The 56,166-nt window shown below is 52.9% G+C and carries 61 protein-coding genes, 2 tRNA genes, 2 pseudogenes, 1 riboswitch and 1 other annotated feature (2 of these 67 cut by a window edge); of the genes and pseudogenes, 30 read left to right on the top strand and 35 right to left on the bottom strand.

All coding sequences use genetic code 11. The features are described from left to right. Positions 1-271, top strand: a pseudogene (locus OGY83_RS24895) (class I SAM-dependent methyltransferase); its annotated part reaches 563 nt to the left of the window's first position; the annotation flags it as partial. A gap of 393 nt (positions 272-664) precedes the next feature. Here the strand turns inward: OGY83_RS24895 and OGY83_RS24890 are convergent. Continuing rightward, a tRNA-Ser gene (locus tag OGY83_RS24890) sits at positions 665-754 on the bottom strand. Between the two features lie 93 nt (positions 755-847). Here OGY83_RS24890 and mtfA point away from each other — a divergent pair. The 5 genes from mtfA to OGY83_RS24865 all read left to right on the top strand — a co-directional run bounded on the left by mtfA (position 848) and on the right by OGY83_RS24865 (position 5,485). Then, a complete protein-coding gene (mtfA, locus tag OGY83_RS24885) occupies positions 848-1,612 on the top strand; it encodes a DgsA anti-repressor MtfA (RefSeq protein WP_079939858.1) in 765 nt (254 codons plus the stop codon). A 132-nt stretch (positions 1,613-1,744) separates the two neighbouring features. Then, positions 1,745-1,820: transfer RNA gene (locus OGY83_RS24880), tRNA-Asn, on the top strand. Positions 1,821-2,081: 261 nt separating this feature from the next. Beyond that, on the top strand, positions 2,082-3,119 hold the full coding sequence (locus tag OGY83_RS24875; protein WP_286637140.1) for an extracellular solute-binding protein: 1,038 nt from the start codon (positions 2,082-2,084) through the stop codon (positions 3,117-3,119). Beyond that, positions 3,103-4,791: an ABC transporter permease gene (locus OGY83_RS24870; protein WP_286637139.1), complete on the top strand. Its 1,689-nt coding sequence runs from the start codon at positions 3,103-3,105 to the stop codon at positions 4,789-4,791. Before OGY83_RS24875 ends, OGY83_RS24870 begins: the two co-directional genes overlap by 17 nt. Before the next feature lie 10 nt (positions 4,792-4,801). Continuing rightward, positions 4,802-5,485, top strand: coding sequence for an ABC transporter ATP-binding protein (locus tag OGY83_RS24865; RefSeq protein ID WP_079939855.1), 684 nt, complete (start codon positions 4,802-4,804; stop codon positions 5,483-5,485). Positions 5,486-5,509: 24 nt separating this feature from the next. Here OGY83_RS24865 and ldtA read toward each other — a convergent pair whose 3' ends face one another. The 23 genes from ldtA to pduF all read right to left on the bottom strand — a co-directional run bounded on the left by ldtA (position 5,510) and on the right by pduF (position 25,574). Continuing rightward, a complete protein-coding gene (ldtA, locus tag OGY83_RS24860) occupies positions 5,510-6,439 on the bottom strand; it encodes a L,D-transpeptidase (RefSeq protein ID WP_286637138.1) in 930 nt (309 codons plus the stop codon). Between the two features lie 127 nt (positions 6,440-6,566). Continuing rightward, positions 6,567-7,631: a nicotinate-nucleotide--dimethylbenzimidazole phosphoribosyltransferase gene (gene cobT / locus OGY83_RS24855; protein WP_286637137.1), complete on the bottom strand. Its 1,065-nt coding sequence runs from the start codon at positions 7,629-7,631 to the stop codon at positions 6,567-6,569. Positions 7,632-7,655: 24 nt separating this feature from the next. Continuing rightward, positions 7,656-8,399 carry an adenosylcobinamide-GDP ribazoletransferase gene (cobS, locus tag OGY83_RS24850; RefSeq protein WP_286637136.1) on the bottom strand — a complete coding sequence of 248 codons (744 nt, stop codon included), beginning with the start codon at positions 8,397-8,399 and terminating at the stop codon, positions 7,656-7,658. Then, the gene (cobU, locus tag OGY83_RS24845; RefSeq protein WP_286637135.1) at positions 8,396-8,941 is read right to left on the bottom strand and encodes a bifunctional adenosylcobinamide kinase/adenosylcobinamide-phosphate guanylyltransferase; all 546 of its coding nucleotides are present in this window, start codon (positions 8,939-8,941) and stop codon (positions 8,396-8,398) included. Before cobU ends, cobS begins: the two co-directional genes overlap by 4 nt. Next, positions 8,938-10,458, bottom strand: a complete 1,521-nt coding sequence (locus tag OGY83_RS24840; protein ID WP_194210693.1) for a cobyric acid synthase — start codon at positions 10,456-10,458, stop codon at positions 8,938-8,940. Before OGY83_RS24840 ends, cobU begins: the two co-directional genes overlap by 4 nt. Next, positions 10,455-11,270, bottom strand: a complete 816-nt coding sequence (locus OGY83_RS24835; RefSeq protein ID WP_003839037.1) for an energy-coupling factor ABC transporter ATP-binding protein — start codon at positions 11,268-11,270, stop codon at positions 10,455-10,457. The genes OGY83_RS24840 and OGY83_RS24835 overlap by 4 nt, the downstream gene beginning before the upstream one ends. 8 nt (positions 11,271-11,278) lie before the next feature. Then, the gene (locus OGY83_RS24830; RefSeq protein WP_191228785.1) at positions 11,279-11,956 is read right to left on the bottom strand and encodes an energy-coupling factor ABC transporter transmembrane protein; all 678 of its coding nucleotides are present in this window, start codon (positions 11,954-11,956) and stop codon (positions 11,279-11,281) included. Further along, positions 11,943-12,224 (bottom strand): energy-coupling factor ABC transporter substrate-binding protein, encoded by a 282-nt coding sequence (locus tag OGY83_RS24825; RefSeq protein WP_003030289.1) that lies wholly within the window; start codon positions 12,222-12,224, stop codon positions 11,943-11,945. The genes OGY83_RS24830 and OGY83_RS24825 overlap by 14 nt, the downstream gene beginning before the upstream one ends. 2 nt (positions 12,225-12,226) lie before the next feature. Next, positions 12,227-12,964 carry a cobalt ECF transporter S component CbiM gene (gene cbiM / locus OGY83_RS24820; protein ID WP_003834098.1) on the bottom strand — a complete coding sequence of 246 codons (738 nt, stop codon included), beginning with the start codon at positions 12,962-12,964 and terminating at the stop codon, positions 12,227-12,229. Then, the gene (locus tag OGY83_RS24815; protein ID WP_286637134.1) at positions 12,961-13,674 is read right to left on the bottom strand and encodes a cobalt-factor II C(20)-methyltransferase; all 714 of its coding nucleotides are present in this window, start codon (positions 13,672-13,674) and stop codon (positions 12,961-12,963) included. Before OGY83_RS24815 ends, cbiM begins: the two co-directional genes overlap by 4 nt. Continuing rightward, on the bottom strand, positions 13,671-14,465 hold the full coding sequence (cbiK, locus tag OGY83_RS24810) for a sirohydrochlorin cobaltochelatase (RefSeq protein ID WP_123267446.1): 795 nt from the start codon (positions 14,463-14,465) through the stop codon (positions 13,671-13,673). Before cbiK ends, OGY83_RS24815 begins: the two co-directional genes overlap by 4 nt. A 10-nt stretch (positions 14,466-14,475) precedes the next feature. Further along, the gene (locus OGY83_RS24805) at positions 14,476-15,261 is read right to left on the bottom strand and encodes a cobalt-precorrin-6A reductase (protein WP_123267447.1); all 786 of its coding nucleotides are present in this window, start codon (positions 15,259-15,261) and stop codon (positions 14,476-14,478) included. After that, positions 15,258-15,983, bottom strand: coding sequence for a precorrin-3B C(17)-methyltransferase (locus OGY83_RS24800; protein ID WP_032943891.1), 726 nt, complete (start codon positions 15,981-15,983; stop codon positions 15,258-15,260). Before OGY83_RS24800 ends, OGY83_RS24805 begins: the two co-directional genes overlap by 4 nt. Further along, entirely contained in the window at positions 15,983-17,038 is a 1,056-nt protein-coding gene (gene cbiG / locus OGY83_RS24795) for a cobalt-precorrin 5A hydrolase (RefSeq protein ID WP_191214357.1), read from the bottom strand. Before cbiG ends, OGY83_RS24800 begins: the two co-directional genes overlap by 1 nt. Next, on the bottom strand, positions 17,019-17,792 hold the full coding sequence (locus OGY83_RS24790) for a cobalt-precorrin-4 methyltransferase (RefSeq protein ID WP_003030275.1): 774 nt from the start codon (positions 17,790-17,792) through the stop codon (positions 17,019-17,021). Before OGY83_RS24790 ends, cbiG begins: the two co-directional genes overlap by 20 nt. After that, positions 17,785-18,354, bottom strand: coding sequence for a decarboxylating cobalt-precorrin-6B (C(15))-methyltransferase (locus OGY83_RS24785; protein WP_003834109.1), 570 nt, complete (start codon positions 18,352-18,354; stop codon positions 17,785-17,787). Before OGY83_RS24785 ends, OGY83_RS24790 begins: the two co-directional genes overlap by 8 nt. Continuing rightward, positions 18,344-18,949 (bottom strand): cobalt-precorrin-7 (C(5))-methyltransferase, encoded by a 606-nt coding sequence (locus tag OGY83_RS24780; protein WP_286637133.1) that lies wholly within the window; start codon positions 18,947-18,949, stop codon positions 18,344-18,346. Before OGY83_RS24780 ends, OGY83_RS24785 begins: the two co-directional genes overlap by 11 nt. Next, a complete protein-coding gene (gene cbiD / locus OGY83_RS24775; RefSeq protein WP_123267450.1) occupies positions 18,943-20,079 on the bottom strand; it encodes a cobalt-precorrin-5B (C(1))-methyltransferase CbiD in 1,137 nt (378 codons plus the stop codon). The genes OGY83_RS24780 and cbiD overlap by 7 nt, the downstream gene beginning before the upstream one ends. After that, complete coding sequence (locus OGY83_RS24770; protein WP_008785140.1) at positions 20,076-20,708, bottom strand: cobalt-precorrin-8 methylmutase; 633 nt, start codon at positions 20,706-20,708, stop codon at positions 20,076-20,078. The genes cbiD and OGY83_RS24770 overlap by 4 nt, the downstream gene beginning before the upstream one ends. 10 nt (positions 20,709-20,718) lie before the next feature. Continuing rightward, positions 20,719-21,678, bottom strand: coding sequence for an adenosylcobinamide-phosphate synthase CbiB (gene cbiB / locus OGY83_RS24765; RefSeq protein WP_286637132.1), 960 nt, complete (start codon positions 21,676-21,678; stop codon positions 20,719-20,721). Continuing rightward, entirely contained in the window at positions 21,675-23,054 is a 1,380-nt protein-coding gene (locus tag OGY83_RS24760) for a cobyrinic acid a,c-diamide synthase CobB (RefSeq protein ID WP_286637131.1), read from the bottom strand. The genes cbiB and OGY83_RS24760 overlap by 4 nt, the downstream gene beginning before the upstream one ends. Positions 23,055-23,142: 88 nt before the next feature. Next, positions 23,143-23,317, bottom strand: a riboswitch (cobalamin riboswitch). A gap of 332 nt (positions 23,318-23,649) precedes the next feature. Continuing rightward, entirely contained in the window at positions 23,650-24,561 is a 912-nt protein-coding gene (gene pocR / locus OGY83_RS24755; RefSeq protein ID WP_079939839.1) for a transcriptional regulator PocR, read from the bottom strand. Positions 24,562-24,764: 203 nt separating this feature from the next. Continuing rightward, the gene (gene pduF / locus OGY83_RS24750) at positions 24,765-25,574 is read right to left on the bottom strand and encodes a propanediol diffusion facilitator PduF (protein ID WP_003030258.1); all 810 of its coding nucleotides are present in this window, start codon (positions 25,572-25,574) and stop codon (positions 24,765-24,767) included. Positions 25,575-26,099: 525 nt separating this feature from the next. Between pduF and pduA the strand changes: the two genes are divergently transcribed. The 21 genes from pduA to OGY83_RS24645 all read left to right on the top strand — a co-directional run bounded on the left by pduA (position 26,100) and on the right by OGY83_RS24645 (position 42,860). Continuing rightward, positions 26,100-26,381 (top strand): propanediol utilization microcompartment protein PduA, encoded by a 282-nt coding sequence (pduA, locus tag OGY83_RS24745; RefSeq protein ID WP_003030255.1) that lies wholly within the window; start codon positions 26,100-26,102, stop codon positions 26,379-26,381. Then, positions 26,381-27,193 (top strand): propanediol utilization microcompartment protein PduB, encoded by an 813-nt coding sequence (gene pduB / locus OGY83_RS24740; protein WP_003834129.1) that lies wholly within the window; start codon positions 26,381-26,383, stop codon positions 27,191-27,193. The genes pduA and pduB overlap by 1 nt, the downstream gene beginning before the upstream one ends. Before the next feature lie 18 nt (positions 27,194-27,211). Next, the gene (gene pduC, locus OGY83_RS24735; protein ID WP_003030249.1) at positions 27,212-28,876 is read left to right on the top strand and encodes a propanediol dehydratase large subunit PduC; all 1,665 of its coding nucleotides are present in this window, start codon (positions 27,212-27,214) and stop codon (positions 28,874-28,876) included. Between the two features lie 10 nt (positions 28,877-28,886). Further along, positions 28,887-29,561, top strand: coding sequence for a propanediol dehydratase medium subunit PduD (pduD, locus tag OGY83_RS24730; RefSeq protein ID WP_003844241.1), 675 nt, complete (start codon positions 28,887-28,889; stop codon positions 29,559-29,561). A gap of 14 nt (positions 29,562-29,575) precedes the next feature. Next, the gene (pduE, locus tag OGY83_RS24725) at positions 29,576-30,094 is read left to right on the top strand and encodes a propanediol dehydratase small subunit PduE (RefSeq protein WP_003030243.1); all 519 of its coding nucleotides are present in this window, start codon (positions 29,576-29,578) and stop codon (positions 30,092-30,094) included. A gap of 15 nt (positions 30,095-30,109) precedes the next feature. After that, positions 30,110-31,942 carry a diol dehydratase reactivase subunit alpha gene (locus tag OGY83_RS24720; protein ID WP_286637130.1) on the top strand — a complete coding sequence of 611 codons (1,833 nt, stop codon included), beginning with the start codon at positions 30,110-30,112 and terminating at the stop codon, positions 31,940-31,942. Further along, positions 31,932-32,282: a glycerol dehydratase reactivase beta/small subunit family protein gene (locus OGY83_RS24715; protein ID WP_286637129.1), complete on the top strand. Its 351-nt coding sequence runs from the start codon at positions 31,932-31,934 to the stop codon at positions 32,280-32,282. Before OGY83_RS24720 ends, OGY83_RS24715 begins: the two co-directional genes overlap by 11 nt. Positions 32,283-32,301: 19 nt before the next feature. Further along, on the top strand, positions 32,302-32,577 hold the full coding sequence (pduJ, locus tag OGY83_RS24710) for a propanediol utilization microcompartment protein PduJ (protein ID WP_001057752.1): 276 nt from the start codon (positions 32,302-32,304) through the stop codon (positions 32,575-32,577). Positions 32,578-32,601: 24 nt separating this feature from the next. Continuing rightward, positions 32,602-33,066: a BMC domain-containing protein gene (locus OGY83_RS24705; protein ID WP_191214349.1), complete on the top strand. Its 465-nt coding sequence runs from the start codon at positions 32,602-32,604 to the stop codon at positions 33,064-33,066. Beyond that, on the top strand, positions 33,066-33,698 hold the full coding sequence (locus OGY83_RS24700; protein ID WP_286637128.1) for a phosphate propanoyltransferase: 633 nt from the start codon (positions 33,066-33,068) through the stop codon (positions 33,696-33,698). The genes OGY83_RS24705 and OGY83_RS24700 overlap by 1 nt, the downstream gene beginning before the upstream one ends. Further along, positions 33,695-34,186, top strand: a complete 492-nt coding sequence (gene pduM, locus OGY83_RS24695) for a microcompartment protein PduM (RefSeq protein ID WP_079939833.1) — start codon at positions 33,695-33,697, stop codon at positions 34,184-34,186. The genes OGY83_RS24700 and pduM overlap by 4 nt, the downstream gene beginning before the upstream one ends. 3 nt (positions 34,187-34,189) lie before the next feature. After that, positions 34,190-34,465 (top strand): EutN/CcmL family microcompartment protein, encoded by a 276-nt coding sequence (locus OGY83_RS24690; RefSeq protein WP_003030211.1) that lies wholly within the window; start codon positions 34,190-34,192, stop codon positions 34,463-34,465. An 8-nt stretch (positions 34,466-34,473) separates the two neighbouring features. Beyond that, positions 34,474-35,481 (top strand): two-domain cob(I)yrinic acid a,c-diamide adenosyltransferase PduO, encoded by a 1,008-nt coding sequence (gene pduO, locus OGY83_RS24685; protein WP_286637127.1) that lies wholly within the window; start codon positions 34,474-34,476, stop codon positions 35,479-35,481. Next, complete coding sequence (gene pduP, locus OGY83_RS24680) at positions 35,478-36,863, top strand: CoA-acylating propionaldehyde dehydrogenase PduP (RefSeq protein WP_191235147.1); 1,386 nt, start codon at positions 35,478-35,480, stop codon at positions 36,861-36,863. The genes pduO and pduP overlap by 4 nt, the downstream gene beginning before the upstream one ends. A gap of 10 nt (positions 36,864-36,873) precedes the next feature. Further along, positions 36,874-37,986, top strand: coding sequence for a 1-propanol dehydrogenase PduQ (locus OGY83_RS24675; protein WP_194210684.1), 1,113 nt, complete (start codon positions 36,874-36,876; stop codon positions 37,984-37,986). Beyond that, a complete protein-coding gene (gene pduS, locus OGY83_RS24670) occupies positions 37,983-39,338 on the top strand; it encodes a cobalamin reductase PduS (RefSeq protein WP_286637126.1) in 1,356 nt (451 codons plus the stop codon). The genes OGY83_RS24675 and pduS overlap by 4 nt, the downstream gene beginning before the upstream one ends. Positions 39,339-39,340: 2 nt before the next feature. After that, positions 39,341-39,895 (top strand): propanediol utilization microcompartment protein PduT, encoded by a 555-nt coding sequence (gene pduT, locus OGY83_RS24665; protein WP_003030201.1) that lies wholly within the window; start codon positions 39,341-39,343, stop codon positions 39,893-39,895. Beyond that, complete coding sequence (gene pduU, locus OGY83_RS24660; protein WP_003030198.1) at positions 39,895-40,245, top strand: propanediol utilization microcompartment protein PduU; 351 nt, start codon at positions 39,895-39,897, stop codon at positions 40,243-40,245. The genes pduT and pduU overlap by 1 nt, the downstream gene beginning before the upstream one ends. 4 nt (positions 40,246-40,249) lie before the next feature. Next, the gene (gene pduV / locus OGY83_RS24655; protein ID WP_079939828.1) at positions 40,250-40,702 is read left to right on the top strand and encodes a propanediol utilization protein PduV; all 453 of its coding nucleotides are present in this window, start codon (positions 40,250-40,252) and stop codon (positions 40,700-40,702) included. Next, entirely contained in the window at positions 40,687-41,901 is a 1,215-nt protein-coding gene (locus tag OGY83_RS24650; RefSeq protein ID WP_123267462.1) for an acetate/propionate family kinase, read from the top strand. The genes pduV and OGY83_RS24650 overlap by 16 nt, the downstream gene beginning before the upstream one ends. A 92-nt stretch (positions 41,902-41,993) precedes the next feature. Beyond that, on the top strand, positions 41,994-42,860 hold the full coding sequence (locus OGY83_RS24645) for an L-threonine kinase (protein WP_286637125.1): 867 nt from the start codon (positions 41,994-41,996) through the stop codon (positions 42,858-42,860). A 40-nt stretch (positions 42,861-42,900) separates the two neighbouring features. Here the strand turns inward: OGY83_RS24645 and OGY83_RS24640 are convergent, their stop codons facing one another. The 7 genes from OGY83_RS24640 to phsA all read right to left on the bottom strand — a co-directional run bounded on the left by OGY83_RS24640 (position 42,901) and on the right by phsA (position 50,174). Next, complete coding sequence (locus tag OGY83_RS24640) at positions 42,901-43,236, bottom strand: DUF496 family protein (RefSeq protein ID WP_043016838.1); 336 nt, start codon at positions 43,234-43,236, stop codon at positions 42,901-42,903. Positions 43,237-43,474: 238 nt separating this feature from the next. After that, a complete protein-coding gene (locus OGY83_RS24635; RefSeq protein WP_286637123.1) occupies positions 43,475-44,533 on the bottom strand; it encodes an FUSC family protein in 1,059 nt (352 codons plus the stop codon). A gap of 107 nt (positions 44,534-44,640) precedes the next feature. Next, entirely contained in the window at positions 44,641-45,108 is a 468-nt protein-coding gene (sbmC, locus tag OGY83_RS24630) for a DNA gyrase inhibitor SbmC (protein ID WP_079939824.1), read from the bottom strand. A 123-nt stretch (positions 45,109-45,231) separates the two neighbouring features. Beyond that, positions 45,232-46,404, bottom strand: coding sequence for a serine-type D-Ala-D-Ala carboxypeptidase DacD (dacD, locus tag OGY83_RS24625; protein ID WP_286637122.1), 1,173 nt, complete (start codon positions 46,402-46,404; stop codon positions 45,232-45,234). Between the two features lie 139 nt (positions 46,405-46,543). Beyond that, the gene (gene phsC / locus OGY83_RS24620) at positions 46,544-47,311 is read right to left on the bottom strand and encodes a thiosulfate reductase cytochrome B subunit (RefSeq protein WP_079939823.1); all 768 of its coding nucleotides are present in this window, start codon (positions 47,309-47,311) and stop codon (positions 46,544-46,546) included. Further along, positions 47,308-47,886 (bottom strand): thiosulfate reductase electron transport protein PhsB, encoded by a 579-nt coding sequence (phsB, locus tag OGY83_RS24615; RefSeq protein WP_079939822.1) that lies wholly within the window; start codon positions 47,884-47,886, stop codon positions 47,308-47,310. Before phsB ends, phsC begins: the two co-directional genes overlap by 4 nt. Positions 47,887-47,900: 14 nt before the next feature. Further along, positions 47,901-50,174, bottom strand: a complete 2,274-nt coding sequence (gene phsA, locus OGY83_RS24610; protein WP_286637121.1) for a thiosulfate reductase PhsA — start codon at positions 50,172-50,174, stop codon at positions 47,901-47,903. A gap of 398 nt (positions 50,175-50,572) precedes the next feature. Between phsA and sbcB the strand changes: the two genes are divergently transcribed. Further along, positions 50,573-51,997 carry an exodeoxyribonuclease I gene (gene sbcB, locus OGY83_RS24605; RefSeq protein WP_123267466.1) on the top strand — a complete coding sequence of 475 codons (1,425 nt, stop codon included), beginning with the start codon at positions 50,573-50,575 and terminating at the stop codon, positions 51,995-51,997. A gap of 58 nt (positions 51,998-52,055) precedes the next feature. Here sbcB and plaP read toward each other — a convergent pair whose 3' ends face one another. From plaP to OGY83_RS24590, 4 genes and pseudogenes are all read right to left on the bottom strand, one after another. After that, on the bottom strand, positions 52,056-53,417 hold the full coding sequence (gene plaP / locus OGY83_RS24600) for a putrescine/proton symporter PlaP (RefSeq protein WP_123267467.1): 1,362 nt from the start codon (positions 53,415-53,417) through the stop codon (positions 52,056-52,058). Next, complete coding sequence (yoeI, locus tag OGY83_RS25230) at positions 53,407-53,469, bottom strand: membrane protein YoeI (RefSeq protein ID WP_099045591.1); 63 nt, start codon at positions 53,467-53,469, stop codon at positions 53,407-53,409. The genes plaP and yoeI overlap by 11 nt, the downstream gene beginning before the upstream one ends. 162 nt (positions 53,470-53,631) lie before the next feature. After that, positions 53,632-54,616: pseudogene (locus OGY83_RS24595) on the bottom strand (LysR family transcriptional regulator). Between the two features lie 41 nt (positions 54,617-54,657). Then, on the bottom strand, positions 54,658-55,482 hold the full coding sequence (locus OGY83_RS24590) for an SDR family oxidoreductase (protein WP_003834190.1): 825 nt from the start codon (positions 55,480-55,482) through the stop codon (positions 54,658-54,660). A gap of 174 nt (positions 55,483-55,656) precedes the next feature. Between OGY83_RS24590 and hisL the strand changes: the two genes are divergently transcribed. Then, a complete protein-coding gene (hisL, locus tag OGY83_RS24585; protein WP_100250077.1) occupies positions 55,657-55,704 on the top strand; it encodes a his operon leader peptide in 48 nt (15 codons plus the stop codon). Beyond that, positions 55,680-55,802: a sequence feature (His leader region), on the top strand. (Overlaps the previous gene by 25 nt.) A 45-nt stretch (positions 55,803-55,847) precedes the next feature. Then, positions 55,848-56,166 carry the start of an ATP phosphoribosyltransferase gene (hisG, locus tag OGY83_RS24580; protein ID WP_003030161.1) on the top strand. Its footprint extends 581 nt past the window's final position, so only the first 319 of its 900 coding nucleotides appear in the window; it begins with the start codon at positions 55,848-55,850; its stop codon lies off the right edge, out of view.

Genomic DNA, 56,166 nt, shown 5'->3' with positions numbered 1-56,166 from the left:
CCCACAAGGATTATTTATTGCCAGTCCACATCTTCTTTTAACAGAACATGACTGGAATGAGGAGACACAAACCTGTTCTACCCGATTCTGGGCTATTGATGAAAACAGCAATACTACTCGCTTCGGAAGTCAAATGACGGCCTGGCATGATGAAGAATATCTCCATCTCCTGAGTGACAACGGCTTCAGCGTATTACAGCGCCCAGACAATCGTGCCTGGCCGGTTAGTGAAACATTTGAAGGTAAACTGTACGCTTTGCTGGCAGAAAAGATATAACCCCATAATTCCATGATAAAAAAGCGCGTTTTTGTTTCAGACGCGCTTATTTCATTAAGGGTATGAATGACCACTGCCTCACAAAAATTTCTCGCAACATGTCAACAGACTCACGTCATCAGTATTCGCATCGGGTTCCAGATCCAGTAGCAACTGAGCAAAGCCGACGAGCTTCAATGCCGTACGACTTAGCTCACAAAATGAATGACATACTGGTAAATTTCTACCGGGGACGCTGGGTAAGTGATAACGTATTTAACGGTCAGTTTTTTCAATACATACCGAGAAGATAGGGCAGAAAGTTTTCAGAAAGGTATATCAATTGAATGACTGAAGAAGGGAGTTTTGGATAGAAACCATTAAAAACAGTTAAGTACTGGTAAGTAGTGGCGGAGAGAGGGGGATTTGAACCCCCGGTAGAGTTGCCCCTACTCCGGTTTTCGAGACCGGTCCATTCAGCCGCTCTGGCATCTCTCCGTTTTGGCGGTTGCCATGATGCCAGGTAATTTGGCATTTTAACAGACCCAGTTCCGTCAATTTCGTTCAAGTGACGAGTTTGCGAGCAAAACGATGATTAAGTGGCCCTGGAAAGAGCAAGAAACAACCCGGAGTGACGACTGGCCGTGGGACGACGCCCTGGCTATCCCTCTTCTGGTGAATCTCACCGAGCAAGAACAAGCCAGACTTATCGCCCTGGCCGAGCGCTTTTTACAGCAAAAAAGATTGGTAGCGCTTCAGGGGTTTGAACTGGCCCCACTAAAAAGTGCACGCATTGCGCTACTTTTCTGTTTGCCTGTCCTGGAATTGGGGATCGAGTGGCTCGACGGATTTCATGAAGTTCTCATCTACCCTGCCCCGTTTGTGGTGGACGATGAATGGGAAGACGATATTGGGCTGGTGCATAATCAACGCGTTGTACAGTCCGGACAGAGCTGGCAGCAAGGTCCGATAATCCTTAACTGGCTCGACATTCAGGATTCCTTTGATGCCTCCGGATTTAATCTGATCATCCATGAAGTAGCGCATAAGCTCGATATGCGTAATGGCGATCGTGCCAGCGGTGTTCCGGCGATCCCTCTGCGCGATATCGCCGGTTGGGAGCACGACCTGCATGCCGCAATGAATAACATTCAGGATGAAATTGATCTGGTCGGTGACACCGCGTGCAGTATAGATGCCTACGCAGCGACCGATCCTGCCGAATGCTTTGCCGTTTTATCGGAGTATTTCTTCAGCGCCCCTGAATTATTTGCGCCGCGTTTTCCGGCCTTATGGCAGCGTTTCATTCAGTTTTACCGCCAGAACCCCATGGAGCGGTTACGCGATAGCCGCTAAGGTAGTCATTATCGCTCACCAAATGTGCATTAACGCTGAATTTGAAGATTAATTAACCAATTGAAATGACGTGCTAATTTTACTGTTGACACCTCATGGTGAGGTCAGTAATATGCGCCTCGTTCACACGATTCCTCTGTAGTTCAGTCGGTAGAACGGCGGACTGTTAATCCGTATGTCACTGGTTCGAGTCCAGTCAGAGGAGCCATATTTAAGAAGCCTGCTTAGGAAACTAAGCAGGCTTTTTGCTTTCCAGGTCACTATAAAATCCTCTCTCATAAGTACCCTGCCTGCTCTGCACCACCGTTACATGCCGCATCACAACGTCGATTAAAGTTATGTAAATGTAAATCGTTTAAACTTTGCAATTATTGTAAGTGCTAGTGATTATCATTTATTGTACGCGAGCCAAAGGAACGAGCCCCCCGCTCGGTTCACTGTACGTTCCAATTACTCTGGGATATAAACGATGAATTCTCTGCCTCGCGCCGGACTGCGCCGTATCACACTTGCCTCTGCCCTGGTCTTCTCAGTTAGCCTACCGGCTTTCGCTCAGGAAACATTAACGCTCTACACCACCCGTGAACCGGGTCTGATCCAGCCCTTGCTTGATAGCTGGACCAAAACCAGCGGCATCAAAGTCAGTACGGTCTATATCAAGGACGGCATGCTTGAGCGCGTTAAAGCTGAAGGTAAAAATTCACCTGCCGACCTGCTGATGACCGTCGATGCCGGTAATCTCATTGATTTAGTGGAAGCGGGTGTAACTCAGCCAGTAGAGTCAGAAGCACTGAAAACCGCTATTCCGGCTAATCTGCGCGGCGCAGATAATCAGTGGTTTGCGCTGTCGATGCGTGCCCGCGTGCTGTATGCCGAGAAGTCACTGCCAATCGATAACTGGCATTACGAACAACTCGCCAGTCCTGAGTACAAAGGTAAAGTCTGTATTCGTTCCGGGCAGCACCCGTATAACACGGCGCTGATCGCCGCAATGATCGCTCATCACGGCGAAGCAAAGACCGAAGAATGGCTGCGTGGCGTGAAAGCTAACCTGGCGCGTAAAGCAACTGGTGGCGACCGCGATGTTGCTCGCGATATCCTCGGCGGCATTTGCGATATTGGTCTCGCCAACTCCTATTACGTCGGCCATATGAAAAACGCCAAAGAAGGCAGCGACGCTCGTCAATGGGGCGATGCGATTAAAGTCGTTAAACCCACCTTTGAAAAGGGCGGTACACACGTCAACATCAGTGGTGCAGCTGTAGCCCGCTATGCGCCAAATAAAGCCGATGCCGTTAAGCTGATGGAATATCTGGTTTCCGCACCTGCCCAGCAGCAGTATGCGAAAGCGAACTTCGAATACCCGGTACTGAAAGGTGTGACGCTGGACCCGGTTATCAGCGCTACCATCGGTGAAATCGACGTCGATAAAACGCCGTTAACCGAAATAGTTAAATATCGTAAACAAGCTAGTCTGCTGGTAGATAAAGTTGGATTCGATCAATAAGCCTCTGCAGTTTCCGACGTTACGCGGCCTGGTTTCCGGGCCGCAGTCATTATTAACGCCGCTACATCTTGGCGCGCTGTGTGTCGCACTTGGCGTTCTGACACCGGTCATTGCGCTGATTTGGCAGGCGACCCAGTCCGATTTATCTCACTGGGATAATCTCCTGACGTATGTCCTGCCTGCCGCACTAAAAAATACCGTGCTGTTATTAGCCGGTGTCGCGGTGATGGTCGGCGTGATTGGCGTAGGCAGCGCATGGGCGGTAACGGCATGGGATTTTCCTGGACGAAAAATACTTAGCTGGGCATTACTGTTGCCGCTGGCGATGCCGACCTACATTGTGGCCTTTGCGTGGCTGGATCTGTTGCATCCGATTGGCCCCCTGCAAACCTTTATCCGTTTTTTACTGGGTTTTGATAGCCCAAGACAGTTCCGTCTGCCAGATTTGCGTTCACTTTCTGGCGCAATCATCCTGCTCGGATTAGTGCTTTATCCATACGTGTATCTGACAACCCGCGCCATGTTTATCAGCCAGCCGGCACATTTACTGGAAGCCGCACGCACGCTGGGATGCAGTGCAACCGGAACCTTTTTTCGTGTTGCTTTGCCCATGGCCCGTCCGGCGCTGGCCGTTGGGATCAGTCTGGCACTGCTGGAAACGCTCAACGATATTGGCGCATCGGAGTTTCTCGGGGTACAGACGTTAACCGTTACCGTGTACACCACGTGGATCTCGCGTTCTGATTTATCTGCCGCGGCACAAATTGCCTGCATGATGCTGATGTTTATATTCCTTATTCTGACGCTGGAATTTTATGGCCGCAGAAAACAAGGATTCAGCAGCCGCAGCCTGCGGGAAATTCAACCTACACGCGTACAGGGCTGGCGTGGCTGGCTGCTCGGTGGCGTTATTTCACTGCCGGTTGTGCTAGGTTTTCTGGCTCCGGTACTGTTTTTAATATGGGAAAGCGCCAAACGCATAGGCGATGAGAACCCCCTTTCCTCTTCGTTGCTGTCAGCATTGCAAAATACGCTATCGCTGGCGGCGGGAACTACGCTGGTGGTGGTTTGCGTCAGTATGCTGGTGGCCTGGAGCGCGCGTCATAGCGCCGCAGACAACGCCATGCCAGGATTCCGTCGCGGCGTTATGCGTCTGGCCTCTTTAGGCTATGCGGTTCCCGGCACAATTCTGGCGATTGGTTTTTTAACCCCCGCCATGGCTGTCGACCGCTGGCTGGCAGATTTACTGGATGTTCGCGGCCTGCCGCTGATGTCCGCCGGGATCCTGCTGGTAATTTGTTGTGCCATGCGATTCCAGGCGATTGCCATTGGCGCGCTGGATTCTGGTCTGGGTCGCATTCCCCCCTCGCTGGAACAGGCATCTCGTCTGTTGGGTGAGAATGGTGCGGGGACGTTTGCACGGGTCCATTTCCCATTGCTGCGCCCGGCATTAGTCAGCAGCACCCTGCTGGTTTTTGCTGATGCCATGAAAGAACTACCAACAACGTTGCTTTTGCGCCCGGTCAACTTTGAAACGCTGGCAACGTTGCTGTATGCGGAAGCCGCACGTGGAACCTATGAAGAAGGTGCTATCGCCGCGCTAATGATTGTTTTAGCTGGCACGCTACCGGTTATTTTGTTGGTGCGTCACCAAATGACTCGCCGTGGCTAAGAGAGCAACAATGTCAGAAATTGCATTACGACTCCAGGATGTACACGTTGCTTATGGCAACAGCCAGCAATCGGTACTGAGCGGATTTTCAATGTCGGTACGTAAAGGCGAGATCGCCTGTCTGCTGGGCGCTTCAGGCTGCGGAAAAACCACGGTACTACGCGCCGTTGCCGGATTTGAACGCCTGAAAAATGGCGAGATCTATGTGTCACAGCGCCGTGTTGCCGGTCCCGGCGTTCATCTGCCACCGGAAAAACGTCATGTCGGCATGGTCTTCCAGGAATATGCGTTATTCCCCCATCTGACCGCGCAGCAAAATGTGGCTTTTGGACTGCGCCGCATGCCGCGTGAGGAACAACAGGCCAGAGTGACCGAGTTGTTGAAAATGGTGGAGTTACACAGCCATGCCAACCGCTATCCGCATGAGCTTTCCGGCGGACAGCAGCAGCGTATCGCCCTTGCGCGCGCGTTGGCGCCACATCCGGAAATCCTGTTGCTCGATGAACCCTTCTCCAGCCTTGATAAGCGCACGCGTGAGCGTCTTGGCAACGAGGTACGGGATATTTTGCGCGCCGCCGGGCAAACGGCGCTGTTAGTTACCCACAGTGAACACGAAGCCCAACTAATGGCAGACCATATTGGCGTGGTAAAAATGGGGCAGTATCAACTTAAAAAAGCGACCCATCCGACCTGAAGGTCAACAGGGTCGCCCTGAAAATTAATAATGCTTCTGTACCAGGCTGATGTTCACCGGCATACCGGAGCGCCTTTCCAGTGCCTGACTTCCGCGACTCACATCCACGTCATCCCCGCTGATAAAGGTGCGCAGAGCGGGAGTGACTGGTAAAGGTACCTTTCTGTCAGACTCGTATTCCGAACGATTGCGTGACAGCGGCTCATGGACTTCCACCCAGCGACTACCGTCCGGCTCTTCGCTGTATTTCACCGGTCGGTCAATTAATTGTACACGCGTCCCTACAGGCACCGTATCAAACAGGTACTTGATGTCGTCATTCCGCAAACGGATACACCCCTGGCTTACCCGCAGACCAATACCGAAATTGGCATTTGTCCCGTGAATGGCATAAAGCCTGCCGATATAGATTGCATACAGGCCCATCGGATTTTCTGGCCCCGCAGGAACAAATGCAGGCAAGCTTTCCCCGCGAGCAGCGTATTCGCGCCGGGTATTTGGCGTTGGTGTCCAGCTTGGTGCTTCCTGCTTACGTTCTACCGCCGTCACCCAGTTACGCGGCGTTTCTCTACCCGCCTGACCAATGCCAATGGGTAAAACCTCAACTGTGTTGCTGCCCGCAGGGTAATAGTAAAGCCGCATCTCGGCGACGTTGATGACAATCCCCTCACGCACTGTATCCGGGAGTATCAGTTGCTGCGGCACAACCAGCGTTGAACCCGATTTAGGCAAAAAAACATCGACGCCCGGATTGGCTTCAAGCATATTGCTCAACCCCTGCCCGTACTGAGCGGCAAACGCCTCCAGCGGCCTGGTATTTTCAGGTGGAACCGTAATGGTCAAAGGGTTACCCACCAGGCGACTCCCCTCTGGCGGCAGCGGATAACTCACCGCCTGCGCGCCCTGACTCGCGAGCAGCATAATGAGTGAACAAAGCAGTTTTACACGACGCATCTTTTTCCTTTCCTTCGTCGCAGCAGATATCCGTTAAGTATAGCTTTTATTATCTGTTTTAGTGGGTTACGACATATTTGCGCATAAAAAAACCTCGCCATCAGGCGAGGTTCAGGTTGAGCGATAACTACGCGTCCTTACCATCCGGAAGCACGATGTTACTGGCGGCGAGCTGCCCCATGTTGGTGTACATTGCACAGGCAGCTTCAATAATCGGCATCGCCAGCGCGGCCCCGCTACCTTCGCCCAAACGCATCCCCATATTCAGATACGGATCCAGTTCAAGATGGGCCAGCGCGGTGCGGGCTCCCTTCTCGGCGGAGAAATGTGACGGGATCAGGTAAGGTTTAATCTGCGGTGCAATCTGGCAGGCCGCCAGCGCAGCGGAATACGAAAGAAAACCATCCAGCACAACCGGCAGGCCACAGGAGGCCGCCCCCAACATTACCCCTGCCATGCCGACAAGATCGAATCCACCAACTTTCGCCAGCACATCGACACCGTCATGGCGATCCGGTTGATTGACGGCAATTGCCCGGCGTACAACGTCTACCTTATTCCCCACCCGAGAAAGAGGAAGGTTAGCGCCAATACCCACGACTTCCTCGGCATCACTGCCGGTCAGCACACTGACAATAGCCGCCGCAGGTGTAGTATTTGCCATACCAAGCTCACCGACGCCAAACAGCGTTACACCATCTTTTGCCAGTTCATGGGTATAGCGAATGACTTCCAGCAACAGCTCTTCGGCCTGCGAACGGTTCATTGCCGGGCCTTCGGCTATATTGCCGCAGCCGCGTGCCACACGCATATTCACCACACCGGGAATAGGTTCAGCATCAATCCCGACATCTATCACATGAACCTTCGCCCCCGCCTGAGCGGCCAGCACGCAGACGCCGGTGGTTCCACGCGTCATATTGGCAGCCTGTATAGCCGTGACGATTTTAGGCGAAACGGCAACCCCTTCATCCCACACGCCGTGATCGGCGCACATTACCAGCATCGCTTTGCCATTCACATGCGGCACGCCCTTCAGGCCAGGCATCCCGGCCAATTGTACGGCGAGAGATTCGAGTCGCCCCAGACTTCCCGGCGGCTTAAGCAAGCCGTCGATATGCTGCTGTGCGCGCAGCATCGCGGCACTGTCAGGTGATGGGATCGCGCGGAGTAAAGAGGTTAAAGTCTGCATAAGGGTTCCAGTATGTAGGCTGACTCAGAGCAGAGCCAGCAAGAAAATCAACTCGCCAAGTTCAATGGCAGCGCCCAGCGTATCGCCGGTTTGCCCACCCAACGTGCGTTTTAATAACTGCCCAAGAATAAAAATCGCCACCATTGTGACAACCAGCGCTGCCACGCCGCGCATGCCGGGAAGCAGCACCGCGGCAAGGATCGCTGTTAATCCCAACGTAACGCAGGTTTGACGCCCAGTGACTTTGCCTATAAAAACGTTGCCCAGCCCTTCTTCACGGGCATAGCGATGCCGATACATCAGCAACACCGCCGTTCCTCGCCCGGCGACACATGCCGCTGCCAGCGCGGCCAGCATAGGCGTACCACGCAAAGCCAGTTCGCTCACCACCAGCACTTTCGCCAGTAAAACGAAAATTAACGCCAGTCCACCGTGGGTTCCCAGACGACTGTCGCGCATGATTTCCAGCATCCGCTCGCGTCGGCGGGCCGAAAAAATACCGTCACAGGTATCCGCCAGACCATCCAGATGAAATCCCCCGGTCAGCAGCGCCAGCGTCAGCACCGCAAAAAGGGCCGCCAACGGAATACCGCACCAGGGCTGGAGCGCCATAAAGACCAGCCCCGTCAGCCCTCCCAACACGACGCCAATCAGGGGAAACACCACAATACCGCGCGAATAGTGCTCGAAATCCAGTCCTTGCGACCAGCGAGCAGGAACGGGCAAGCGACTGATAAAAGAGAGCATTGCCCAGAACAACTTACTCATTTAATTTTGACTCCAATTCCTGATACCACCAGCCAGACCTCATCCGCTGCCGCCGCCAGTCGCTGGTTCACGCGTCCTGCAATATCACGAAAATGCCGCGCCAGACGGTTCTCCGGCACAATCCCCATTCCCACTTCGTTAGTGACCAACACGATCTTTGCCGGGCAACGCTGACAGGCTGCGATCAGCGAACGGATTTCATCTTCGATAGACTGCTCCATCGCCGCGTAATCCCAGCTGTCCGGATCGCTGTCACCGCCCAGCGCAAACAGCAGGTTGGTCACCATCGTGGTGATGCATTCCAGCAGAATGGCTTCATGAGGATCGTTCGCGGCCGTGATCAGTTCATCAAGATTTTGCCAACGTTCGGCTGTACGCCAGTGCGCAGGACGTCCATCGCGATGATGCTGAATTCGCGCAGCCATCTCCTCATCAAAAATCTGCGAAGTCGCGATATACAAAACGTTTGGGGAATCAGCAATCAGCGCTTCCGCATGCCGACTCTTACCGCTTCGTGCGCCGCCAGTAACCAGAATCATCATACCGGCTCCCGGTGTTGCTGCATGATGGTATAAATTTTCTCAATATCGATGTGTTGCCGCATCGCATCCGCCAGCAGATCAAACTGCTGCGATTTATATTGCGCGTAATGGAAGGTGGAATCCAGCGGAGCTAACCCTTTACGTTCTCGCAGGCCATTGACCAACGCACGGGTGAAATCATCGCTGTCGAAAAGACCGTGAAGATAGGTGCCGAACGCCAGACCATCCGGAGTAACCGCGCCGTCAACAACGTTGCCGCCGTCTTTGTGCAACGTCATCACCGACCGGCATTCTTCAGTTAACGTCGTTTCGCCCATATGAATTTCATAACCGCGAACGGATAACCCCGCCGTGCCCGCCAGCCAGTCAGGCAACGATGAAGACATTTGTCCCTCAACCAGGGTCGTGGTTTTGTGCTGGGCAAAATGGGTAACTGTATTGAGCAAGCCCAGCCCCGGCAGCGTCCCGAGTCCCGACTCTACTTCATCAATGATGGTGTCACCGAGCATTTGATAGCCGCCGCAAATCCCCACCACCGGTACGTTATTACGATGTAATTGCACGACGCCATGCGCCATCCCGCTTTCACGCAGCCACACCAGATCGCCAAGGGTATTTTTGCTACCCGGCAAAATCACCAGATCGGCCCCCGCCAGCTCTTCAGGCTGACGAACATAGCGCACGCGCACATCCGGCTGCGCAGCAAGCGCATTGAAATCAGTAAAGTTAGATATGTGTGGAATTTGAACAACGGCGATATCGATGTCGCGTTTGTCAGTGCGCAAATACTTGCCCTTTTGCAGCGCAACGCCATCTTCATCTTCCAGATCAACATCCAGCCATGGCATCACGCCCAGTACCGGGACACCGGTCAGCGCTTCAATTTGCGCGATACCGGAGTGCAGCAGCGTCACATCACCGCGAAACTTATTGATGATCACCCCTTTTACCCGCGCGCGTTCGTGATCGTGCAACAGCGCCAGCGTGCCGTAAATGGAGGCGAACACCCCGCCACGATCGATATCCGCCACCAGAACGACAGGGCACTGCGCCATCTCTGCCATGCCCATATTGACGATATCGCGATCGCGCAGGTTAATCTCTGCCGGGCTCCCCGCACCTTCCAGCACCAGCACATCGAACTCCTGCGCCAGGCTGTTATAAACTGACAGGATCTGTTCCCGCAGACGTGGTTTGTACTCGTGGTAACTCACCGCGTCCATATCGGTCGCCACTTTGCCCATCAGCACTACCTGCGCTTTTCGATCGCTGGTCGGTTTAAGCAGCACCGGGTTCATACGCACATCTGGCGTAATGCCAGCAGCCTCAGCCTGAAAAATTTGCGCGCGGCCCATTTCTTTTCCCTCTGGCGTAATGCCAGAGTTCAGCGCCATGTTTTGCGATTTGAACGGCGCGGTATGCAGTCCATCCTGATAAAAAATACGACACAGCCCGGCGACCAATACGCTTTTACCTACATCAGATGCCGTTCCCTGCAACATTATTGCCTGCGTCATGACGCCTCCTTCAGTGCGTTCTCTCGCATACAACTAAAAAATTCAGCCTCTGTTTTACACAGCGGGAAGCCCAGCTCAGTATGCAGCTTCACCAGCCAGGGCTGAGTTAATCCCGCTTGTTCAATAAGATCCGTACGGGCGAAAACGTCGCCTGGCGTGCCGTGCGTGAGCACTTCGCCCCGGCGCAAAACGTACACTGCGTCGCTGACTTCATAGATAAGATCGATATCATGGCTGGAGATAACCACATGATTTCCTTGCGCTACAATACGTTTGATTATCTCAATCATCTGCGTGCGGCCTGACGGGTCAAGGCCCGCGGTGGGTTCATCCAGCAGCAAATACTGCGCCTGTAACACCAACGCCCCGGCAATCGCTACGCGTTTTTTTTGCCCGTGGCTTAGGCACTGAATAGGCTGATGGCGGAAATGCTGAGCATCGACCAGCGTGAGCGCATCTTCCACGCGTCGAGCGATTTCGGCCTCATCCACACCAAGATTGCGCAGACTAAAGGCGATATCGCTGTCGATATCGGTATAAAAAATTTGCTGATCGGGGTCCTGAAATACCGTTGCCACCTGCTGACGCAGCGCCAGCAGGCCGCGCTTGCTGTAATCCAGCGGTTTGCCCTGCCACATCACCGCCCCTTGCTGTGGGCGCAATAAGCCACTCAGGTTCATAAACAGCGTGGATTTTCCGCAGCCATTAGCGCCTACCAGCCCGGTGACGGCATGCGTAGAAAAATCCAGCGTTAGCCCTTTGAGGATCGGGTCATCCTGATAGCGAAACCAAAGCGCTGAGGTGGCAAGCATACTTTTCCTTACAGGTGAAAATCACCCTGATACAGTTTGATATCAAGTGTGGTGGTCATTTGCTGGTAGCGGATCAACACGCGGGTAAACAGTAATCCCACCAGCATTGCCAGAGAGCGGTAGCCCAACGGCAAGCTACGATAACCAAAACGCAGCGTTTGTGCGCGATGAATAGCCAGCGCCTCGTCTAACAGGATAAAAATAAACCGCCAGGTCAGCAGGATCTGCTCAGTTAGCAGGCGAGGAACGTGCGCGCGTTTGAGTAAGATAATTAATTGCGGAAACGGCAGATTCAGTACCAGCCAGAAGGTTGCCGCCAGAGCGGCAAGGCTACGCCAGAACGTTTCATTGGCGGTCACCAGTCCTGGTGCGCTGATCCCCAACCAATAACTTCCCACAGGTATGCTGGCCAACAGCGTCTGCGGATCGCGGCTGATGCTAAACAAAATGGTCACTACGCCAACCGCCAGAAAACCAAACGGTAATGCCATCCAACGGCACCAGCGCCAGACGGAAATACGCAGTAGCCAGCAGCTCAGCGCGGCAATAAGTAAAAGCTCAATACCCTGCCCCAACGGGGGCAGAGTAAACGCCAGAATCATCATCACCAACCAGAGCAGAAATTTCCGCACCGGCGAGACATGAACCCAACGGCTTTGATAGCTAAGCCTGTCAAGCCCGGTCATCACGGCGTTGCCTACCCTTGGTATAACCCAGGATATAGAAAATCACGGCTGCGCCCAGCGATCCCTGGAGTGTAAACAGCAGACTTTCAATTTCACCGCTTGCGGGTTCATACAACGGCTGGAACCAGGGCTCATAGTGCGGGGCAATTGCCTGAATCTGACTTTCCGCCTCACCGTCTGAACCGCCGTACTCCCCACCGTGGTTGATAAAGAACGGCAGGATCACCAGCGCCACTACCATGCCCAATATAATCAGCGTCTTTTTCATCGTTAATGCCCTTGTGCGGTTATCAACTGGCGTTTGGTTAGCTGATCGTAAATCAGCACGGTGAGTAACCCTTCCGCAATCGCAATTGGGATCTGCGTCAGGCAGAAAATCCCCATGAACTTAATGATTGAGCCGGTAGCGCCAGCAGAGGGATCCGGGAACGCAACGCCCAGCTGTACCGAGGTCACGAAATAGGTGACGAGATCCGCCAGCATCGCACACAGGAAGACGCAGACATCACGACGCAGCCCCGCGCGGCAGGCCATTTTCCACACCATGTAACCCACAACCGGGCCAATTACCGCCATCGACATGCCGTTCGCGCCGAGCGTTGTCAAACCACCGTGTGCCAGCAGCAGAGCCTGGAACAGCAGGACAATCGCCCCAAGGATGGCTACCACGCCCGGTCCAAACAGGATAACCGCCAGGCCTACACCGGTTGGATGTGAGCAGCTTCCGGTGACGGAAGGAATTTTCAGCGCCGACAGCACAAAAATAAAGGCGCCACACAGGGCCAGCAAAACCTTCTGGTGGTTATCCTCCTGCACAATTTGGCGCAGACGTACCAACCCGTACCACAGGCAGGGTAGAAAAAGCAGCCACCAGGCCAGCGCCCACATCGGCGGCAAGAAACCTTCCATGATGTGCATGGCGAACGCTTGTTCAGGAACAATCATCAGTAATAGCGCCGCAGCCAACCCGCTGAAAGACAGCTGTTTTAGCTGTTGTTCGAGCTTCATTGTGCATACTCCCACTGTTTATTGACCAGAATGGTCGAGAAATAAGGCAGCGGCTGATCGTCGCTCACCTCATCGAGATGACGCCAGCACTGTTCACCTGGCAGCGTGGCTTCAGACATCATCAATGCGCAGTCCAACAAACCCTCTTGTTGCAGCAGCGCTTTGATACGCGCAAAACGACCGTACACTTTCATCAATACCAGACTGTCATGCTGTTTTAACGCCTGCTGGATTTCCGCTTCCGGCGCGGTACAGGAGACCACCGCCAGTGACTGCTGCTCAATAGCGAGCGGCGTTTTTGAACGCGCAGCAATCGCCGCGAAAGACGTGACGCCAGGAACGATTTCCAGCCAGTCAGGACAACCAATACGTTGAAGTAAAAAGACCCAGGTGCTGAACAGCATCGCATCGCCGAGAGTAATAAACCCCACCTGCTTACCGGCCTCGACTTCCTGAACCAGCGCAGCAGCAACTTCATCCCAGACGGCCTCTTTTTCAGCGCTGTCGGCACTCATGGGAAAATGGCAGCAGCGGACTTCGGTCTGCTCGCCGATGTACTCACGTACAATCGACAATGCCAGACTGTCGCCGCCTTTACGCCCGGCAGGCGCATAGAGAATATCCAGCGCGCCGAGCGTGCGTGCGCCACGCACGGTAATCAGGTCGGAAGCACCTGGCCCGGTGCTCAGTGCATACAGTTTTCCGCTCATGCAGCTTCCTCCAGCGCAACATTAAGCGCCTGCTGTAAATGTGCCACGAACATGGCGCGAACCGCTGGGTTCTCACCCAGACCACTAAGCCACGGCGTAGCCGGTATCCCAGCCGCATTGAACAACGTTTTCCAGGAATCGTCTTCGTCGGAGGCCATGTCGTTGATGGCATGGTCCCCAGCGACTAACATCAGCGGCATCAAATGCACCGCCGTCACCCCTTCCTGAGATAAACTTTCAATCAGCACATCCACTTCTGGATAGCTTTCCACTGCCCCAACCCGTGCCGGAAAGCGCTGCGCCGTCATCATGTGGTCGAGACAGGCATAGGCGGCAAAAGCATGGTGGCTGGCGCCGTGCCCCATAAACACCACTTTTTCACTTTCGCCAAGCGTCGGCATCTGCTGTTGCAGCGCCAGCATCAACTGTGCGTAATCTTCATGGCTGCTCAGCAGCGGTACACCCAGCGTCAGGCGTGAAAACAGCGGGCGCATACTTTGCACTTCGCGGACAATTTTTTCGTATTCGTCGCCATTGATAATATGCAGCGACTGAATAGCCACATCCTGATACCCCTGCTCCGCCAGTTTTTGCAGCGCCTGCAGCGGCGTGTCGATTTCAATGCCGTCGCGCTGCTTGAGCTTGCGGATTATCATTCCAGAGGTAAACGCCCGGAACAGGTCGCGGTCAGGGCAGCTGGCTGCGAGATCGCGCTCACAGGCCACAATATTTTTCTCACAGGTGTCGTGATAGCTGGTGCCAAAGCTGACCACCAGAAGCGCCTTTTTCATCTCTAACTCCTTAAGCAGCGGCCAGCCAGCGCGTTAAACGCGCCCCAAAGGCGGCCTGACTTTCCAGTAACTCTTCTCCCGTCACCAACGGTGCCGGACGTGTAATCACGATGCAGGGGATTCCGGCATCCAGACAGGGTTGAACCTTTTCCTGATAACCACCTTCAGCGCCTGAAGCCTTAGTGATCACCACATCAGCCTGACACTGGCGATAAAACGCGGCGTTGAACTCGGCGCTAAACGGTCCGCACAGTGCGAAGATTTCACCGACGCCAAATCCCAGATCCGCGCATTGCTGAATGACCTCAGGAACAGGCAGAACACGCGCCAGCAACGTTTTTTCAGGCAACCCTTCGCGCCAGATAGCCAGATCTTTACTGCCGGTCGTCAGCAGCACGCGATCGCCGAAGCGTCGCGCCACCTCACAGGCTTGCGGAATACTTTGTACGGTATACAGGTGCGGGTGAGTTAAGCCGCTCAACTGCTCAGGGCGCTGATAGCGGCTCAGCAGTACGCCCGCCGCTTCGCAGGCGCTCATGATGTTACGGCTCACCACCTCGGCGTACGGATGAGAGGCATCGATCACCCAGCGCGTCCGATTTTCCTGTAGCCAGGCAATCATTTGTTCACGTTCCAGACGCCCGCAGCGCACCTGGCCTTTGATGTCTCCCGCCAGCTGTTTCCCTGTTGGGGTTGCAACTGACAGGGTGTAGGCCACGTTTGCAGCATCCAGTTGCTGGCACAGCATGCGCGCATCGCTGGTACCCCCCATGACCAACACATCACCGTAATTCACAGCACATAACCTCGTGGTGTGATCATCAGACCGTCCTGAACATAGGTTGTTTTGTTACCCACGATCACAAGGCTAGTCATATCAACCGGTTCGAAATCCATTTCACCGAGCGTGGTTAACCATTTTTCCTGCTTTTTACGTCCGGCAGACTTCACAATACCAACCGGCGTTTGTGCGCTTTTGCTGGCGGAAAGTAGCTCAAATGCGCGCGCCAGATGACCTTCGCGACCCCGACTGCGCGGGTTGTAGAAACAGATTACAAAGTCTGCTTCCCCGGCGGCAATGATGCGTTTTTCGATAACCGGCCACGGCGTTAACAAGTCGCTTAAGCTGATATGGCAGAAATCGTGCATCAACGGCGCGCCCAGCAAAGAGGCGGCGGCAATGCTGGCGGTCATGCCTGGGATTAGCCTGACCTCAACATCCAGCTTTTGCTTGCTGACCAGTTCGAGCACCAGCCCGGCCATACCATAAATCCCCGCGTCACCGCTACTGATCAGCGCCACGTTGTGACCCGCCTGTGCCAGTTCGATCGCCGCCTGGCAGCGTTCAATCTCTTTGCACATCCCGGTTTTGATCACCTGTTTGTCACCCGTGAACGCTTTTACCAGATGGGTGTAGGTTTTATAGCCAACGATGATTTCCGCTGCCTGCAGTGCTTCAACGGCTTCCATGGTCATCATTGCCTGCGAGCCAGGGCCAATTCCAATTACGCTTAACATCAGTGTGAAACTCCCAAAGTGATAGTGACGCCCTGTTCTCGCAGGGTCTCGCCTAACAGTTTTCCGTGGCTCAACAGCCAGGCTGCAGGACCGGAAACGCTTCCTGTACCCACCGTTTTACGAACAAACGATGAGGCCGGAAAACGGTGCTCATGCTCACGCAGCGCGTCAGCAGTAAAGGTTTCGAAAGGAACGCGACAGCACGAAGCCAGTTGGATAAGACCCTGTTCATCTTTTTTCAGCGTGATGCTGCCAATCGCTTTTAGCGCCAACGGATCGAGCTGTTGGGCTTCAAGTTGCCGAGCCAGCAGCGCAGCCAGCAGCGGGAACGGCGTATCACGGCGACAGCCAATTCCGGCCACAACCCGCTGTGGCACCAGCTTCCAGTGCGTAACAGGCAGGTCAGGTAAATTGGTGCGCAAGGTGATGCACACCAACGCATCCAGCTCGGGGAGCTGGTTAAGATCGGTGACCGTGATAAAACCGCGCCGGTCACAATGGCTGACATCCTGCGTAAGTTCGTCATCCCACCACAGACCAACCCGTTTATTGCTGACCAGCATCTGATTCACGATCTTCACCGCCGAACGGAAATCACTCATCCGGGCGTTGAGTTGAAATGCCAGCGTATCCAGTGCCGCCATATCGTTCACATCCGTCGCGGTGGTGATCACCGGGTCGGCACCCAACATGCCCGCCAGATAACGCGCCAACGCATTGGCACCGCCCGCGTGACCGGAGAGCAGGCTGATGACATGCTGGGCACGTTCATCAATGACCACCACTGCCGGATCGCAGAATTTGTCATTGACCAGCGGGGCCAGTACGCGCACCGCAATACCGGTCGCACCGATAAAAATCAGCGCCGAGTAATTCGTAAACGCTTCGCGGGCGGTATTCGCAAAGCCGTTTTCGAAGGGAATAAACCCCTCCTCCAGCAGCTTTTCACTGGTAAAACAGGTAACCGGCAGCATGGCTGCCAGACGTTTCGCCAGCACAACGCCGCCAGGAGTCAGGCAAAAAAGCGCAATTGACTCAGGCTTTACGGTATTCATGGCTAAAGTCCGCCGCATAGAGTTTGGAGTAGTGATACTCCGAGCCCAGGAAATTACCGACCAGAATAAGGGCCGTTTTACGGATGCCCGCATCGCGAACCTTGTCGCCAATATCCGCCAGGGTCCCGCGCACGGTCTGGCTTTCTGGCCAGGTCGCCTTGTAGATCACCGCCACGGGAGTGGTCGCCGGATAGCCGCCTTCAATCAGACGCTCAGCCACCCGATGAATACGCTGGACGGAAAGATAAATCGCCATTGATGTCTGGTGGCTGGCAAAAGACTCCAGCTGTTCACGCTCTGGTACCGGGGTGCGGCCTTCCAGGCGCGTAATGATCAGGCTCTGTGAAACTTCGGGCACGGTATACTCAACGCCCAGCTCTGCCGCCGCGCCGAGGAACGCGCTGACGCCGGGTACCACCTGCCAGTCAATCCCGCGTTTGGTCAGCTCCTCACCCTGCTCGCGTACGGAACCGTACAACGAGACATCGCCGGTTTGCAGACGCACAACGGTCTTACCCGCTTTCACTCCAGCTTCCATCAGATCAAGGATCTGCTCCAGATGCAGTTCGGCACTGTCGTGACATTCAGCACCGGCAGGGCAATACTCCAGCAATTCCGTGTTAATCAGCGATCCGGCGTAGATAACAACCTGCGCCTGCTGGAGCAACCGGTAACCTTTGAGGGTAATCAGCTCGCGATCGCCAGGACCAGCGCCAACAAACCACACGCTACGGGGATCAAAAATCTCAGACATGGTTTCCTTCCTTCTGACAGGCGATAACAAATACGGGGTTATTCGGTTTGAAATAGTGACCACTGCCAAGCGTGGCAAGCGAGGAAACCTGTAATTGCAGGCAATCCACACCCTGTACGCCAAGATGGTCCAGATGTGCCAGCGCGGTGTTGAGGTTTTCCTGGAGGATGAACGTCATCACCAAACGCCCTGCGGGATGCAATTGACGCATTGACCAGTCAATCAGTTCGGTCAAATGGCCGCCGCTGCCGCCCATGAAGATGGCATCGGCCTTTTCCGTGATGGTCATTGGTGCGACGCCGGGAAAAATATCGATATTTGCGCAGGCAAAATGCTGGCGGTTTTCATCCAGCAATCTGAGCGCCGCCGGGTTACGTTCGATGGCCGTCACGCGCAATCCTGGGTATTGCAACGCCGCCTCTATCGACACGCTGCCGGTTCCGGCACCAATATCAATCAGGTGACTGGCGCGGTGTAATTCAAGTTTTGAGAGGGCAAGTGCGCGTACCGCTTCTTTGGTCATCGGCACTTTCTCTCCACGCAGAAACAGCTCATCTTTCATCGAGGATCACCACTGCATTCATGTCATAGTCGGCGTTAACTTCACGCACAGGCAGGAAATGGATCTTTTCATTTTCCATCGCCAGGTTTTCGCCAATCACCATCCAGCGATGCCCCTTGCCTCGTGCAATGAGCTGCTGCGCGATTTCACGCGGGCCACACAGCGCATCAGTCACCATCGCCACCTTGTTATGTCGCGCCAGCTCATCAAAACAGACGCTGCGGCCATGGCTACTGGTCAGCCACATATCGTTCATATCAATACCGGACTGCGCGCACAGGTACTGCACCGCGCTAATGCCCGGAATAATCCGCACATTCTCAACACCAAAATGCGCCACCATGCGCGTCCCGATGCCGTAAAACAGCGGATCGCCAGATGCCAGTACCACAACATGCTTCTCCTGGTGTGCGCTAATCCAGCTCAGGAGTTCCGGGATATTGGCGCCAAGAGCAGACTGTTCACCGGCAAAATCCGGGAATTGCTGCAAATGCCGCTTTCCACCGACCAGAACATCAGCCGTCGCGACAGCTTCTCGTGCCGCAGGCGTCATCAAATGCAAACCGGCGGGGCCCATCCCTACAACGGTTAACATTGCATCTCCTCCGCAATTTCTGCGACCGGGCGATTACTGCCAAGAACCTGATTATCAAAGGAAAACATGATGGCATCGCAGGTTGGGGGATTTTTGGTAAAGCGCAATGTTTGCAGGACGCGCATACAAATGCGCTGAGCCAGATGGTCATAAATGTGCTGGAAACCGTACGCGTCGATATGTTCCATCGCCGCTTCGGTGGTATCGCACTCGCTGACCAACGTCAGCAGCTCCAGCGGTGCGCCAAGTAGCGCGAGGTGAGCCACCAGCGTTTCCATACGGGCATCGGCAATATGGCTATGGGTGTGGAAGATCCCCGCCGCGATTTTGACGAGCTTCCCGGGGTGTCCCACCAGCACGATTTGCCGGAATCCCAGACGTACGGCTTCTTCAATCATGTAGCCGACAAAGTTGCTCATAGTGACCACAACCTGAGAGTCGATACCCATCTGCTCGCGTACAAAACGCTCGCCGTGGTTTCCCGGCACCAGTACGACACGCTCCAGCCCAGCCGCCCGCTTAATTTCCAGCTCCAGCGACAGCGAACGTTTCCAGCTCTCTTCCGACATCGGCGTGACAATACCCGTGGTGCCGATAATCGAAATGCCACCCAGAATGCCAAGGCGGGAGTTGTAGGTTTTTTGCGCCCGTTCTTCGCCTTCTGGCGCGAAGATTTCAATCTGCGCCCCACGATTTGGGCCAATCGCTTCGCGGACGGCTGATTCAATGGTCTGGCGAGGTGTACGGTTAATCGCCGAACTGCCCACCGGCAGGCCAATCCCTTTGCGGGTTACCGTACCGACCCCTTCACCGCCCTGTAAGGCAATCACGCCACTATCGTCTAACGTCACGCGGGCAAAAATTAGCATGCCGTGGGTGGCGTCCACATCATCACCACCGTCTTTGCGGATGGCGGCTATCGCCTGCTGCCCTTCGATATGCGGCGACTCCACGTTCAGGCACAGCGTCACCCCGGAAGGCGTGACGATGGAAACCTGATGGATAAGGTGTTGGCGCAATACCATCAACGCTGCCACTTTTGCCGCCGCCGTGGCGCACGATCCCGTGGTATATCCTTTACGCAGCGCTTTACCGTTGTGCCACACCGGCGTATCGAAGGCCTCGCTCATCGCGCCCCCTGCATGTGATAAAGCATGGCGTTGACGATAGCGGCGGCGACGTTGCTTCCCCCTTTACGGCCTAAAGCTGCAATGGCGGGCAAATTGCTTTGGGTCAGGGCATCTTTCGACTCTTCTGCACCAACGAACCCAACCGGTACACCCACCACACCGCTGACGGCAACATCATGCTCGAGCAGGCGGAACAGCGCAGTCGGTGCGTTGCCAAAGACAAACAGCTTTTCCCCCTCTTCCTTCACCGCAATGTCGACAGCAGCCATTGACCGGGTAATCCCCTGCTCTTTTGCCGTACGCACAACCCGCGGGTCGCTGATGTAGCAGCGGCATTCACCGCCGAATTTTGCCAGCAGCGTTTTATTGATCCCGGAAAGTGCCATCGTGGTATCGGTATAAATCACGCTCGAACGGCTAAGCGCGGCACAAAACTGCTCGAGCACATCACTGGAAAACCACAGAATGTCCAGCCAGTCGAAATCCGCCGTCGTGTGAATAACCCGCTTGATAATGGCTTCATGTAACGGACTGGCAAACTGATAGTCCGGACGGGTTTCACGGATGATCTCGCCAATAATGTCGAAACTTTTGGCTTCAATCGCCTGGGGTTGCTGGATATATTGCATTATGTTGTCCTCAGGCTACACCGACCCACAGCCACCGCAGCGCAATAAACAGCGCCAGTGCCAGCGTCGATGCCACCCACATCAGTCGAATCGTATGGGAAATGTCGTCTACCGAAATGTCGCGTTGTGCATCACCGATCCACGGTTTCTCAACGCGCTCGCCAAAGTAGTCATTAGGACCACCCAGACGAATGCCTAATGCTCCGGCTACGGATGCCTCTGACCATGCACAGTTTGGGCTGCTGTGGTTGTAGCGATCGCGCCAGCCAATCTGTAAAGCTCGCGAGCCGTCTTTACGGCATAAAAATGCCGCCACGCCCAGCAGCAGCCAGCTCAGTCTTGCAGGAATAAAGTTCGCGACATCGTCCAGACGCGCGCTGACCATACCAATAGCGCGGTATTTTTCATGTTTGTAACCCACCATGGAGTCAAGGGTGTTTACCGCTTTGTAGGCCATCGCCAAGGGCACACCGCCGAGAAGGAGAAAGAACAGCGGCGCGATAATTCCGTCTACAGTGTTTTCAGCCACGGTTTCCACCACCGCGCAATTGATCTGCTGCGGTTGCAGTTGTGAGGTATCACGCCCCACAATCCACGATAGTTTTTCCCGACTCTCAGCAAGGTCACCGGCCCGAAGCGGACGTTCGACATCCTGCGCGGCGTTTGCCAGGCAGCGCCCGGCCAGCACGGTAAAGATCATCCATACCTCTACCACCCAGCCCAGCCAGGGATGAATAGATTCTGCCAGTACCAGCACGCCCCAGGACACTGCCCAGGTCAGACCAACCACCACAATCCACATCACCGCACCGCCGATGCGCAGCGCACGGTCGCTATGGCAATAACGCCGAACAATTCGCTGCACGGCAGAAATCAGATTGCCAATCCAGCGCACCGGATGCGGCCAGTTCTGCGGATCGCCGATGATAAAATCAAGCAGCCAGGCAACACACCACGCCAGGATCGTCATAGCGCGCTCCTCGCAGCGGCCAGCCAGTGGTTAAGCATCTGCGGACGTTGAGCAAAATGAACGTGTAGATAGCTGGCGAAGGTGTTTCCGACCTGCCAGCCGCCGGACCAGGCTTGCAGCGTTTTACCATCGCGCACTTTGCGACAGTTCATCACCGCTGGTGTTTCAGGGGTAAAATCAGAATAGTGGAATTCATGTCCGCGAAGCACTTCGCCTTCTGCTGCTAACAATGTTTGCTGTGCGGCCTGCGCTTCACAGTAGCCAAATCGGGTCAGACGTTTCCCCATTTTGCTGTGGCCGGGAATGATATCCGCCATCAGCCAGGTATCGCCATTGCTGTCCTCAAGCGAACTGCCGAGATACATCAGCCCCCCGCACTCTGCATAAATCGCGACGCCACGTTGATGTGCCGCTCGCAGTTGCTTCAGCATTGAGTCATTGCGAGCCAGCGCCGCAGCGTGTAGCTCAGGATATCCGCCACCTAACCAGATCATCTGACAGTCGGGTAAGCACGTGTCGTGCAGCGGGCTAAAACGAACAATATTTAGCCCCGTACGTTCCAGCAGCGTAATGTTGTCCGGGTAGTAGAAGTTGAAGGCTTCGTCATCGGCAATTGCAAGCGTTAGCCCTGCTCCGGCGTCTGCGGCAGGTAGCGCGGGCCATTCACCAGCAGGAAGAACGGTTGACTGGCTTAATGTCAGCAGCGCGTCAATATCAAGGGCTTGCTCCAGCGTCGCGGCAAAAGCCTGCCACGGTTGCTGATTGATAACCGACTCACGTGCGGTTACTAAACCCAGATGTCGTTCGGGAAGGGCAACCCCATCCATACGGGGTACGTAACCTAAGACAGGTACATCGCAGTAACGTTCGATTGCGACTTTCAGTAACTGGTAATGCGTTTCGCTGTTAACCCGATTAACAATAACGCCGGCGATGTTCAGGGTGGGATCAAAATGCTGAAAACCCATTACCGTTGCGGCGATTGAGGTGGAAACGGCTTTGCCATCAACCAGTAAGATGACCGGGCAGCCTAACTGTTTAGCCATCGCGGCGGTGCTGCAGTAGTTTGGGTCGGTACCATAGCCGTCATACAGCCCCATCACACCTTCAATAACGGCGATATCCGCATGTTGCATCTGCTCGTTGAATAGCGCGTTCAGCGTGGGGATGGGAAGCATGAAGCTATCAAGATTGCGGGAAGCGGTACCGCATACCGCTGTATGCCAGCCGGTATCAAGGTAATCAGGACCCACTTTGCAAGGCTGGACGCGTAAACCGCGTTTTTTCAACAAGCTCAACAAGCCCAGCGTCACCGTGGTTTTACCACAGCCGCTTCCGGTACCTGCAAGAACAAATGCGTGAAAATTGGCCGCCATACCCTGATCCTGTTCAGGGTGGTAGGGGTGTAGAGATACCCAGTCTCTCGACTGTATGCATCTGAACCACCCACTTCCCACCGAAGTTGTTGGTAGTCACTGACAGGCAGGTCTTCTGGCTTAGCGTCATCCTCACCCGTCCTTCCCAATCTTGCGATCAGTGGTCCATACGGGGTCGTCAGCATCACAGCAGCGGGGGCTGCGGGGGATTCTCACCCCCTTCCCTACCACAAATGTGGCAAACCTGTCAGTTCAAGAGCCTGGTTAATTAAGCTCTCTGTTATGAGGTAAATTCACGACCTCATGACAATAATTCAATTTAATATCTTTCCGAGTTCATGCAGCCAATTTTCTGGCCTTAACCCACTTATTCATACGTTCACTTTTTGAATGAAAGTATCAGCTAAGAATAAAGAAAGTCATTCACACAGACACTGTATCTCATCACAAAAATAAAAACTGGTGCAGTTTATCCCTCTAATACCATTATTTTGTTGCGCTATGACAATTTATTGACTGCTGTTGTTAAATTTCATTTTATAATGACTGACATAGCGCCCTATATCAAAAATCGGCAATAGCAAAATATTGCTATTTAAGCGGATTCATCGCGTGAAATGACATTTATTTGCTGACGAAATGCCTGCGGCGTAACCTGATAGGTCTGGCGGAAAACTTTGCAAAAATAACTTGTTTGCGAAAAGCCTAAATTACGCGCAATGCTGGCTATGCTCCAGTCACTGTGACAAAGCAACTCTTTGGCACTGGCCATTCTTTGCTGGTTTACCCATGCGTTAAAACCAATACCCTGATATTTTTTGAACAATTTGCTGAAATAGTAAGGGCTAAGGAAAACATGAGAGGCAACATCTTCCAGACGCAGCTCGTCTGATAAATGTGCATCAATGTAGCGCAGGGCTTTTTTCATTTTACTGTCATGGGGGTTGGTACTGCGGTTAGCGCGTACCGGCTCTGACTGCTGCGGATTATCTTTGATAACAACAAAATTGAGTTGTTTCTTAAGGCAATTTTCGACGATGAGCTTGAGTAAATCCGCTGAGGCAATGACTCGAGAATAGTCCATCTCAGGCACATTACGGAACTCGTTGACCAGTTCTGGATCGGCTTGCCAGCGGTCATCGACGTTCAGAATATCAACGAGGCCCACATCATTACTTAAGCGTACTTGTCCACAAAGCACAAACCCTACCAGGTGTCCCGCGATGACCAGCGGAATTGAGAAATCGGTAAGCCCGGCATGACAGCGGTAAATGCAGGGTTGATCGGATTTAGAGGCTTCCAACCCTCCACAGCGGTCGCTCATACGACAACGCGTACTATGCTGAGGATGCTGGCGCATCAACTGGCAAAAAGGAGTGAAATTAAAAAGCTCAGAAATTTCATCACCGTGAATATTGACAACCACAACAGCCAGACTGGTGGCCTGTGCAAAATCCTGTGCGATTTTATTAATGAGTTCTGAGTTCAGGGCACTCGCAGAAATCATGATAAAACCTCTCAGTTAATTTATTGTTATAAATAAAACATATTATTCACACATTCATTTTCATCTCGCGATCCGGTGCGCTGATGAAAGTAAGCATTGAACATAACAAAAGTCTCCCATTCTTGGGAGACTTTTTAAGCCGTTCAGGAAACCGGATCACGAAAACAGTTTTTACCTTTCAATAATAAACATCTTTCGTGAAGCTAGCTCTCGTTTTCCTCCAACTTACACGAATTACACGGTAAATTTTTGCCAATAAAATAACGATAAATTGCTGCGCCCGCACAGGCGCCAATGATAGGAGCCACAATCGGCACGATAAAGTAAGGGATATCGCGCCCACCGGTCATCGCAACATCACCCCACCCGGCCATCCAGGCAAACAATTTAGGACCAAAGTCACGTGCCGGGTTCATCGCAAAGCCGGTAAGTGGACCGGTGGATGCGCCGATAACAGCAACCAGGATACCAATCAGCAATGGTGCTAACGGGCCTTTTGGAACACCGTTACCGTCGTCCGTTAGCGCCATAATCATCCCCATCAGAATGGAGGTAATCACCACTTCGACCAGTGCGGCCTGCCAGACACTCAGTGCGGCGGCAGGATACGTGCTAAAAATGCTGGCAAGCTGCAGGCTTTCCAGACTGCCGCGCACCATTTGGTGGGCTGATTCATACTCAATAAATAAACTGCCGTACAACAAATAGGCCAGCATAGCGCCACCAAAGGCACCCGCTATCTGAGCGACGGAATAAGGCAGTACTTTACGCCCCGGAAAACAGGCAAACAACCAAAGTGCGATGGTAATAGCGGGATTGAGATGGGCCCCAGAAATTCCGGCTGTCAGGTAAACTGCAAGCGAGATCCCCAAGCCCCATATGATGCAGATCTCCCACAATCCCAAACTGGCACCCGCGACTTTCAGGGCGCTCAGGCACCCAATACCAAAAAACAAAAATAGCCCGGTACCCAAAAATTCAGCAATACATTGCGCTCTTAGTGAATCGTTCATTGTGACACCTTCTAAGCAGAGTTCGTGTCTTTACCAGCGGACTCCTTGCTGGCAGGAAGATTACTTCAAGGCTTACTATAAAAATCTGTATCGGCAAATTGTTGGCAATCTGCAAGCGACATGCTCTTCAAAATCGTGTTGTGATAGCAAATTCTTGCTATCACCTTTATTAAAACAGGCGATAAAACGAGGTTCTCCCCCATTAAAAGTATATTTTCAAAATAATAAAATATTGCGAACAGCAGAATTCTATTTTCAAACGATCATCACAATTTCATTTTTCTCGCATAGCAAATGATATTTAAACTGTCACTCGGAAAAGTGTAAATATGGAATTAACATAACCAAATAGTCACATTACTTAAACCAAAAACAATCAACAAAAACAAAGCGTTATAATGATTTATAGCAATTTTATCTCACCATAACCCCACTATTTTTTCACTCTTACTTTCAACTCAGCCATTCTTTTTCCTCGCTTCTTTTTATAGTCATGAAAATCGGGACAACCCAGGCGAGGTCTTTATGCAACAAGAAGCGTTAGGAATGGTAGAAACCAAAGGCTTAACTGCAGCCATAGAGGCCGCAGATGCAATGGTGAAGTCAGCCAATGTAATGCTGGTCGGCTACGAAAAAATTGGTTCGGGGCTGGTAACAGTCATTGTCCGTGGCGATGTCGGCGCAGTCAAAGCAGCAACAGATGCAGGTGCCGCCGCAGCCCGTAATGTGGGAGAAGTGAAAGCCGTACACGTCATCCCACGCCCGCATACCGATGTAGAAAAAATCTTACCGAAGGGAATTAGCTAATGAGCAGCAATGAGCTGGTTGAACAGATCATGGCGCAGGTGATTGCTCGCGTGGCAACGCCGGAACAGCAGGCTATCCCTGAAAATAATCCTCCAACACGAGAAACGGCTATGGCAGAGAAAAGCTGCAGTTTAACGGAGTTTGTCGGTACCGCGATTGGCGATACCGTCGGTCTGGTAATCGCCAACGTAGACAGCGCCCTACTGGATGCGATGAAACTTGAAAAACGTTATCGCTCCATTGGCATCCTTGGCGCCCGTACTGGCGCTGGCCCGCACATCATGGCCGCGGATGAAGCGGTAAAAGCCACCAATACTGAAGTCGTCAGTATTGAGTTACCACGTGATACCAAAGGCGGCGCAGGTCATGGCTCGCTGATTATTCTTGGCGGCAACGATGTTTCCGACGTGAAACGCGGCATTGAAGTCGCACTGAAAGAACTGGATCGCACCTTTGGCGATGTTTATGCCAACGAAGCCGGTCACATCGAAATGCAGTACACCGCACGCGCCAGCTACGCACTTGAAAAAGCCTTTGGCGCACCGATTGGCCGTGCCTGTGGCGTTATCGTCGGCGCGCCAGCATCCGTTGGTGTCCTGATGGCCGATACTGCCCTGAAATCCGCCAACGTGGAAGTTGTTGCCTACAGCTCCCCAGCCCATGGCACCAGCTTCAGTAACGAAGCCATTCTGGTTATTTCGGGTGACTCTGGCGCTGTTCGTCAGGCCGTTATCTCCGCCCGTGAAATCGGTAAAACCGTTCTCGGGACCCTCGGCTCAGAGCCGAAAAACGATCGTCCGTCCTACATCTGATATCAGTGAGGCTGATTCATGAGATCGAAAAGATTTGAAGCACTGGCGAAGCGCCCTGTGAATCAGGATGGTTTCGTTAAGGAGTGGATCGAAGAAGGCTTCATTGCGATGGAAAGCCCGAACGACCCCAAACCGTCGATTAAAATCGTCAACGGTACAGTCACTGAACTGGACGGTAAATCCGCCAGTGAATTTGACTTAATCGACCATTTCATCGCCCGCTACGGCATTAACCTGGCGCGCGCGGAAGAAGTCATGGCGATGGATTCGGTCAAACTGGCTAATATGCTTTGCGATCCTAACGTGAAGCGCAAAGACATTGTGCCGCTGACCACCGCAATGACGCCGGCAAAAATTGTCGAAGTGGTGTCCCATATGAACGTCGTTGAGATGATGATGGCCATGCAGAAAATGCGTGCTCGTCGTACACCATCTCAACAAGCGCACGTCACTAACGTCAAAGATAACCCGGTGCAGATAGCCGCTGATGCCGCTGAAGGCGCATGGCGCGGGTTTGACGAACAGGAAACGACCGTTGCCGTTGCGCGTTATGCGCCATTTAACGCCATTGCGCTGTTAGTCGGCTCACAGGTTGGACGTCCGGGCGTATTAACCCAGTGCTCGCTGGAAGAAGCAACCGAACTTAAACTCGGCATGCTAGGCCACACCTGCTACGCAGAAACCATCTCCGTCTATGGTACTGAACCCGTCTTTACCGATGGCGATGACACGCCATGGTCGAAAGGCTTCCTCGCCTCATCCTACGCATCCCGTGGTCTGAAAATGCGCTTTACCTCCGGCTCTGGCTCAGAAGTTCAGATGGGTTACGCCGAAGGCAAATCGATGCTTTATCTGGAAGCCCGTTGTATTTACATCACCAAAGCTGCTGGCGTACAGGGTCTGCAAAACGGTTCCGTAAGCTGCATCGGTGTCCCTTCTGCCGTGCCGTCAGGCATTCGTGCAGTGCTGGCTGAAAACCTGATTTGTTCCTCTCTGGATCTGGAATGCGCCTCCAGCAACGACCAAACCTTTACCCACTCGGATATGCGCCGTACTGCGCGTCTGCTGATGCAGTTCCTGCCGGGTACTGACTTCATCTCTTCCGGTTATTCCGCAGTGCCGAACTACGACAACATGTTTGCGGGTTCGAACGAGGATGCCGAAGATTTTGACGACTACAACGTTCTCCAGCGCGACCTGAAAGTAGACGGTGGTCTGCGCCCGGTTCGTGAAGAAGACGTTATCGCCATTCGTAACAAAGCGGCGCGTGCGCTGCAGGCCGTCTTTGCCGGGATGGGATTACCGCCAATCACTGATGAAGAAGTGGAAGCTGCGACTTACGCCCACGGTTCGAAAGATATGCCGGAACGTAACATCGTTGAAGACATCAAGTTTGCGCAAGAGATCATCAATAAAAACCGTAACGGCCTGGAAGTAGTGAAAGCCCTTGCTCAGGGCGGATTTACCGATGTCGCTCAGGACATGCTCAACATCCAGAAAGCCAAGTTAACCGGGGATTACCTGCATACCTCCGCCATTATCGTTGGCGACGGACAGGTGCTATCCGCTGTCAATGATGTTAACGACTATGCCGGTCCGGCAACAGGTTATCGCCTGCAGGGCGAACGCTGGGAAGAGATCAAAAACATCCCTGGCGCACTTGATCCCAACGAGCTTGGCTAAGGGGTGAAAAATGGAAATTAATGAAAAACTACTGCGCCAGATAATTGAAGATGTGTTGTCTGAAATGCAGACCAGCGACAAACCCGTCTCTTTCCGCGCATCTACAGCGGCAAGCGCACCTCAGGCTGCTGCGGCACAGGGCGACAGCTTTCTGACCGAGATTGGTGAAGCCAAACAAGGCCAGCAACAGGATGAAGTGATCATTGCCGTAGGGCCGGCGTTTGGGCTCTCGCAAACCGTCAATATCGTAGGGATCCCGCATAAAAATATCTTGCGCGAAGTGATTGCCGGTATTGAAGAAGAAGGCATCAAAGCGCGCGTTATCCGCTGCTTTAAATCCTCCGATGTGGCGTTTGTTGCCGTTGAGGGTAACCGTCTGAGCGGTTCCGGGATCTCTATCGGCATCCAGTCAAAAGGCACCACGGTTATCCACCAGCAGGGGTTACCGCCGCTTTCAAACCTGGAGCTGTTCCCTCAGGCACCGCTTCTGACGCTGGAAACCTATCGTCAGATCGGTAAAAACGCCGCGCGTTATGCCAAGCGTGAATCTCCGCAACCGGTACCTACTCTGAATGACCAGATGGCACGTCCTAAGTACCAGGCGAAATCAGCCATTCTGCACATTAAAGAGACCAAATACGTTGTGACAGGCAAAAACCCGCAGGAACTGCGCGTGGCGCTTTGATAAAGGATACCTCCATGAATACCGACGCAATTGAATCGATGGTTCGGGATGTGTTGAGCCGGATGAATAGCCTGCAAGGCGAGTCCGCGACTCCACCCGCGGCGAGTTCATCAGCACATACCGCGAAAGTCACGGATTACCCTCTCGCGAATAAACATCCTGAGTGGGTAAAAACTGCGACCAACAAAACGCTGGACGACTTCACGCTTGAAAATGTTCTGAGCAACAAAGTGACCGCGCAGGACATGCGCATCACCCCTGAAACACTGCGCCTCCAGGCGGAAATCGCCAAAGATGCCGGACGTGACAGGCTGGCGATGAACTTCGAGCGCGCAGCCGAGCTAACCGCTGTTCCTGACGATCGCATTCTTGAGATCTACAACGCGCTGCGCCCGTACCGCTCAACAAAAGATGAGCTGATGGCTATCGCCGACGATCTCGAAAATCGTTATCAGGCAAAAATCTGTGCAGCTTTCGTTCGTGAAGCGGCAGCGCTGTACGTTGAGCGTAAAAAACTCAAAGGCGACGACTAACTCAGGGACAGGATCATGCGATATATAGCTGGCATTGACATAGGCAACTCATCAACGGAAGTCGCTCTGGCTACTCTGGATGAGTCTGGCGTGCTGAGCATCACCGGCAGCGCGCTGGCAGAAACCACCGGAATTAAGGGCACATTACGTAATGTGTTTGGCATTCAGGAAGCCCTGACGCTGGCGGCAAAAAACGCCGGTATCAATGTCAGCGATATTTCGCTCATCCGTATTAACGAAGCCACCCCGGTCATTGGCGACGTGGCGATGGAAACAATAACCGAAACCATCATCACTGAATCCACCATGATCGGCCATAACCCTAAAACACCGGGCGGTGTCGGGTTAGGCGTGGGCGTCACTATTACGCCGGAAGACCTTCTCAGTCGCCCGGCGGATACGCCCTATATTCTGGTGGTGTCATCGGCATTTGATTTCGCCGATGTTGCTACGATGATTAATGCCTCCGTCCGTGCCGGATACCAGTTAACTGGCGTTATTTTGCAGCAGGACGATGGTGTGTTGGTCAGTAATCGTCTGACTCATCCCCTGCCCATCGTCGATGAAGTCCTTCATATCGACCGTATCCCGTTGGGGATGTTGGCTGCCATTGAGGTCGCTATACCAGGAAAGGTCATTGAAACCCTTTCTAACCCCTACGGCATTGCAACTGTCTTTGGCCTCAATGCCGATGAAACTAAAAACATTGTTCCGATGGCACGGGCGCTGATCGGCAACCGTTCAGCCGTAGTGGTGAAAACGCCGTCAGGTGATGTGAAAGCGCGAGCCATTCCTGCCGGAAATCTGGAGCTACAGTCTCAGGGGCGTACCGTACGGGTCGACGTTGCAGCGGGCGCCGAAGCGATTATGAAAGCGGTTGGTGAATGCCCGAAACTGGATAACGTTACCGGAGAAGCTGGCACCAATATTGGCGGCATGCTGGAGCATGTGCGCCAGACGATGGCTGAATTAACCAACAAACCCAGTCATGAAATTTTTATTCAGGATCTGCTGGCAGTCGATACCTCGGTTCCCGTCAGCGTGACGGGTGGACTTGCCGGTGAGTTCTCGCTGGAACAGGCTGTCGGCATAGCCTCCATGGTGAAATCAGACCGCCTGCAAATGGCGATGATTGCCCAGGAGATCACGCAAAAGCTCAACATTGACGTCCAGGTTGGCGGGGCCGAAGCCGAAGCGGCCATTCTGGGGGCTTTAACTACTCCGGGCACAACGCGACCACTGGCTATTCTGGACCTCGGCGCGGGTTCAACCGACGCTTCTATCATCAATCCTAAGGGCGAAATTATTGCCACGCACCTGGCCGGCGCAGGCGATATGGTCACGATGATCATTGCCCGTGAACTGGGTCTGGATGACCGTTATCTCGCGGAAGAGATTAAAAAGTATCCGTTGGCGAAAGTTGAGAGCTTGTTCCACCTTCGCCACGAAGACGGCAGCGTTCAGTTCTTCCCTACGCCTCTCCCACCAACGGTTTTTGCGCGCGTGTGCGTAGTGAAACCCGATGAACTGGTGCCACTGCCAGGCGAACTGGCGCTGGAGAAAGTACGGGCCATCCGCCGCAGTGCGAAAGAACGCGTTTTCGTTACCAACGCGCTCAGAGCGCTACGTCAGGTGAGTCCGACCGGGAACATTCGGGATATTCCCTTTGTGGTACTGGTTGGCGGCTCATCGCTGGACTTCGAAGTTCCACAGCTGGTCACCGATGCGCTGGCACATTATCGCCTGGTTGCCGGGCGCGGCAACATTCGTGGCACCGAAGGTCCACGCAATGCGGTTGCGACCGGGCTGATTCTCTCCTGGTACAAGGCGTTCGCTCATGGAAAGTAATCTCACCACGCCCGCCATTGTGATCTTCACCACTGCTGGCTGCGCTGACGTCTGGAGTGACGTGCTGCTGGGTATTGAAGAAGAAGGGATCCCCTTTGTGATTCAGGAGAGTGACTCAACTGACGTTATCCACAACGCATGGCTGGCCGCCTGCCAGTCACCATTGCTGGTTGGCATTGGCTGCAGTCGCGAAAAACTGGTCGTGCACTACAAAAACTTACCCACATCAGCACCGCTTTTTACGCTGACGTATCAACAAAATAGCCACGATCGCCGCAGCATTGGTAACAACGCTGCGCGGCTGGTTAAAGGCATTCCGTTCCGGGAATGCCACTCATAACCCACAGGAGAAAAGCAGTATGAATAACGCACTGGGACTGGTTGAAACAAAAGGGCTTGTCGGCGCTATTGAAGCCGCTGATGCCATGGTGAAATCCGCAAACGTGCAGTTGGTTGGTTACGAAAAAATCGGATCTGGCCTTATCACCGTTATGGTTCGCGGTGATGTCGGCGCGGTGAAAGCAGCCGTAGATGCTGGAAGCGCAGCGGCAAGCGCCGTTGGTGAGGTGAAATCCTGTCACGTTATCCCGCGTCCGCACAGCGACGTTGAAGCCATTTTACCTAAATCCGCCTAAGCCGTTAAAACCAAGGAGCACAGCGTGAAGCAATCACTGGGATTACTTGAAGTTAGTGGTCTGGCATTAGCCATCAGTTGCGCGGACGTCATGGCGAAAGCCGCCTCCATCACGCTGGTGGGCCTCGAAAAAACCAACGGCTCAGGCTGGACGGTGATCAAGATAATCGGGGATGTGGCCTCCGTCCAGGCGGCCATTTCCACCGGTGTCAGTTTCGCTGACCAGCGAGATGGGCTGGTGGCTCACAAAGTCATTTCCAGACCCGGGGACGGGATCCTGTCGCATAGCGTTGTCCTGGAGCCTGAGCCAACAGCCGACCCCATACCAGCCGTACCGCATGAAGAGATATTTGTAGACCATGATGTACCCGAAGCACCGCAAGATGCAGAGTTGATTAGCTGTAATTTGTGTCTTGATCCTGCCTGCCCTCGCCAAAAAGGCGAGCCGCGCACGCTTTGTCTTCACTCTGGAAAACGAGGTGAAGCGTAATGGATAAACAGCAACTGGAGACCACTGTCGCTAAGGTTCTGGATGAAATGCGCGAGCGCCCTATTCCGCTGGGGATCTCTAACCGTCATATTCATCTGTGCGCTGAAGATTACGGCCGCTTGTTTCCCAATCACCCCATTAGTGAAAAAAAAGAGCTGTTGCAGCCCGGACAATATGCAGCAGAGCAAACCGTCACGCTGGTGGGGCCAAAAGGTCAGTTAAAAAATGTGCGTTTACTCGGCCCGCTGCGCAGTACCAGCCAGGTTGAAATTTCTCGTACCGACGCCCGCACGCTGGGAATTGCTGCCCCACTGCGGATGTCGGGCAATATCGAGGGCACGCCTGGCGTTCGCCTCGTCAGCCCATTTGCTGAGCTGGACCTAACATCCGGAGTGATCGTCGCCCAACGGCATATCCATATGTCGCCGCTCGATGCTCTGATTCTGCGGGTATCCCATGGCGATAAAGTCTCGGTCGCCATTAATGGCGATGAACGTCGACTGATTTTCGATAACGTCGCCGTACGCGTTTCGCCGGACATGCGCCTCGAAATGCATATCGATACAGACGAAGCCAATGCTGCAGGCGCTGATAATCCCCAGGCATTCGCCACACTGGTGATTTCACGATGAACAACGAACTGCTGCAACGCATTATCGAGGAGGTTGTTTCCCGATTAAAAAAACGCGCGGAAAGCACGCTCACTCTTAGCGTCGCGCAGTTACGGGAAATCGATTCACGGACAGTATGCTGCCAGTATTCGTCGCTCCATCTCCAGCAAGTGGACCTGCTTTTACTGGAGCAAATTGCCGAAGGCTGCCCAGCCAACATGTCGGTGGTAACGATTCACGACGCGCTGGCATGCGGAGTCCGCGTGAAAATTTCGCTACAACACCGATTGTTACCCGCAATCCCCGTGAAAAAACTCGCGCGTCTGCCGCTGGAGTTCAGTGACGAACGGGGACGAATCATCTTTTTGCATCCTGAGAAGCTTCTCAGCTATGCCGACGTCGCCCAATTAAGGGATGGCGTACTGGTGCTACGCCGTCGATGTGTTGTGACGGCTCTGGCTCAGGAAGCCGTCAGTCTGCGAAATGTCCAACTAATTAAGCAGGAGTGAGCTATGCATCTGGCCCGGGTTACAGGCGTTGTGGTTTCCACGCAAAAATCCCCATCACTGGTGGGAAAAAAACTGTTGCTGGTACGTCGGGTAAGTGCTGACGGAGAGCTTCCTGCATCCCCTGTGAGTGGAGATGAAGTCGCTGTTGATTCTGTCGGCGCGGGGACTGGCGAACTGGTATTACTCAGCAGCGGTTCCAGCGCCAGACACGTTTTTTCTGGCCCTAATGAGGCCATCGATCTGGCTATCGTCGGCATTGTCGACACGCTTTCTCGTTAGGAGGAACTATGGCGATTTATACCCGAACTGGTGATGCCGGAACAACAGCTCTCTTTACCGGACAGCGCGTGAGCAAAACGCATCCGCGCGTGGAGGCCTACGGTACGCTGGACGAACTGAATGCGGCGCTAAGTCTGTGTGTTTGCGCGGCGAAAAACCCGCAGCACCGGCAGTTACTTGAAAATATCCAGCTGCAGCTTTTTTGGTTCAGCGCCGAACTGGCAAGCGAAAGCGAAGAACCAACGCCAGAGCAGCGCTACATCAGCTCGGAAGAAATTGCGGCACTGGAAGCCGCCATCGATACCGCAATGGGTAGAGTGCCTCCCCTACGCAGCTTTATTTTACCTGGCCGCAGCGAAGCCGCCAGCCGACTGCACTTTGCCCGTACGCTGGCACGCCGCGCAGAGAGACGACTGGTCGAGCTCTCCACCGGGATCTCCGTCAGACACGTGCTGATGCGTTATATCAACCGCCTGTCCGACTGCTTATATGCGCTTGCACGAGCAGAAGATCATGACGCCCATCAAAACGACATCATTCAGAAAGTGGCTGAGCGCTATCTCGCTGCCGTTCAAGCACCAGCCACAAAGGAGCCGACTATGTCTATGTCTTTTCAGGAGCTCCACCAACTCACTCGCGCTGCGGTGACGAGAGCAGAAGAACTTCAGGTTCCGGTCGTCATTAGCATTGTTGATGCGAACGGGACCCAAACGGTGGCCTGGCGCATGCCTGACGCATTACTCGTGAGTAGCGAACTGGCACCGAAAAAAGCCTGGACTGCCGTGGCGATGAAAACCGCCACGCATGAGCTGACATCGGCAGTACAACCAGGCGCCGCGCTTTACGGTCTGGAAAGCCATATGCAGGGAAAAGTCGTCACCTTTGGTGGCGGGTACGCATTATGGCGTGAGGGTTTACTCCTCGGGGGTCTTGGCATCAGCGGAGGAAGCGTTGAACAGGATATGGACATTGCAGAAACGGCCATTGCGGCGATTAACGTGAGAACACATCAATGAATACTTCAGAACTTGAAACCCTTATTCGTAATATTTTGAGTGAGCAACTCGCCCCGGCAAAAGCAGAAGTTAAGGGTAACGGTATTTTTCCGTCCGTTGGCGAAGCGATCGATGCCGCGCATCAGGCTTTTCTGCGTTACCAGCAATGTCCATTAAAAACCCGCAGCGCCATCATAAACGCCCTGCGCGAAGAACTGACGCCTCATCTTGCTTCACTGGCCGCTGAAAGCGCTGCCGAAACGGGTATGGGCAACAAAGAGGATAAGTTCCTTAAAAATAAAGCCGCGCTGGACAACACTCCGGGTATCGAAGATCTCACCACTACGGCGTTAACCGGCGATGGCGGCATGGTGTTATTCGAGTATTCACCGTTTGGCGTGATTGGTTCTGTCGCCCCCAGCACTAACCCGACAGAGACCATTATTAACAACAGCATCAGCATGCTGGCGGCAGGGAATAGCGTTTATTTCAGTCCACATCCAGGTGCTAAAACGGTTTCACTCAAGCTGATTGCCATGATTGAAGATATTGCTTTCCGTTGCTGCGGAATTCGTAATCTTGTCGTCACGGTCACAGAACCCACTTTTGAGGCTACCCAGCAGATGATGGCACACCCTAAAATCGCAGTTCTGGCGATTACCGGTGGCCCAGGCATTGTTGCTATGGGCATGAAAAGCGGGAAAAAAGTCATCGGCGCAGGCGCAGGAAATCCACCCTGCATTGTTGATGAAACGGCCGACCTGGTTAAGGCGGCGGAAGATATCATCAATGGCGCATCCTTTGATTACAACCTCCCCTGCATTGCTGAGAAGAGCCTGATTGTTGTTGATGCCGTTGCCGAACGACTGGTTCAACAGATGCAGTCTTTTGGTGCGATGCTTCTCAATAGCGAAGAGGTAGACAAACTGCGTGCTGTCTGTCTACCAGAAGGCGTAGCCAATAAAAAACTGGTGGGTAAAAGCCCGGCAACCTTACTGGAAGCAGCAGGAATACGGGTTCCGGCAAAAGCGCCTCGATTACTGATAGGCATCGTCAAGGCTGACGACCCGTGGGTTACCAGCGAGCAACTGATGCCAATGCTCCCCGTCGTAACGGTGAGCGATTTTGACAGTGCATTAACGTTGGCCCTGAAAGTTGAAGAGGGATTGCATCACACCGCCATTATGCATTCGCAAAATGTGTCACGTTTGAACCTTGCCGCGCGCACGCTTCAGACCTCCATCTTTGTGAAAAATGGCCCCTCTTACGCCGGGATTGGCGTTGGTGGTGAAGGCTTTACAACCTTCACTATTGCGACGCCAACCGGTGAAGGAACAACATCTGCGCGCACTTTCGCACGCTCTCGTCGTTGCGTGCTGACAAACGGTTTTTCTATTCGTTAATGGGGCCGTTATGAATAGCTTTTCACTGCAAACTCGATTGTACAGCGGCCAGGGAAGTCTGGATGTGCTCAAGCGCTTCACGAATAAGCATATCTGGATTATTTGCGATGGTTTTCTCGCGCGTTCACCCCTGATTGAAAAGCTGCGCAACGCTCTGCCAGCGGATAACCGCATCAGCATTTTCAGCGATATCACCCCCGATCCCACCATCGGCACGGTAGTACAAGGGATTGCACAAATGCAGTCCCTGCGACCAGACGTCGTGATGGGTTTTGGTGGCGGCTCAGCACTGGACGCCGCAAAAGCCATCGTCTGGTTCAGCAGACAGTTCGGTATTGAAATTGAAACCTGTGTCGCAATTCCCACCACCAGCGGCACAGGCTCCGAGGTAACCAGCGCCTGCGTGATTAGCGATCCGGATAAAGGCATTAAATATCCATTGTTTAATAATGCGCTTTATCCGGATATGGCCATCCTTGATCCAACGTTGGTCGTCAGCGTACCGCCAGCCATCACCGCGAATACCGGCATGGACGTGTTAACGCATGCGCTGGAGGCTTACGTGTCCACGAAGGCCAGCGACTTCACAGACGCACTGGCTGAAAAAGCGGCTCAAATCGTCTTCCAGTATCTGCCTGTCGCTGTCAGCAAAGGCGACTGTCTGGCAACCAGGGGGAAAATGCACAATGCTTCAACGCTCGCGGGAATGGCATTTAGTCAGGCTGGTCTGGGGATCAATCATGCGATTGCCCATCAGTTGGGCGGTCAGTTTCATCTGCCGCATGGACTTGCCAATGCGCTGCTGCTGACCCATGTCATTCCTTTTAATGCCCGCGATCCGCGGGCTGCGAAGCGCTATGCCCGTTTTGCTAAAGCCTGCCACCTATGCCCGGATAACGCGAACGATACAGCGGCATTGAATGCGCTCATCCATCATATCGAGCTACTCAAAAAACAGTGTGCGTTACCTTCTTTTGTTGACGCGCTTAAAGACGGAAAGCAAGCCTGGTCACAACGTATCCCGTCGATGGTTCAGGCCGCGCTGGCTGACGTCACACTGCAAACCAATCCTCGTGTTGCCGACGCCAGAGCCATGCAGGAACTGCTTGAGGAATTATTATGAAAACAGCCATGACGGCAGAGTCCCCGCTTTATGATGCGCAGACCATTCGCGAACGCGTTCGCGCAGCGGGTGTTGTCGGAGCCGGAGGCGCAGGCTTTCCTGCTCACGTAAAATTACAGGCGCAGGTCGATACATTTCTGGTCAATGCGGCTGAATGTGAGCCAATGCTGAAAGTTGACCAGCAGTTGATGGCCGTCCAGGCTGAGCGACTTATCCGCGGTGTTCAATATGCCATGACGGCGACCGGAGCCAGTGCCGGTATTATTGCGCTCAAAGAGAAATACCAAAAGGCTATCAAAGCATTAACGCCTATTCTGCCAGCCGGGATCCGCTTACACATTTTGCCTGATGTCTACCCGGCAGGTGACGAGGTTCTGACCATTTGGATGGCAACAGGGCGGAGAGTTCCGCCTGCCGCGCTGCCGGTCAGCGTCGGTGTGGTGGTCAATAACGTCCAGACTGTGCTCAACATCGCCAGAGCAGTTGAGCAGCAGTACCCCGTTACGCGTCGTACCCTGACCGTTAACGGCGCAGTCGCCAGTCCTATCACACTCACGGTCCCTATCGGAATGTCTTTACGTGACGTTCTGGCACTGGCCGGGGGGGAAACCGTTGACGATCCCGGTTTTATTAACGGTGGTCCGATGATGGGCGGCCTGATTACTTCACTGGATACCCCCGTAAGCAAGACCACCGGGGGCCTGCTGGTTTTGCCTAAGTCTCATGCGTTGATTCAGCGGCGGATGCAGGATGAACGCACCGTGCTTTCTGTAGCAAAAACCGTTTGCGAGCAGTGCCGTTTGTGTACGGATTTGTGCCCAAGGCATTTGATCGGCCATGAATTATCCCCACACCTGTTGGTTCGTGCGGTTAATTATCAGCAGGCGGCCACACCGCAGCTGCTGCTCACGGCCCTGACCTGTTCAGAATGCAATGTGTGTGAAAGCGTAGCCTGTCCGGTTGGGATTTCACCGATGCGCATCAACCGCATGCTCAAACGCGAGCTGCGGGCACTCAACCATCGTTATGAAGGGCCGCTAAATCCTGAGGATGAAATGGCGAAGTACCGGCTGATCCCAGTTAAACGCCTTATTACCAAACTGGGTCTTAGCGACTGGTATCACGATGCGCCTCTGGCTGAGACTGATTATTCCACAGATAAAACGACGCTGTTGTTACGCCAGCATATAGGTGCCAGCACCATCCCATGTGTAGAACAAGGCGAACGCGTTATTCGCGGTCAATGCGTTGCCGATGTGCCGTCCGGTGCATTAGGTGCGCCTGTTCACGCCAGTATTGACGGTATTGTCAGCGAAATCACTGAGCAATCCATCACGGTAATTAGAGGTTAATCATGTCTCAGGCTATAGGAATTTTAGAACTCACCAGCATTGCCAAAGGAATGGAAGCTGGCGATGCCATGTTAAAAAGCGCGAATGTGAATTTACTGGTCAGCAAGACCATCTGCCCGGGAAAATTTCTACTCATGCTCGGTGGTGACGTAGGTGCCGTACAACAGGCGATTGCCACTGGAACATCTCTTGCTGGCGATATGCTCGTTGACAGTCTGGTTCTCCCCAACATCCATGCCAGCGTACTCCCCGCAATCAGCGGACTAAACAGCGTGGATAAGCGTCAGGCAGTGGGTATTGTCGAAACATGGAGCGTTGCTGCCTGCATCTGCGCCGCCGACCGGGCGGTTAAAGCCTCCAACGTCACGCTGGTACGCGTCCATATGGCATTTGGTATTGGCGGCAAGTGCTACATGGTCGTTGCCGGCGATGTGTCAGATGTGAATAACGCGGTGACAGTTGCCAGTGAAAGTGCGGGTGAAAAAGGCCTGCTGGTTTACCGCTCGGTCATACCTCGCCCGCATGAAAGCATGTGGCGACAGATGGTGGAGGGATGATGGAAAGACAACCCACCACGGATCGAATGATTCAGGAATATGTACCTGGCAAACAGGTCACGCTGGCGCATCTTATCGCTAATCCAGGTAAGGATTTATTCAAGAAGCTGGGATTACCAGATTCGGTTTCCGCAATCGGTATTCTGACTATTACCCCCAGCGAAGCCTCAATCATCGCCTGTGATATCGCCACGAAATCAGGGGCGGTAGAGATTGGTTTTCTCGACCGGTTTACCGGCGCGGTGGTACTGACGGGAGATGTTTCCGCCGTTGAGTACGCGCTGAAACAGGTAACCCGAACGCTGGGCGAAATGATGCGTTTTACCGCGTGTCCCATCACCCGGACGTAATCTCATGAAACGTATCATGCTAATTGGCCCCAGCCAGTGCGGTAAAACGTCGCTCACGCAGTGCATGCGGGGAGAAGCGCTTCACTATCAGAAGACCCAGGCCATAGTCTGGTCTCCTACGACAATAGACACGCCAGGTGAATATCTTGAGAACCGCTGCCTGTACAGTGCGCTGCTGGTCAGCGCCTGTGAAGCAGACATTATCGCGCTGGTACTCAATGCTGACGCGCCGTGGTCACCATTTTCTCCCGGGTTTACTGGACCAATGAACCGACCCGTTATTGGCCTCGTTACTAAAGCCGATTTAGCCAACCCGCAGCGTATTTCTCTTGTGGAGAGTTGGTTAGTTCAGGCTGGTGCGCAAAAAGTATTTATCACCAGCGCGCTGGAGAATACCGGGGTCGATGAGATGTTCATTTTTCTGAATGCAAAGGAACCTTCATGTCTCACAAAATAATGGCCATTAATGCAGGTAGTTCCTCGCTTAAGTTTCAATTACTGGCGATGCCGCAGGGTGAAATGATCTGCCAGGGGTTGATTGAACGTATCGGTTTGTCTGATGCACAGGTCACCCTAAAAACGCCAGCGCATAAATGGCAGGAAACTTTGCCCGTAGCCGATCACCGTGAAGCCGTAACGTTGCTCCTGGAAAAACTGCTCAACCACCACATTATCAGCAGCCTGGAAGAGATTGACGGCGTGGGACATCGCGTCGCGCACGGCGGAGAATCCTTTAAAGACTCCGCGCTGGTAACTGATGAAACGCTGGCAGAAATCGAGCGCCTCGCGGAACTGGCACCTCTGCATAACCCGGTAAATGCGTTGGGGATCGCAGTATTCCGCCAGCTATTGCCCAAAACGCCAGCGGTTGCGGTGTTCGACACGGCGTTTCATCAAACGCTTGATGAGCCTTCTTTTATCTATCCCCTGCCCTGGCGTTACTATGCGGAGTTGGGCATTCGTCGTTATGGTTTTCATGGTACCAGCCACAAATACGTTAGCTCGCAGCTTGCTGAAAAACTGGGTGTACCACTCAGCGCCCTGCGCGTTGTTTGTTGTCATCTGGGCAACGGCAGCAGCATCTGCGCCATCAAAGGCGGACAATCGGTAAATACGTCAATGGGCTTTACGCCGCAGTCTGGCGTGATGATGGGCACGCGAAGTGGCGATATCGATCCGTCCATTTTACCGTGGATTGCCCTGCGAGAAGGCAAAACTCCGCAGCAGCTCAACCAATTGCTCAACAATGAGTCCGGATTGCTCGGTGTTTCTGGCATCTCACCTGACTACCGTGACGTTGAACATGCCGCAGATATGGGCAATCACCAGGCTGCGCTGGCGTTGACGCTTTTTGCTGAGCGCATTCGTGCCACCATTGGTAGCTATATTATGCAGATGGGCGGTCTGGATGCCCTGGTATTTACCGGTGGCATTGGCGAAAACTCCGCACGGGCACGCGCTGCGATTTGTCGTAACCTGAATTTCCTGGGGCTGGCCGTTGATGAGGAAAAAAATCAGCGTAATGCCACCTTCATTCAGACGGAAAATGCGATGGTCAAAGTAGCAGTGATTAATACCAATGAAGAGCTGATGATTGCGCAAGACGTTATGCGTTTAGCGATATCTGAAACTGTGACATTGGGCATTCCTGCATAATACTGCCGCACCGCAAATTGCGGCAAATCATGGCAATAGCGCGATCGCCATGACACTATGCGCCGAAGATTGCTGATCACATAGGTGAAGACGTGGCTGTTGCGCAATGTCCCGCATCGTGCGGAGAACTTATCCAGGGCTGGATTCTGGGCAGTGAGAAATTGGTCTCCTGCCCGGTTGAATGGTATAGCACCGTTGAGGTCACTTCAGGTTCACCGCTGACAGATGAACGCCCACTTTCGCGGGCGATGGTTGAGAGATTATTGCGGCACTGGCAATACCCGGCACAAATGAGTCAGGATATCCGAATAGATGTCCAGTCAACCATTCCTGTCGCTAAAGGGATGGCCAGTAGCACAGCGGATATCGCCGCCACGGCAATCGCCACGGCGCAGTATCTGGGGCATCAGCTAGACGAATCCGCTCTGGCGCAGCTTTGCGTTTCGCTGGAACCTACCGACAGCACCGTTTTCCGCCAGCTTACGCTGTTCGATCATAACGACGCCTCCACGCAAATTGCCTGTGAAGCCCAGCCTCAACTCGATCTGCTGGTTCTTGAAAGCCCGGAAACCTTACTAACTGCTGATTATCACCGTACTCCACGTCAGTCAGGGTTACTGGCCGGCGCTCCAGCGCTGAAACGCGCATGGGAAAAGGTACAGGAAGCCTGTGTCAGTCAAAATCCTTATCGGATGGGCGAAGCCGCCACGCTGAGCGCGATCGCCAGCCAGTTGCTGTTACCTAAACCAAATTTTGATTCACTTTTAGCGCTGGTTGAAGAATGTGATTTATACGGTGTCAACGTCGCGCACAGCGGCAGCGTAGTCGGTCTGATGCTCGACAGAAAGCGTCATGATGTGGATTACATTAAATGGATGCTGACGCAGAAAAAATTGACGGAGCACTGGCCGGAACAGCATTTATTGCGGATGGTAACTGGCGGGGTCAAACTGCAATAAGGGCCGCCGCTAAGCAGCGACCCGGACAAGCATAAAATCGTTACTCGGCTTTCGCTTCGGCGTTCTTCACTTCGCCCATCGCTTTCAGCTTTTTAGAGATGTCGCGGCGCTCTTTAGAGATCTCAGCGTTTTTGATGATGTAATCATCAACACGATCTTCATAATCGCTTTTCATGCTGGCGATAATGCCCTGAATCGCTTCCACGCTCATTCCAGGCTTGATGTAGTCGCTCAGGTTGTCCAGCAGCAGAACACGTTTCTGGTTGTCACGGATCTTTTTCTCAACGTCCTGGATTTCACGTTGCAGTTTGTTTTTACGACGGAACAGACGAACAAATTCCAGCACGTCCTGGAAAGAAGGCTTGGTAGTTTCCATTTTTACACCCCTGATAATGTGAGATTCGGATTCGTTAAAACAACGGCTAAAGTGGGTCAACATTACTTTCATGCCCGCCATACTTCAAGTTGCATCTGCATCGACCATGCATGGTTGAAACCTGAATTATCGAGGGTAAAGCCATTGCAGTTACCAATGGTTTTAGCCTTTTTCAGTATCATACCTCTAATCGTTGCTGAATCGAAGCAGCAGTAGAACCAATCCCCTCATATGCTCTTTATTTGCGCAGCGCACGACAGATCAAATGAGAGAGCAACTCCAGCTGTCGCGCCATTTCCATATTTAGCCAAACGTAGCCGTGAATGGGCGTTTCAGCGACATTATCGCCCTTATGCTCAGCAATAAGCTGACGCAACTCAACCACGGTGTCATTGAGCTTTTCCGTATTGGCAAAAACCGGCTGTGGATTACCTTCATACAATGCGTGGGTTATCGTCAGTAGCGCCTGTTGAGTCCTGAGCTGTGTTTCACGCAAAGTATGGGCATTCAACATGACAAAGTGGCTGGTGCGGCTGGCCCAAAGCGCATTGATTTGCAGCTCAAGCATGCAGACCAGGTTACGATTAACCGTTTGAATAGCTTCAAAGATGGATTTTTGAATGCGGGTTTCTTTGCTGGCAGGAACAATGAGCCCACGCATTTTGACAACATCGCTCAGCAGCTGTTGTAAATGCTTCTCCAGTCGCGGTTGCTCCAGCAGGTTGGGAGATAGCGCAGCCTGATACACCCGATTATATCCCGTTACGCAATGCGCCAGCTGAATTCGCCAGTGTATAAATGCCCGCTGCGGCCAGATGCCGGTAAACAGCATCGCCAGTAACGACCCCAGAATAACGTCGCCACCGCGCCATAATGCTGTGTTCATATCACCAGCGGGTGCGCCCACAACAACGGCAAGCGTTATACCAATCAGCAACGCCTGATACGGCCTTTTACCCAGTGCCAGCCAGCCGCAGAGAAACATCGCCACCGCGCACCATATCAGCATTAGCGGAAGTGAAAAGAGCTCCAGACGAAGGGCCACCAGCCCAAGTACCGATCCCAGAATTGTCCCGCCAATACGTTCAAAAGCCCTGGGGACAACGTTCCCCCAAAAGGAAATAGGCCCCATAATTACCACCAACGTAATCAGAGGCCATGTACCTTCAGGAATGTTCAACAAGCGAACCAACAGAAAAGTAAAAAGAAACGCCAGCGCAATGCGAACACCATGCACCACACGATAATGACGATACAAACGAATTTCAAAAGGACTCAGTGACTTATCTGCACGCACTCATGCACTCCGTCAGGGAATAGCAAAGAACAGAATTGTACCTGCTTTTTGAGTAAAAACATCATCCTGATGACCAGGACATTCATCCTGATTTACACCAAAAACAGTTACTTCGACTGTACCGGCACGTACATTTCAATGTCCCAGTAACCGTCCTCCATGCCATTGTTCATATAAACTTCAAAGCAGGGTTTAGCGGCTATCGCATACGTCGAATCCTGCATCAGGCGCTCAAAGAACTGATACCACGGCGTCGCGAAGTCATGATTTTCAACGCGCGCAACGGCGATAGCATAGTCGCCACCGGCCAGCTCGGTCTGGATCACCCCTTCGCTGTTTTCTGGGATCTCAAAACCTTCAGGCACAGACACCACAGTATCACAACGCAGTTTTTCCGCCGGAACAACGTCAGGATTGTCGTAATAAACGGCTATCCATTCCAACGGTACGATCTGCTTACCGTCGACCCACATCATTAACTGCTCGAAACCTTGTTTTACCGTTTGTTCCCATGGTCCAACCATGTGAAAACCGGCAATTATGCGTTTCTCGACCTGCTTTATCTCATACTCCATATAACCTCCGTTATTACACTGTATTTATATACAGTGTAATTTTTAGGTTTAACGGCCACAAGGAATCAGTGATTATTATGTGAGCAGATTCGCACTCTTGCCAGTCAGGCACATCAGGAAAAACTACGCCTTGTGGTGGAAGTAATCGCTCAAACGCGAGAAGACGCCGCCTTCGTTGACAGATTCCAGCGTAACCAGAGGCCAGTGCGCCACCAGTTTATCCCGATCGTAGAGTTCAATTTCCCCCACACGTTGATGGGCAGCAATGGGGGCAACCAGTTCTTTCTTATCAAGAACATATTTTGCTTTGATATTAGCGACTTCGGCTTTAGGCAGCGCCATCCAGAAATCCTGCTCTGTACCAAGGCTAATTTTTTCTTTATCGCCATACCAGATCCGTTCAATACCGACCTGTTTACCGCTACGTAAAACCTGCACGGTATCGAAGTTCTGTTGTCCCCATTGCAGCAGTTTTCGCGCCTGGTCTTCACGCCCTTTCGCACTCTCCGCCCCCATCACAACCGCAATCAGGCGGCGCTGACCATCAACAGCTGAAGCAATCAGGTTGAATCCAGCGCCGGAGGTATGCCCAGTCTTCAGACCATCGACGTTCATGGTTTTATCCCACAACAAACCGTTACGGTTTTGCTGCGTGACTCCGTTCCAGGTAAGGCTTTTTTCACTGTACATATGGTAGAAATCCGGCTCTCCATGGATGATAGCTCTCGACAGCATGGCCAGATCGTATGCTGAGCTATGCTGACCTGGCGCATCCAGACCATGTACCGTTTCAAAATGCGTGTCCCGCAAGTTCAGCTTTTGCACATAGTTGTTCATCATCGCGACAAACTGCGGCTGCCCTCCGGCGATGTAATCCGCCAGTGCCACACAGGCATCATTACCGGAATCAACAATTAACCCGCGACTCAGGTCGCGCACGGAAACGCGATCGCCTTCTTTCAAGAACATTAAGGATGAACCGACGAATACCGGATTATCTTTCGCCCAGGCATCGCGCCCTACGGTGACAATATCTGTCGGACTAATACGCTTGCTGTCGATTGCGCGATCGACAACATAGCCGGTCATCAGCTTGGTCAGGCTGGCAGGGTTGCGCTGCTGGTGTTCATTTCCGGCTGTCAGGATTTGGCCCGTGGTGTAATCCATTAATACCCACGCACCGGCATTAATTGCCGGAGGCTGTGGAGCGAAACTGGCGACGTCGGTCGCGTACGCGGGCGAAAAACTCATCGCAAATAGTGAAGCGGCAATAAACAAACGGCGTTTCAACAGCATGTCCTCAGGAAATGGAGAAATAGCCGTTCTTTTTACGGAAGTTCTGGCTAACAAACATGGATAAATTGCAAGAAAATGTGACATAAGGCACATTTTCTTGCTGTAAGGAAAGGATTTCAGAGATCAATAGCGTCTGGCGTTACCCTTTGCGCGGTGCTGTCTCTGCGTGATGGCTGCGATGACGGTGATAGCCATCGATCATACTGTGGAAAATTTGCCCCGGTGTGTCACCCAGCGTACACAGGTAAATATGTGCACAGATGAACAGTAAGCCGACAATCGCCAACACCATATGCAGTACCAGCATCACAGGCCCTGCCCCTACCACCTGTGGGTAGAGGCATAACAACCCGGTGATGATCAACAGCGGAACCAGCGCATACATGATGGCCAGATAAGCCAATTGTTGTAGCGGGTTAAATTTACTCTCTGCCGTTGCGGCAAACGGGTGTGGTTCACCTTTCATGATGCCATACAGATAAAAGCGCGTTTGCAACAAGCAGCGTGATATCAACCCGTTAAACTTCACCCGGTAATGACAACCGTTGCCGCTGGTTGCGTTGATTAGCACGAATCCAACCCAGAAGGCCAACAAGGCGAAGCCGCACCAGGTATGTACCTGCACCATCAATGCCACCGGTCCGACAGAGAAGTGTCCAAACAGGCCGCTCAGCAGAAGCAGGATAAAAAGCAGCGCATTACCCCAGTGCCAGCGACGAACTGCCAGCGAATAGAGGTAGTCCCGATGTTCTTCTCCGATTGCTGTTTTAGGTGCCAGCATCCGACGTAACAGCGCGTGCATAACCAGGCCCGCAATCATCAGCACAATAACAACGCCTGCATAAATGAGCCACAGCGGCCAGTAGTCCGGCGCATAGTTAAGCTCTGCTCCCCAGATAGAATTCATGCTTTACCCTCCTGATGGATTTCTTTACGCCGATAAACACTCACCGGGCCGCTACGCGTATTCTGCTGGCGATAAACCTCTTTTTGATTTATCCAGTGCTGAATTTCCGGATCGTCACGACGACCAAATTTCAGCGCATCAGTCGGACAAACGGAAACGCAGGCAGGCGATTGTCCAGCCTCCAGTCGGGTATCTGCGCAGAAGTTACATTTGTCGGCAATTCCCGTTTGCGGATTGAGATAACGGACATGGAATGGACAAGCGGCAACGCAGTAGTCGCAGCCAATACAGCGAGACTTATCCACTTGCACAATGCCATTTTCGTCGCGAAATGACGCACCGGTCGGACAAACGCTGACACACGGCGCATCTTCACAATGCTGACAGGAAACGCGAACAAACTGGAAGTGGGACAGCACCTCGGGTTCATGTTCGGGTGAACGGATCTGCACCTGTAAGCGGCTAAATCCCTCTGGCACATCATTCAAAACTTTGCAGGCAACCGTACATGCCTGACAGCCGATACAGCGTTTCTCGTCATGCAGCATGACATAAGGGTTTGTAGATTGATTCATGATGTTCTCCTTTCTCATGCCCGACGAAGCGTAACGCCAGCGGTGTGGACCACCGTACCAGAAACCGGACTGGTAACATGCGGAAGCAAATTACCGCAGTGAATACCGTGCGTTGTCGCTGCGGTTTTGGCTCCCGCCTTGGCGCCAAATCCCATATAAACAAACAGCGTATCGGGCCGAATTCCGGCGGTGACCAGCGCTTTGCCTTTTTCTTTGCCGGTCGCATTTTCCAGCCAGATGTCATCACCGCTTTTGATGCCTTTTTCACGGGCCGTTTGCGGGTGGATCCACACCGCGTTATCCCACATCAACTCGCTAAGCAGTGGCACGTATTGCGTCGCACCGTTGGTATGAACCGCCACTTTTCCCTGGATAAAATAGAGTTCACTGTCGCCTTTGAGCGCAAAATTGCGCGCGCGCGGAATACCGTAGCCAGGCAGGAGCGTTTCCAGCTCTTCGGAATAGAGTTCAATTTTTCCTGATGGAGATTTAAAGCGCAGTTGCTCGCCATAGGTACCGTCGCTGTCAACCGCCACCGCGCCCGGATAGCGTTCCACAAACTGACGCACCGCTTCAGGTTCACGCAGCAGCAACGGAACACCCCACTCCCGGTACCCTTTCTGACGCAATTCAGCAGATAGCGCATGATCGCCATTAAGCTGGTACAACTGACGCGTTTGCATATCCTGCCACGGGTAGAATTGCCCAAGGCCTAACTGCACGGCCAGCTCTTTCCAGATTTGCCAGCTCGGACGCGCATCACCAATAGGTTCCACTACCTGTTGGCGCAGGGCATAGGCTGGATTCAGGCCCGACATGTCTGAAACTTCTTCATCGCGCTCAAGGTAAGTACATTCAGGCAAAAGGTAGTCGGCATACGCCGCGCTTTCGCTTAAATAGACATCACAACTGACCACAAGGTCGAGCTGTTCAACGGTTTTGACCAGATCCGGTCGACAGGTAACGGTTTGGAAAGGGTTGTGTCGGGACATAATCCATCCCTTCACCGGATAAGGCGTCTGGTTTAACACAGCATCAATGATGCTTTGCACCACACCACCGCCCGCCGCGATGTACTTAAACTGCGGGGCTACCAGATCGATACGCTGCGCCGTTGGCTTGGGTAATTTGACATCGGGTTTTGCCAGCACCGGAGCGACCTTCTCTCCAGCCAGCTTATTGTAAGTTGCCGCCGCTTTTTTCTGGTACAAACCGCCTTCACGCTCAATATTGCCAAGCAGCACATTGAGGGTAAAAATCATGCGCCGCATATCAATTTCTTCTTGCGAAAACGTCGCGCGATGGCCCGGACTGACGATGGCATGAGGCGCGCAGGCGGCCATTTCGCGGGTGACCCGGACAATAACATCAGCGGGCACATCCGCAAGCTGCTGCGCCCATTCTGGCGTGGTCTCTTGTACCGCTTCTGCCAGTTGCTCAAACCCCGTGGTGTAGCGCGCCACAAAGTCAGCGTCATAAAGATTTTCATTGATCATGACGTGACACATGGCCATCAGCACCGGTAAGTCGCCACCCGGCTTGAGCGCATGCCATTCATCCGCTTTGCTGGAAAATACGGACAGACGGGGATCGAAGCTGACCATCTTCGCCCCCTTCTCCTGCGCGGTCATCAGTTCATGCGTATCAGCAACCTCGATCCCTTCATAGAGGTTATGACCAAAAGAGACCATATAACGGGTGTTGGCGATATCCATGGCTAAATCGCCACCCATCATAACTTTAGCGGCAATGGCTTTACCTGCAGGGCACGTTGATGCGTGAGTAAAGGTATTAGGTGACCCGAAAGCCGTTGCGAGGTGAAATAAATGGCCAGACAGCGAGCCGGATTTAGACGAGAAGACGATCCCCTGGGGACCATATTGTGATTTTATTGCCGTCATTTTTTCGGCAATTTCTTTATACGCTTGTTCCCAGCTAATGACCTGCCAGTCACCGCTCCCACGAGGCCCTGTGCGTTTCATAGGTTTAACAATGCGATGAGGGTCGTTGACCAGGCTAACACCGCTGCCGCCGCGAGCGCAGACACGTGTCCCCTGCTGTGGCGCATTAGGGTTCCCCTGAATAAAAACCGTTTTATTATTAATCACCTGAGCCTGAATTGGGCAGCGAAAAGAACACATCTCGCACAAACTTGGCGTCAGGGATGTTTTCCCTTTGATACTCTCCGGAGAATTTCGTGCCAGTGCCCCAGGCGGAAAACTGCCTATCGCACAGGCTGAACAGCCTATACCCACGCCTCGCAAAAAATTACGCCGACTAATGCTCATATAACCTCCTGTTATTAGATATATCCAATAATTATATGGCGTTTAGAATATTTATTTTTTACATCAATCACATTTCATTACAATGAATGGCAGCGAACCGACATAAATAAAAACCATTGTTTATAAAAGACTTTTAAAGTTTCCAGAACACAACAAAGAAAAAGAAAATAACAATAATGGTTATCAATTAGATTATTTACAAATTCGCAACTTCAAGATATTTTATTTCCGTAATTTATTTTAACAGTGCGGAATTTATTTATTAATTCTATTAATGTCCTGTTTATCTCAATTTTATTGCGTACACAATCCAGCTTCGATAATGCCATAGCTGATTATCTCGCTATTTTTTGGTATTCTTGGACCAGCGCTAAATTGATCCCGGACATAACTGAACAATGAATGACGGCAAGCAGCAACCTGGTTTTCTCTTCCACGATTACGAGACCTTTGGTACCCATCCGGCGCTGGACAGACCCGCGCAATTTGCGGCTATCCGCACAGATAATGATTTCAACATCATCGGCGAGCCAGAGGTCTTTTATTGCAAACCCGCAGACGACTATCTGCCGCAGCCAGAGGCGGTGTTGATTACGGGTATCACACCGCAGGAAGCACGTGAAAAGGGAGAGAATGAAGCCGCTTTTGCTGCACGCATCCACGCCCTGTTCACCGTGCCGAAAACTTGTATCCTGGGCTATAACAACGTGCGCTTCGATGATGAGGTGACGCGCAACATCCTGTATCGCAATTTCTACGATCCCTATGCCTGGAGCTGGCAGAACGATAATTCGCGCTGGGATCTTCTGGATGTGATGCGCGCCTGCTATGCCCTGCGCCCTGAAGGCATTAACTGGCCGGAAAACGACGACGGCTTACCCAGCTTCCGCCTGGAGCATTTGACCAAAGCCAACGGTATTGAGCATGCCAATGCTCACGATGCGATGGCGGACGTATACGCCACGATCGCAATGGCGCAATTAGTGAAGTCGCGCCAGCCTCGTCTGTTTGATTATCTCTACAGCCATCGTAATAAGCACAAGCTGGCCGCGCTGATTGATGTCCCGCAAATGAAGCCGCTGGTCCATGTCTCCGGTATGTTCGGCGCATGGCGCGGCAACACCAGTTGGGTAGCGCCGTTGGCTTGGCATCCGGAAAATCGTAACGCGGTTATTATGGTCGACTTAGCCGGTGATATTTCGTCGCTGCTCGAACTCGACAGCGACGCCCTGCGCGAGCGGCTCTACACGTCTAAAGCGGATCTGGGTGATAACCCGGCCGTACCGGTTAAACTGGTGCACATCAACAAATGCCCGGTACTGGCACAGGCGAATACCCTGCGTCCGGAAGATGCCGACCGTCTTGGCATTAACCGCCAGCATTGTCTGGATAATCTCAAAGTTCTGCGCGAAAATCCGCAGATACGCGACAAAGTGGTCGCGATCTTCGCCGATGCGGAACCCTTTACGCCATCAGAAAACGTGGATGCCCAACTGTACAACGGCTTTTTCAGCGATGCCGACCGTGCGGCGATGAAAATCGTTCTGGAAACCGAACCGCGCAATTTACCGGCGCTGGATATCTCTTTTGTCGATAAGCGCATTGAAAAACTGTTGTTTAATTACCGTGCACGTAACTTCCCGGGAACGCTGGACGAAGCCGAACAGCAACGCTGGCTGGATCATCGCCGCCAGGTATTCACACCGGAGTTTTTGCAAAATTACGCCAATGAATTACAGATGCTGAGTCAGCAATATGCGGATAACAAAGAGAAGTTGATGCTGCTGAAATCACTCTGGCAGTATGCCGAAGAGATTGTATAAGTCCCACGCATAAAAAAACGGAGAACATGTCTCCGTTTTTTTTAGCTAAATGCGGCTATTACGCGACATCTTCGTCGTACTGCGGCACCGGGTTGCGGAAGCTTTTGGTCACACAAGCCAGGTAAATCAGACCGATACCGGCCCAGATCAGACCCAGAACCATTGAGCTCTCTTCCAGGTTAACCCACAGCGCACCAACGGTCAGCGCACCACACATCGGCAGGAACAGATACTGGAAGTGGTCTTTCAGCGTCTTGTTACGCTTCTCACGGATCCAGAACTGGGAGATCACCGACAGGTTAACGAAGGTAAACGCCACCAGCGCACCAAAGTTAATCAGCGCCGTCGCCATCACCAGGTCGAAGTTGATTGCCAGCAGAGCAATTGCACCAACCAGAATGATGTTCATAGACGGAGTACGCCATTTCGGGTGTACATAGCCGAAGAAACTTTTCGGGAACACGCCATCACGGCCCATCACATACATCAGACGCGCTACGCCGGCATGCGCCGCCATACCGGACGCCAGTACGGTAATGGTAGAGAAAATCAGCGCGCCAACCTGGAAGAACTTACCGGCGACGTACAGCATGATTTCCGGCTGTGAAGCGTCTGGATCTTTGAAGCGCGAGATATCCGGGAAGTACAGCTGCAACAGATAGGTGGAGACGATAAAGATCAGGCCACCAATCAGCGCAGTCAGGAAAATCGCACGCGGGATCACACGCTCAGCGTCTTTGGTTTCTTCTGACAGGTTGCTGATACCGTCAAAACCGGTGAACGAGAAGCACAGGATGGTCGCGCCCGTGATCATCGGGATCACATGTGCATCACCTGACCAGAACGGACGGGTGCTTGCCAGCGTACCGGCACCTTCCCCTTCGAACACGCCATAAACGACCATGCCGAGGATCACTGCAATCAGCACCACCTGCAACAACACGATTACGGTGTTGAAATTCGCAACGGATTTAAGGCTGCGCAGGTTAAAGGCGGTCATAAAGGCCACCAGCGCCACCACGAATATCCATGACGGTATCGACGGCACCAGGGCTTCAAAATAAATTTTTGCCAACAGAATGTTGATCATCGGAGCGAACAGGTAATCCAGCAGTGATGACCAACCCACCATAAAGCCAACAGTCGGGCTAATGGATTTCTGGGCATAAGTGTAGGCAGAGCCTGCAGACGGATAGCGACGCACCAGTTTACCGTAGCTCAGTGCGGTAAAGAGGATGGCGATCAGTGCAAAGGCGTAAGCTGTCGGGACGTGACCATCGGTCATTCCTGATACGATACCGAATGTATCGAACAGCGTCATCGGCTGCATATAGGCAAGGCCCATCATGACAACCGGAACCAGCGTAAGCGTTTTACGTAATTCCACGCGAGAGGTGTTTGGAGTAGCGTTATGCGACATGGTTATCCCCCATTACGGCGAAAACCGTCGCGTAAGCAAAAAATTGCCCCATTTTTTGTTAATCCTCAGCGACAACAACTGTCGATTTTTAAGTAAGTATCTATCCGGTACGAAGCCCGGCCTCTTTTATGAATGATTGGTTTGATGCAAAAAAATAACCGACGCGTATTAAAACGTCGGTTAATGTCATTTTTTGCAAGCGGCGTATTTTGCACTAAATTGGGGAGAAATAACAAGAGATTGAAGTAGCCACAAAAGAATATTTTTTCTTAACTGATTGATTTGTCAGCAGCCGTTTTCACATACACCCCCGCAATAGCACTATTTGCTAAAATTTCATCCCGCCACCAGGCACTGGCTAACCCGGCGGTCTGTTCATTCCAGCCTATCCATACGGGTTCAAAGACAATTTGTGCGACCACTTTTTTCTCAATCAGTACGCCGCTCTCCAGAAATCGCTGCGCCAGGTAGCGCGGAATATAACCACATCCCAGACCGCTGATTTGCAATTCCAGCTTGGTTTTGAAATCAAAAACGGTAATGGCTTCCTGATCGTCAAGCACCTGGGAACCTGAGACGTTGGCATGCTGCGCATTGTCGCCCACCACAATGGCGCGAAAACGGCGAATGGTACGACGATTTAATGGTTCCTGTTCCTGTGCCAGCGGGTGATGCGGCGCAACCACAAACACCTGTTCCAAAACGCCCAGCCGTGCAAAACCAAATTCGCTCGCTGCTGGGGGTTCATGCATGGCGCCAACGATAATATCCGCCCGGCCCTGAGTAAGGGCATCCCAGGAGCCGCCCAGCACGCCATTGATAAATTTCAGGCGCGTCACACTGTGGTGTTGATAGAAAGATTCGATAAGTGGGGCCAGCAGTGAAAAGGGAAACGTATCATCTACGCCAATAACCAATTCATTCTCCCAGCCTTCGTGAAGTTTAATGGCCTGTTTTTCGAGTTCACGGACGGTGTGCAGCACCTCCCGCCCCTTTTCCAGCAGCATCTGCCCGGTGCGGGTGAACTTAGCCCGGTGTCCGCTGCGATCGAGTAGCTGAATATTAAGATCGCTTTCCAGCTTATGGACGGTGTAGCTAAGTGCAGACGGCGTCTTAAACAATTTTGCCGACGCCGCCGCGAAACTGCCCTCTTTTTCTAATGCATCGAGGATGATAAGAACGTCCAGCAGTGGTTTCATACTCGCCCCCTGGCGGTATACAGCGGCACTCTGCTGGCTTGTCACTCCATCGGCATCACCAGCGGATCAGGATACTGGTACTCAAACCCAAGCTCATTACAAATACGGTTGCCATCAATGACTTTACCTTTACCATTATCCGTTCCGCCGCGAAATTCCGGCGGCTCCATCCCCAACTGGCGGGCCATCTGCGGATAGAACACGTTACGCGCCGGATGCATAGGCGCACATATATTATAGATGTGTCCCCCTTTAGGCGCTTGCAGCAGTAACGTGATGGCAGAAACCACATCGTCCAGATGCACCAGATTGACGCCATGATGTCCGTCTGGTGCCGTCTTGCCAGCGAAGAAGCGACCGGGATGCCTTCCCGGACCGACCAACCCGGCCAGACGCAAAATATCCACCGACGTACCTGGCAAATTGTGCAACCAGTCTTCAAGTTCTTTCAGAACGCGACCGCTCGCCGTGACCGGATTACGCGCCGTCCCCTCTTTCACTGTGCCTTGAACGTCACCATAGACTGACGTCGAACTGGTAAAAATAATTCGTGGGATGCGATACGCCAGCGCGCTGTCGACCAGTTCCTGCATTGCCTGCAGGTAAAATGCTTCCCCAGGACCGCTGCGGCGTGCAGGCAGCGTAATAACCAGCGCATCGGCGTCCATCAGTGCATCGAGATCGTCAGCCTCACAGACCAGTTCAGGTTCCAGGCGCAGCGAGTAGCTCTCGATACCGCTCATGCGGGCCGCTTCCACCCCATCCAATGTGGTTTTGCTGCCGGTAACCTGCCAGCCTCTCGCCGCCAGCGACATGGCTAACGGCATGCCTAACCAACCTAACCCGACAATTGCGACCTTTTTCATGCCTTCTCTCCTGACTTTTGGCCTATAACGCAAGGCTACGCCAGCCCACGGTGGCTGACAATTCATAGTATCAATATGAAATGAATTAATGATCAAAAAAAGCCCTTGCTTTCCGTAGCTAAAGTGGTTTAGGTTAAAAGACATCAAATGAATAAACATTCATCGAGAAAATTTATGACACGCGCTCAATTCAAACACCATCATCACCATCATCCTGACTAGTCTTTCAGGCGATGTGTGCTGGGAGACATTTAAATCTTCCAGCGGTGCATGAGCGTATGAGAAAGCCCCCGGAAGATTTCTTCCGGGGGCTTTTTTTTGTGCGTGACCCAAACTGATTCAGACAGGATAACGAGGAATAAAGAATGTTAGACAACACCCGTTTACGCATAGCTATGCAGAAATCAGGCCGTTTAAGCGATGATTCACGCGAATTGCTGGCCCGTTGCGGCATTAAAATTAATCTTCACACCCAGCGCCTGATTGCGATGGCGGAGAACATGCCGATCGATATTCTGCGCGTGCGTGATGACGATATCCCAGGTCTGGTGATGGACGGCGTCGTTGACCTCGGCATCATCGGGGAGAACGTTCTGGAAGAGGAACTGCTCAACCGCCGGGCCCAGGGTGAAGACCCTCGCTATTTTACCCTGCGCCGTCTGGACTTCGGCGGCTGCCGTCTTT

This window comes from Citrobacter sp. Cpo090, from assembly GCF_030332665.1.
GTDB lineage: Bacteria > Pseudomonadota > Gammaproteobacteria > Enterobacterales > Enterobacteriaceae > Citrobacter > Citrobacter portucalensis.
Note: the sequence above shows the minus strand (reverse complement) of the source record. Positions and strands in the feature narration are given on the sequence as shown.

Excerpts from the sequence above, each read along its gene's own strand:
- pduJ (WP_001057752.1), top strand. The coding sequence starts at position 32,302 with ATGAATAACGCACTGGGACTGGTTGAAACAAAAGGGCTTGTCGGCGCT.
- pduS (WP_286637126.1), top strand. The coding sequence starts at position 37,983 with ATGAAAACAGCCATGACGGCAGAGTCCCCGCTTTATGATGCGCAGACC.
- OGY83_RS24825 (WP_003030289.1), bottom strand. The coding sequence starts at position 12,224 with ATGAAAAAGACGCTGATTATATTGGGCATGGTAGTGGCGCTGGTGATC.
- mtfA (WP_079939858.1), top strand. The coding sequence starts at position 848 with ATGATTAAGTGGCCCTGGAAAGAGCAAGAAACAACCCGGAGTGACGAC.
- pduM (WP_079939833.1), top strand. The coding sequence starts at position 33,695 with ATGAACAACGAACTGCTGCAACGCATTATCGAGGAGGTTGTTTCCCGA.
- cbiB (WP_286637132.1), bottom strand. The coding sequence starts at position 21,678 with ATGACGATCCTGGCGTGGTGTGTTGCCTGGCTGCTTGATTTTATCATC.
- cbiK (WP_123267446.1), bottom strand. The coding sequence starts at position 14,465 with ATGAAAAAGGCGCTTCTGGTGGTCAGCTTTGGCACCAGCTATCACGAC.
- pduP (WP_191235147.1), top strand. The coding sequence starts at position 35,478 with ATGAATACTTCAGAACTTGAAACCCTTATTCGTAATATTTTGAGTGAG.
- OGY83_RS24800 (WP_032943891.1), bottom strand. The coding sequence starts at position 15,983 with ATGTTAAGCGTAATTGGAATTGGCCCTGGCTCGCAGGCAATGATGACC.
- pduC (WP_003030249.1), top strand. The coding sequence starts at position 27,212 with ATGAGATCGAAAAGATTTGAAGCACTGGCGAAGCGCCCTGTGAATCAG.
- OGY83_RS24790 (WP_003030275.1), bottom strand. The coding sequence starts at position 17,792 with ATGTCTGAGATTTTTGATCCCCGTAGCGTGTGGTTTGTTGGCGCTGGT.
- pduB (WP_003834129.1), top strand. The coding sequence starts at position 26,381 with ATGAGCAGCAATGAGCTGGTTGAACAGATCATGGCGCAGGTGATTGCT.
- OGY83_RS24760 (WP_286637131.1), bottom strand. The coding sequence starts at position 23,054 with ATGGCGGCCAATTTTCACGCATTTGTTCTTGCAGGTACCGGAAGCGGC.
- sbcB (WP_123267466.1), top strand. The coding sequence starts at position 50,573 with ATGAATGACGGCAAGCAGCAACCTGGTTTTCTCTTCCACGATTACGAG.
- OGY83_RS24715 (WP_286637129.1), top strand. The coding sequence starts at position 31,932 with ATGGAAAGTAATCTCACCACGCCCGCCATTGTGATCTTCACCACTGCT.
- dacD (WP_286637122.1), bottom strand. The coding sequence starts at position 46,404 with ATGCTGTTGAAACGCCGTTTGTTTATTGCCGCTTCACTATTTGCGATG.
- OGY83_RS24875 (WP_286637140.1), top strand. The coding sequence starts at position 2,082 with ATGAATTCTCTGCCTCGCGCCGGACTGCGCCGTATCACACTTGCCTCT.
- pocR (WP_079939839.1), bottom strand. The coding sequence starts at position 24,561 with ATGATTTCTGCGAGTGCCCTGAACTCAGAACTCATTAATAAAATCGCA.
- OGY83_RS24650 (WP_123267462.1), top strand. The coding sequence starts at position 40,687 with ATGTCTCACAAAATAATGGCCATTAATGCAGGTAGTTCCTCGCTTAAG.
- cobS (WP_286637136.1), bottom strand. The coding sequence starts at position 8,399 with ATGAGTAAGTTGTTCTGGGCAATGCTCTCTTTTATCAGTCGCTTGCCC.
- OGY83_RS24785 (WP_003834109.1), bottom strand. The coding sequence starts at position 18,354 with ATGAAAGATGAGCTGTTTCTGCGTGGAGAGAAAGTGCCGATGACCAAA.
- OGY83_RS24640 (WP_043016838.1), bottom strand. The coding sequence starts at position 43,236 with ATGGAAACTACCAAGCCTTCTTTCCAGGACGTGCTGGAATTTGTTCGT.
- sbmC (WP_079939824.1), bottom strand. The coding sequence starts at position 45,108 with ATGGAGTATGAGATAAAGCAGGTCGAGAAACGCATAATTGCCGGTTTT.
- pduA (WP_003030255.1), top strand. The coding sequence starts at position 26,100 with ATGCAACAAGAAGCGTTAGGAATGGTAGAAACCAAAGGCTTAACTGCA.
- OGY83_RS24865 (WP_079939855.1), top strand. The coding sequence starts at position 4,802 with ATGTCAGAAATTGCATTACGACTCCAGGATGTACACGTTGCTTATGGC.
- cobT (WP_286637137.1), bottom strand. The coding sequence starts at position 7,631 with ATGCAGACTTTAACCTCTTTACTCCGCGCGATCCCATCACCTGACAGT.
- OGY83_RS24780 (WP_286637133.1), bottom strand. The coding sequence starts at position 18,949 with ATGTTAACCGTTGTAGGGATGGGCCCCGCCGGTTTGCATTTGATGACG.
- cobU (WP_286637135.1), bottom strand. The coding sequence starts at position 8,941 with ATGATGATTCTGGTTACTGGCGGCGCACGAAGCGGTAAGAGTCGGCAT.
- pduF (WP_003030258.1), bottom strand. The coding sequence starts at position 25,574 with ATGAACGATTCACTAAGAGCGCAATGTATTGCTGAATTTTTGGGTACC.
- OGY83_RS24690 (WP_003030211.1), top strand. The coding sequence starts at position 34,190 with ATGCATCTGGCCCGGGTTACAGGCGTTGTGGTTTCCACGCAAAAATCC.
- ldtA (WP_286637138.1), bottom strand. The coding sequence starts at position 6,439 with ATGCGTCGTGTAAAACTGCTTTGTTCACTCATTATGCTGCTCGCGAGT.
- pduV (WP_079939828.1), top strand. The coding sequence starts at position 40,250 with ATGAAACGTATCATGCTAATTGGCCCCAGCCAGTGCGGTAAAACGTCG.
- OGY83_RS24700 (WP_286637128.1), top strand. The coding sequence starts at position 33,066 with ATGGATAAACAGCAACTGGAGACCACTGTCGCTAAGGTTCTGGATGAA.
- OGY83_RS24835 (WP_003839037.1), bottom strand. The coding sequence starts at position 11,270 with ATGCTTGCCACCTCAGCGCTTTGGTTTCGCTATCAGGATGACCCGATC.
- pduT (WP_003030201.1), top strand. The coding sequence starts at position 39,341 with ATGTCTCAGGCTATAGGAATTTTAGAACTCACCAGCATTGCCAAAGGA.
- pduO (WP_286637127.1), top strand. The coding sequence starts at position 34,474 with ATGGCGATTTATACCCGAACTGGTGATGCCGGAACAACAGCTCTCTTT.
- OGY83_RS24590 (WP_003834190.1), bottom strand. The coding sequence starts at position 55,482 with ATGAAAAAGGTCGCAATTGTCGGGTTAGGTTGGTTAGGCATGCCGTTA.
- OGY83_RS24720 (WP_286637130.1), top strand. The coding sequence starts at position 30,110 with ATGCGATATATAGCTGGCATTGACATAGGCAACTCATCAACGGAAGTC.
- OGY83_RS24840 (WP_194210693.1), bottom strand. The coding sequence starts at position 10,458 with ATGACGCAGGCAATAATGTTGCAGGGAACGGCATCTGATGTAGGTAAA.
- cbiD (WP_123267450.1), bottom strand. The coding sequence starts at position 20,079 with ATGAGCGAGGCCTTCGATACGCCGGTGTGGCACAACGGTAAAGCGCTG.
- plaP (WP_123267467.1), bottom strand. The coding sequence starts at position 53,417 with ATGTCGCATAACGCTACTCCAAACACCTCTCGCGTGGAATTACGTAAA.
- phsC (WP_079939823.1), bottom strand. The coding sequence starts at position 47,311 with ATGAATTCTATCTGGGGAGCAGAGCTTAACTATGCGCCGGACTACTGG.
- OGY83_RS24830 (WP_191228785.1), bottom strand. The coding sequence starts at position 11,956 with ATGACCGGGCTTGACAGGCTTAGCTATCAAAGCCGTTGGGTTCATGTC.
- pduD (WP_003844241.1), top strand. The coding sequence starts at position 28,887 with ATGGAAATTAATGAAAAACTACTGCGCCAGATAATTGAAGATGTGTTG.
- pduE (WP_003030243.1), top strand. The coding sequence starts at position 29,576 with ATGAATACCGACGCAATTGAATCGATGGTTCGGGATGTGTTGAGCCGG.
- phsA (WP_286637121.1), bottom strand. The coding sequence starts at position 50,174 with ATGAGCATTAGTCGGCGTAATTTTTTGCGAGGCGTGGGTATAGGCTGT.
- OGY83_RS24815 (WP_286637134.1), bottom strand. The coding sequence starts at position 13,674 with ATGAGCGGAAAACTGTATGCACTGAGCACCGGGCCAGGTGCTTCCGAC.
- phsB (WP_079939822.1), bottom strand. The coding sequence starts at position 47,886 with ATGAATCAATCTACAAACCCTTATGTCATGCTGCATGACGAGAAACGC.
- pduU (WP_003030198.1), top strand. The coding sequence starts at position 39,895 with ATGGAAAGACAACCCACCACGGATCGAATGATTCAGGAATATGTACCT.
- OGY83_RS24770 (WP_008785140.1), bottom strand. The coding sequence starts at position 20,708 with ATGCAATATATCCAGCAACCCCAGGCGATTGAAGCCAAAAGTTTCGAC.
- OGY83_RS24675 (WP_194210684.1), top strand. The coding sequence starts at position 36,874 with ATGAATAGCTTTTCACTGCAAACTCGATTGTACAGCGGCCAGGGAAGT.
- cbiG (WP_191214357.1), bottom strand. The coding sequence starts at position 17,038 with ATGAATACCGTAAAGCCTGAGTCAATTGCGCTTTTTTGCCTGACTCCT.
- cbiM (WP_003834098.1), bottom strand. The coding sequence starts at position 12,964 with ATGAAGCTCGAACAACAGCTAAAACAGCTGTCTTTCAGCGGGTTGGCT.